This is a genomic window from Trichocoleus sp. DQ-A2 (genome assembly GCF_039961915.1).
Taxonomy (GTDB): Bacteria; Cyanobacteriota; Cyanobacteriia; order Cyanobacteriales; family FACHB-T130; genus FACHB-T130.
Genome location: NZ_JAMPKD010000008.1, coordinates 115343 through 173013, shown reverse-complemented (window position 1 = coordinate 173013; position 57671 = coordinate 115343). Strand labels below are relative to the sequence as shown.

The window sequence follows — 57671 nt, the reverse complement described above, 5'->3', positions numbered from 1 at the left end:
GTACTCCGGAAATTGACGCACCGCATAGTAAACATCACCCCCAGCGGGATAGGCAAAATTTTTCTGTTCCAACTCGTGAATCAGCCGCTGAATCCCATTGATCGTGTGTGTAGCACGCGGATATTCATCGGCTTCTTTGATATTCAGCCGCGCCATATCCTCAAAATAAGCTTGGATGTAGCGTTCGGCGACTTCTTCCATTGACGAACCTTCTTGCCGTGCCCGGTTGAGGATTTTGTCATCAATATCGGTAAAATTCTGCACATAGCGCACGTCGTAGCCGACAAATTGCAGATAACGGCGCGTCACATCCCAGACGATGCAAGCTCTTGCATGACCCAAGTGGCAATAGTCATACACCGTCACGCCGCAGTAGTACATCCCGGCTTTACCGGGTTCAACAGGTTCAAAGGCTTCCTTGCGACGAGTGAGGGTGTTGTAGAGTGTTAGGGCCATTCCTAGAACTTAAGAAATAAAGTGCATCTGTATCAGTATTTTAAATTCCCTGGTCAGCAAGCCATCCACTCATCCGAATTAAAATTTTACTTTGTCGCTAATTAAGTCTCAAAAAGTAGGTGCTTAAGAGAGTAACTAGGGAGCAATGCGGCTTCAACACAACATCATGCGCTTCAACATCGACTTAACGCGATAGCGTTAGCGAAGCGAGGCGTTAGCCTAGCGCTGACTTGTCAGTTCGCATCCGTTAACACTAACGCTAACAACATCGCTTTACTGATCGAAATTCGCTTCAAGATGAAAAATGCTTAGGCGATGCGAAAAGGATTGGAGAATGCCTTCTTCGGAGTTAGGTAAGCTGGAGGGAGAGAGCGATCGCTCTGTTAGCGCGTATGCGAAGCTGTTCGCTTGCTATAAAGTAAAAGGTTGGATCTCCATTTCAAGCCATCATCGGGATCTAAACCTACACTCTGCTTAGCGCTTAGCTCCTACAGTAATTTACGTATAGCTCTATCAACGTTTTTTGAGAAAATCTGAAAGTCGCACTATGCAACCAGCCACCACTCCCAGTCAATCTCCAGAGATAGATGCCCCCAAGCACGGCTTACCCGTGACGATCATTACAGGTTTCCTTGGCAGTGGCAAAACCACCCTCCTCAATCACATCTTGAGCAATCAGCAAGGCGTCAAAACCGCTGTTCTGGTTAATGAATTTGGTGAAATCGGCATTGATAATGAGCTGATTGTCACCACCGGCGAGGACATGGTGGAGTTAAGTAACGGTTGTATCTGCTGCACCATTAATAACGATCTCGTCGAAGCAGTCTATAAAGTTCTGGAACGCGAAGAAAAGGTCGATTATCTGGTAGTCGAGACAACCGGACTCGCAGATCCCCTGCCAGTGGCACTTACCTTTTTAGGTACCGAACTGCGAGACATGACTCGTCTAGATTCCATCATTACGGTCGTAGATTCGGAAAACTTCAGTCTCGATTTATTCAACAGCGAAGCCGCCGCCAGCCAGATCGCATACGGTGATATCATCCTGCTCAACAAGGCGGACTTGGTGGATGAAGCCGACTTAGACTCCTTAGAAGTCAGAATTCGGGATATGAAAGGCGGTGCCCGGATTATGCGAACCACCAAAGGACAGGTGCCGCTACCGTTACTCCTCAGCGTCGGTTTATTTGAGACTGACAAATATTTCCAAAACGAAGAGGCAGAAAAGGGTCACGACCATCACCACCACGACCACGGTCATGACCACGATCATCACGACGATCATAGTAGTTGCGATCACGATCATGGCGTTTGCACTCACGACCATCACGACCACGATCATCATTCCCACCACTTGGAAAATGACGGGTTTACCTCAATTTCTTTTGAAAGCGACAAACCTTTTGCGATCAAGAAGTTTCAAAATTTCTTAGATAATCAGTTGCCCTCGACTGTCTTCCGTGCCAAAGGGATTCTTTGGTTTGATGAAAGTCCTCGGCGTCATATCTTCCATCTGTGCGGCAAGCGCTTCTCCATCGATGATGAAGATTGGACAGGAAAACCAAAAAACCAGTTGGTACTGATTGGTCAGGATTTAGATAAAGAAACTCTGCAACAACAAATCAAAAGTTGTGTTTGTCTGCCTTCTACTTCTCGCGGTAAAGGCTTTGGGAAATAGTTTTTAGGAATTAGCTAATTGCTAAATTCCTAATCGCTTTTCTCAGTTAGGTCAAATAGATTGCGGCTCTAATTTTTGGTCGGGGCATGGCATTGTCATGTCCCGACAGATGTATCGAAGCTAATTATGCGCGTTGTCATTCAGCGAGTTAAATCCTCACAAGTTGAAGTTTCAGATCGAGTAGTTGGTAAAATTGGGCGCGGACTTAATTTACTCGTAGGCATTGCCGAAACAGATACCGAAGCCGAACTGGAGTGGATGGCTCGTAAATGTCTGGAATTGCGCTTATTTCCAGATGAGCAGAATGGTAGCGGACGTTGGGAGAAATCAGTCCTAGAAATTGAGGGTGAACTGCTGGTAGTCAGCCAATTCACCCTCTACGGAGATTGTCGCAAAGGACGCCGCCCCTCTTTTGATAAATCTGCTGCGCCTGCGCTCGCTCAAAATCTTTACGAACAGTTTATCGCTAAGTTGCGCCAGAGCGGTTTGCGCGTAGAAACAGGCGAATTTGGGGCGATGATGCAGGTAGCAATTGAAAATGATGGCCCTGTTACTTTGCTGCTAGAACGAGAAGCAACTTAACTTGAAGAAAACTGACTCCAAAGCTGTAAATTCCCCCCTTCCTTTGCAGGAAAGAGGGTTAAAATGTTAGGTCATTATTAAGGCCAGATGTTTTGCCACCAAGGTCTAGAACTGCTTTGTGCAACAGGCATTTTCTTCCGAATATCCTGAATATTCCACCCAGTCAGCTTGGCGAGAGTCTGCGCCTCTTGTTCAAATCGTCTAGTCAAAGACTGTTTATACTGTTGACCCGCTTGACACTTCACATCTCCTGTAAAGGGATGACGAAGGACATAACGACCTTGAAAACTTTGTTCATTTGATGTTTCTTGAAACACCAAATCTTCCGGGAATTTATCGCGGGTGTACCGGACATGGAGACGGGTGATAAAAACATTATTAGAGGGAACAACGGCTCTACGGAAAGGCGCTGACTCGCGGGCATCCGAAGGATAATTATCTAGCCAAAAAACACCAGCTTTCCGCAGTTCTTCTGGATTTAAAGGTTCGGCAGAACAGGGATCGCAGTTTCCCATGTTCCAGGCATATTCCAGAAAGGCAACCTTTTTGTCTTCACGAGTGTAAGAAGTTTGAAACATCGATTTGTAGAAATCGCCAAATTCATTTTTGACGAATACTGGAATTTCAGCATCCGAGGGGATTTTTACAGTTCGGTAATTGGTAACTTCAGCTTGTCCTTTAGGCGATAAAACGTAAACAATCAAATCTTGTTCGCTAGTAGAGTTAATCATCCCTAGACGAATCGGCAACATAAATTTAGGCGATTCGTAAGCCATCTGTAGAGGTCGCAGAAATTGAGAGCCGGAATTTTGAAATTCTTTAAGATTGACCTTTGCAACAAAGAATTTCATGTTTTGCCGAATATAGGGTTGCAGCAGTTGTTTTGCACCCCGTGGAATCTTATATCCGTTGCGATTTAGCCAGGTTTCTAGACCGTTTGATTCTTTTGCACTGAGAATAACAATGTCATACTCTCCCACATTGAAACGAGCTTCTACAGTGACACCCAAGCTATTGTCTTCATCCCTGCTAGCTCTTGCACCGCCTGACGTTGGTGCGGATGCTGGTGCAGGGAGCCTCTCGTACATGACCGAATTACAAGGATCTTCGTCAAAATATTCCACCAGTCGCGGCGCACTAAAAGCATCCAATCGCTCGATAATTTTAGGGTCGCCAACGTGAACCTGTTCTTTCTGAAGCACTGTCGGAACGGGGACAACCAGAGCAAAGTCTTTGACATCGCCTTGATAGTCATTCGCCATCGTTAAAATAGTGCGATCGCGATCGCGAGCAATTACTACTTGCGACGCTTTATTGTAAAGCTTTGTATCCGCTTTCGCCACATAGAAGCCACAAAATCCCCAGGCTGTCGGAGCAAAGCAAATAACAGCCAAAAACGTTATTACTAAAGTTTTCCAGATCCGAAATAATTTCATTGGTACCTCTTGTAGTAATTACTAAAAACTTACACTTGTAAATACGTCTCGGATTCAGTTTCCTCAGATTTATCAATGACTGAATTACTGAATTTCTGTGCGGAAGCCTCCGCCCATGAAAATCGGGGTGCTGACCAGAGAAAATCTAAAAGAACGGTCATCGGTGCGAGGGCGAACAAAGCCCAGAAAACAGCAGTAGATACAAAAAATTGATTTCGCAAGAAAAAAGTTAAGCAGCCGATAGAAACTGCCCATACTAAACGCCCGCTCCTAGCATTAGGTATGGAGCGAGGATCTGTAATCATAAACAGGGCAAATAACAACAAAGAACCGCTCATCAATCGATGTGAAAATACATCCAATGTCCAGCCCAGCCAAATATTGCGAATTGCTTCCAATAAAGCGTAGGAACCTAAAAAAGCAGCGGTTGTATCCCAACGACCAACTCGTTTTAAAATCGTGCCCCCGGTGCCTGCAAATAACAGCGCATACCACCATTCATCTCCCCATTGTCCGGGCGAAACCCAGGCATCTTTTGTCAAGATAAGCGCGGCAATAATACCAAAGTTAGCAGGGTTAAAAAAATGCTTGTTCCGAAAATTAAAAATGAATTTACTTAGAATTGCGAAAGAGCCAGCCAAAATCATTGTGCTGTAACTATCGGCTCTTAGGAGCAAACTCAGACCTAAAGCCGTAATAAAAGCACTCCGTAATGAAAGATTGATAGGAACATTTGTTAAAACAGAATTAATTTCATTGGGACAATTATCTTGTACCGGAAGCAAATTGAATAAGTTTTGTTTAATCGATACTGCTAGCCACTGAGTCCCCAGACAAGTTACCATGACCACTAGAATTAGATCCGGTCTTAGCGTCCAGTCTCTTGTCCAAATACCTAAGAACAGGAACAAGGATAGAAACAGAATTTGATAGTCTCGGACATCTTTTAGCAGCATTGCCGATTAATAGTAAGATTAGCCGTATCTTTCTCCTGAATCTAGACGCAATAAGATGCGAACAGGGGTTCTGTTACAGAAATTGTTACAAAGATGCCGGTTAGTTAAGACGGTTTTTACGAGCGATTCAACTCCCAGACTTCTTGGAGAAGCGAGGGATCTTGCCAATGCTTTTCATGAATTTTAGAAAGCTTTTCAAAAGTAGTCTATATAGAAATCTTATTTGAGTTATGAGCCAGCGATTTAGATCTCCGACTGCTTCATGAATCAGCAACTCTCACTTGTGAAATTGAGAAGCCTCCAAGATTAATGGCTATGCTTTACCTATAAGTCCAAAAACCCTGTAGGGATTTTCGCATTTGAGCGATAACTTGAGGACAAAAACGGGCAACTCGCTATCCAAAGGCTGCGCCCTTTCCCGTAGCGTGACAGGGTTTTCAACAGATGTGGGTAAAGCATAGAGGTTATGGGGGCGTTGTCACGACTTCAATCCCCCTGTGGATACTCCTCCCATAAGGTTGTTGTTTGCCGCAGACTCAGATAGTCACCATTGCCTAAAATCAAATGATCTAGCAGTGGAATACTTAAATATTGCGCTCCCATCAACAACTGACGGGTCAAATCTATATCTTCTTGACTGGGTTCAATGCTCCCTGACGGATGATTGTGTGCAATAATCAGCCGCGTCGCACCCTGGCGAAGGACTTCTCGGAAAATCTCGCGGGGAGGAGCCAACGTTTCAGTTGCAGTGCCAATGGTAATCACTTGAGTACCCACCAAGCGATTCTTTACATCCAACAGCACCACGGCAAATCGTTCTTGCATCTGCCACATCAACTCATGACTGAGCGCAGCAGCAGCGGCAGCAGGACTATCAATCATGGTGCTAACTCCGGGGCGAGATAGAAACGCCCGTTTTCCTAACTCAACCGCTGCTAGAATTGTGGTGGCTTTTGCTGGCCCTACACCGGGAATTTTTGTCAACTCTTGAACGCTGATATCTCGTAACATATCCAGCGGATCGCGTTGGTGTTGACTTAATTCCTGTAATATGTATTGCCCAAGACCGACAGCGGAGAGTTTTCCTGCCCCTTGACCCGTGCCTAGCAAAATCGCAATTAGCTCAGCGGTTGCAAGATTTTTTGCTCCCTGAGCCATTAATCGTTCGCGAGGACGTTCGCTAAGGGGTATATCTGCAATTCTGAGGCAATAGGTCATAAATGCACCGGGAAAGACTATATCTAGTTTTCCCGATAGTGCCGTGAGAGTTGCGATCGCGCCAAGAACAAAACAATTAAGAATCAAAAATTAAAAATAGAATTTCTCAATTTTTAATTTTGCATTTTTAATTTTTTCATTCCCTACTGGTGGATAGTGGCAGCTTTGAGCATATGATAGGCAACCAGTAGCTGAGTTAGTGCCAGCGGGTAACTTTGGAGCGTTTCCCCAGTTGTACCAACGAGAGCGCCCAGATTGGGGGTGCCGTCCAAGCTACAGAAAGGCAGTAAGTCGGGAATGTCGTTACACAACATCCGCTCTAAATCTTTGACTTGTTCGCTGGTTGCTTGACCGTCAATCTCTAGGACATCAACCGGCTTGCCCATATCCCGCTCAAGTTCCAGGCGAATTGCCGGTTTGTAATTAGGACGGCTTGGGTGCAAAATCTCGGTCAAGCTGGGATGTGGAATTGTCGGTCTGAGTACCAATTGCACATTCAGATGCGAACTGCTCTCCTCTGGCGCGTCTGTAGGCGGGTAGAAACTCACCACGATATCTGCCCATTGGCGCTGGGGACGGATAAATTCCTCTGAGTCTGGTTCGCGCTTTCTCAATTGTTCGCGAACCTGTTCTTCGGTATAGCCCCGTTTCATCGTATCTCGCTTGATCTTCCACTCAGCGCGTAGAGCTTCAGGCGGTGCGAGATAAACTTTTACATCGTGATAGTCACGGGTTTTCATGGTTGAATAACCGAGAAGCCCTTCAACAATCACAAACTTGCTCGGCTTGATATACTCAGGCGGATCGAACATCCCGGTGTCGTGGTTGTAAATCGGCTTCAGGATGGGCTGTCCGTTTTGAAGCAGGGACAGGTGTTGCTCCATGATATCCAAGTAGTTGCAGTCGGGATGCAGTGCTGAAATTCCCTTCTCTGCACGTTGAATGCGGTCGTACTTGTGATAATCGTCGGTACAGATAATGGTGACATTGTCTTCACCTAATATCTGAGCAATTCCTCGTGTTATTGTTGTTTTCCCAGCGGCACTGTCACCAACAATGCCTAGAATAATCGGACGATGGCTCATTTTCCCTCTCGCGCAAAAGCAAGTCCTGCTGGACATTCTGAATTGTTCAATTGTAGAAGGAATAGGGATCAACTCGATCGCAAGAATGCCTGCTGTTCGGGCGTTGGTTCTCTGTGCAGGTTGCGCCAAGCGTGTCCTTTTATCGGCACCCGCTGAGTAAATTATTGTAAATTAATCGCGCTGCCAGATTGCGATCGCAATCTTCAGCAGTCTCTAAAATTAGCTCTACTCGCCCTCAACCGATGAATTCTGCCGTTCCCGTGCTGGGTTAAATGCGATCGCACTCATCAGGCAAAATGCGATCGGACCCTTACTTCATGCAAAACGCGATCGCATTGTTTTTGTAAGCTGGTGTTGGGTGGATGCAACTCTCAAGAAGAAATGCACCACGATGGCGATACAACAATCTGCATAATCTACTTAAAGCTATATCTCTCGGCGGAATGCTCTAATCGCTTCTCCAGCGTCAGTTTCTGCCATCAAAATGCAGCGTCTGAGCAATTCAGGATCGAGTTCGCTGAGTCCGGGTAGCTGGCTGCGCTCAATGGATTCATAGCTGCCGTTTTGAAGATGATAAAGCTTCAGCAATCCATCTTCCCAAAACCAAACTTCTGGAACGCCCAAAGCTTTATAACGTTCTAACTTGCTGGTGCCTCCACTGGTAAAGACAACTTCAATCGACAAATCTGGAATCGATTTCACGCTCTCAATGCAGTAAGACTCGTCCGCTTGAGCCGAGACAACGCCTTCTTTTTCCTGAGTCATTGATCGAGTTGGCTGAAAGAAAATGCCCCTTTCTGCCAGAAAGGTTGTCACTAAGTAACCAATGATACTGGCAAAAATTTCATGTTCGCGTCCCGGCATAAGAATCTCGATCGTCTCGTCATAGTAAAACAGCCGCACCCCAGGAGAACCATTAAAGCCTTTCTGGATGAATTTGAACTGTTCCCAGGTTCCCTGATGGATAATGCGTTGGTCGGTTGTTTTGTTCAGTAGTGGGGGCATCAAGTTCACCTCCAGCGATCGGAGATTTTATTGTATCTTCTGGTTGGGGAGGTTATCTTACTCAGGCGCGATCGCACTCATCAGGCAAAATGCGAGCGCACTGCAAGATCGGCGATCGCACTATTTCCTCACAAGCAGGATAGATTAGCGATCATGCTCTCTCATCCTGTTAGAGGCGATCTCATCCAGCAGTTACAGCAGGAGATTGAGACGTTCCTCTCTTTAAAAAGCGTCCAGAACCAACTCACCCCACTTTAGATGACATTGAACAGACTATATAAAACTAGAGTGTTAATCCCTCTAGGAGATGGGTAGCTTCATATTAATATGATTCAATAAAGCATCATCAAATTCTTTTCGTCGAGATAACTTGTTACCATCTATCCCTGACGCAGCTTTTTGGTTTTCAAATAGATTAAATACATCAGTGGCATAATCTAACAAAAGCTTCGTTTCAATACTATCTACTTGTAATTCTGAGGCTATTTTATCCGCACTAGGCTTTCTCATATTCAACTTCATAGCAGCTACAAATGTTGCTATGTGAAATCGAATATTGCTCTTTTCATTCTTAATACTATCAGGTACACTCTTTTGCAAGAAGCTATCAACTTTTTTCATCAAGAGAATGCAATTAAGATAAAACTCAAAACGATACTTCGCGTTAAAAATTCGATTGCGTTTTTCTTCGTCTTGTATAAGATTTGCAGGTCTTCCACGAGAGTTATTTGGTTCTTGCAACAGGATAGCTGCGACTGCTTGAGCTAAATACTGTATGGTGATAATTCTATCTTTAGGCTTCCCGTCATTTTTGTAATAATTCTTCTGTCTCTCGTACCATAAATTTTGATAGCTAAGATACTTCTCAATATCTTTATGTACAGGATCGTCAATAATTTGGAGGAAGTGTTTGACTAATCTAGTTTGATTATTTGTAGCATTTAGGATTTCGCGCTTGACAGGTTCCAAATCTGTCACAATAATCCTAACTAGAATCAATCTATCATCATCAGCATCTGAGGGCTTTTTAGAAAAATGTTTAAATATTTCCTGTGAAGTTTGTAATCCATTAACGACTTTTGGATTTTCAATAACAACAAGGCTTCTTCCTCTAGCAGTAGCCTTACTAGCAACAACAGTTATTCCATTATTCAACCACCAAAAGTTTATACTTCTATCTCCTTTCGCAAGAGTCTTTTCGATAGCCATATTGACTTGGTTTTCGCCTTCATACTCACGAACATTTTCATCGAATATGTGTGTTCTTCTGAAACCTCTATCATCTGTTATAAAACTAAAATAGTCTTTCAGCTTAACAAAACAGGCAACACTATCGCCATCTGGCTCAAATAGGTATTGAGCTGTTTTTATAGTTAATGTTTGAATTGCTTGCTGTTGTGCTATGTCTAACAAATCTCTAGCACCTAAGAATTCAAAGGAAACCTGTGCATCCGAAAAAAATTGTTTGATTGTTTCTTCGAGTACATTAGTCAAGCGCTTAACGTTTGGATGGACTTGTTGACGATCGCCTTTTGTCGCATAGAGAAAAGGGAATTTCAGTACTGGAAATTTGATAGCTACTTCATGAACAATATTTCGGTATGTTTCGATAAATCCCAATAAATCGTTATTATAGACTGTGCGTAAATCCTTTACGTGCTTGTCTATGTCCAATAAGTCGCGCATGGATGCAGTGAATTTATTGATTGCATCTTCTGAAAAACCTGATTTTGTTTTTGCTTGGATTGCAACCAATTCAATAATTGCATTGTTTTTAGCCTTTTTAGCATCAAAATCTGGACCTACTAATTCATCGTCAACAAACAGATATATTCCATCTATACCGCCATCACTGCCACCACCTATTATTCCTTCCTCAATCTCTTCATATGACAAGTTATAGTTTTTGAGAACTTCGTTTGCAACGAAGTTCTCAAAAAAGTCGCTATCAGAGAGATTTTTTGCAATCTGGATTCGCTGCGACTCCAAAACTTTGTCTAAAAGAAATTTATCTCCTTGAGCCATACTTACCTCTTAAAATCCAAACTATATCTAGGTTTCAGAACCGATTTTCGTGAACCTCTCCGAATAGGCTCTCAGGTGTCTGATAAATCCTCATCCAAACTCCTCTTTTGCCCAAAGCTTGTCAAATTCTGTTGTAGATGCTTGTAAATGCGATCACTACAAGACAGCACAACAGGCGACCCCAATCGCTCGATTCCATAATGTGTTATTGTGGTTCCGAGATTCTCGCATCCCTGCGCTTCTCCAAACGAATCTGGATGATGCTCAATTTGGCTCAACGACATTAATCTGTCACCAACGACAGATAATTAGTCACTATACAATTTTTAATGGGCAGTACTGGACTCGAACCAGTGACATCCTGCTTGTAAGGCAGGCGCTCTACCAACTGAGCTAACCGCCCAAATTCAGACACTTTTTAGATAATAGCAGATTACGCTGCTGCTGCTACTATTCAAACAGAATAAATTTTAAAAAATCTCAAATTTAACGGATGCCCTCTGGTCGGACGCACGATCGTATAACTTTATGGTGCCTGCCTTGGGTGGCTGGCATGACGTTCGGGCTGACTCGCAGCGGCGAGCTGACGTTAATTGTTTCCGGAGGATTTTTATTCAGCGGGCTGATGTTTAGCCCTGACTTGGATCTAAACTCGCGTCCTTATCAGCGTTGGGGCTGGTTGCGGTGGATTTGGATACCCTACCAGAAGAGTTTACGTCACCGATCGATTTTCTCCCACGGGTTGGCAATTGGGACAATCGTGCGATCGCTTTATCTCTCCTGCTGGCTCTTTCTCGTGGGATTGTTGATATTGGGGATGCTACAGCTAGTCTGGGGTGTCGGGTGGACTTGGCAGGTGGTAGCGAATCAGGCGCAGCGATCGCTGACTCAATACCCGGCTGAATGGATGGCGCTGTTTGTGGGTTTGGAATTGGGTGCAATGAGTCACTCGTTCAGTGACTGGGGGGGTTCTGCCTACAAGCGGTTTAAAAAAAGTGGATTGAAGGCGGTGATGCCTAAGCGAGTGAAGACTCGGAAGCGAACCGGCAAAGTGAGTCAGCGTAGAGTCAAGAAACCAACCGCCAAGACGCAGAGGACGCAAAGGTAAGATCGAAAGGCAAACTGAATTTTCGTTTATGTCAAATTCCCCAGAATCTGCTCATCCCATGCCTCAAACTGCACTAGAAGCGCTGCAACAGTTGATTGAGATTGTTGCCCAGTTGCGATCGCCGAATGGGGGTTGTCCTTGGGATTTAGCGCAGACTCCCCAAACTCTGACCCCGTACGTCATCGAAGAAGCTTATGAAGTCGTAGATGCGATTCGCACTGGGGATAAAGATGCGATCGCTGAAGAACTGGGGGACTTATTGCTACAAGTGGTGCTGCAAGCGCAGATTGCCAGCGAATCCGGGCAATTTAGCTTAACCGATGTCGTTCAGGGGCTTACTCAAAAGCTGATCCGCCGTCATCCTCACGTCTTTGGAGAGGTTGAAGTCGAAACTGCGGAGGAAGTCCACGAAAATTGGCAGAAAATCAAAGCCGCAGAAAAAGGAGAAACGACTCAAGACGCGCAACAGCTAAGTCGCAAACTGACTCGTTATTCCCGCACATTGCCGCCACTGATGGCAGGGATGAAAATTTCTCAAAAGGCAGCTGCGGCTGGGTTTGAGTGGGAAAATATTGAGGGCGTGTGGGCGAAGTTTCACGAAGAGTTAGCAGAATTTGAAGAGGCACTGCAACAGGAAGACGAAGCCCATCAGCAAGCGGAACTGGGAGATTTATTATTTACGGTGATTAATCTTGCCCGTTGGTACGATCTCGATCCTTCAGAAGCTTTGCAGGGAACGAATCAGCGATTTATTCAGCGTCTGAAAAAAATGGAGGCTTTTGCCGACCGTCCCCTCTCTGATTACACATTAGATGAGTTGGAAACGCTTTGGCAACAAGCGAAAGCTCAGTTAGCAGCTTCGGGCGAATTAAACAAGGAACGCTAAATTTTTAAGCTGCGATTTGGGAATCCTGAATCAGGATGCGATACAGTTCTTCTTCCAGCCAGCACTCATCTTCTTCTGCTAGCACCAACCGTGCCTGCCGCCATATCCCAGCCATCTCTGAATCTGTGTACTTTGAAGTCAGTTTCTCCGATAGCTGTTCCAATGCTCTTGAATTCCGAGCGATCGCGATTGATGCCATTCTCCAGGAATCCCACCCATTTTTTGAAACTGCACTCATTTTCTGAAGCCCACTTCCTGACTGTTCTTTACTTAACTTAGAGGTCATTGGATTCGATTATCTTCCGTCAAAATACTGAATCTATGTAACTTCATATACTCTTCATAGGAAAACAATACTTATATAAATTTGCGATGAAATTTTCTAGCACCTGGTTTGCCGGTTTGAGTTCCTCAGCACCAAGAACAAGGCGAACCGTGCGCTTGCAGTGTTCGCCCTTTTTGAAACTACAGGTTGGATGAAGAAAATTTCCGAAATTTAGAACAGGGATGGGAAGACAAAACCAAGCGCGATCGCTTTTTGGGTCTCTCCGCTACCTTGATAGGCTTTCGCTAGCCCCATCAAACCTCTCAGGTAGTCTTTAGCGCGAGCATCGGAACAATGGCAGTATTGCCTGAGCAACGGAACTGCCTCTTGATATCGTCCTTGTTTGAGCGCGTCAAATCCGGCTTCGAGTGACATAATGCATCTCCCTGAAGAAGGAGCAGCGGTATTTGTTGACCAAATACTCGCTAGATACACGGTTTGTCACAGTAGTTTCGGAAAATTTCAGAAATTCATCTACCAAAAGATAGAACCATTGAAATGAAAAACCTGCTTTCTCGAAGAAACCGGGTTTATGGGGATGAAACTAAATAAAAAATTTCATCGCCGCCAGCGATACTCAAAGAGTATCGCTGGCGGTAGATTCATCATCTTCTGAGTAATCTCCGCTTAAATATTGAGCAAGAAATTTGTCAATAACTTTTACAATTTCTCCGCACTCAGGGCTATCGGAAGACTCTTGGAGGATATCTCTATCTAAGACATCTAGCTGCTGATTTTCTATCAACAGCTCTTCTTTGAGCAGAGATTTACCTAAATCAAGTGGAAATTGCTGAAGGGAGTCCTCAAGCGATCGCAAACTTTCTACTAACTCTAACTGCAATCGATCTACCATTTGGAGACGAGTCTCTACGTCAGACTGCGATTGCACAAGCGCGTCGAAATACTCTAATGAATCTAAGGGCAAGTCTATCGCGGGGAGGCGTTCATCTAAATCAATGTCTAAATCAATGTCTAACAGCTCGACCGGAACACTTCTAGTTGAACTAGCCCGTAACTGCTGCGACTTTTGGCACTCTTCAGCACTATTAGCCAACAATTGCTGTAATTTTTGACAGGTTTTAGGCAAATTAGCTAGCAACTGCTGGGATTTTTGGCGCTTTTTAACGCCATCAGCTCGTAACTGCTGGGATTTTTGGCACTCTTGAGCCAAATCAATCCGTAACTGTTGTCTAGATTGCAACTGTTTATCTGCGGGTGGGCTAGCAGAAACTAACAGTTTTTTTTGATGTATACTCATTTAAGTTATATTTTGTAATTTTTCTGAAAATTTTATTTTAATACTACTTATATATTTTACAAACAACAATTAAGAATTTATTAAAATGAGCTAAAATCGAGCTAATAAATTTAATTTATAAATCAATTAAAAAGTAGTAAACCTATCTCTAGCCTTAGGTTCATCCGATTTAAACTCAGGCATCCCATCTATTAGAATTTAAACAGAAGCCACATTTTGCTAAACTTTGGCTTGAACGTAGGCGTTTGATTCAGAGCCATGACTTCCCAGATTGCTTCCATGTCCTTAAGTGCGATCGCTCAAAAAACTCGTCAAGCAGCGCGAAGCTTGGCAGTGTTGTCCGCAGAGGCGAAAAACCAAGCGATTGAAGCGATCGCGCAAGCGCTAGAATCCTCAGCATCAGAGATTGTGGCGGCGAATGCGGCAGATTGCAAGGCAGCGGAGGCGGCAGGAATTCCCAAACCGCTTTACGCTCGCTTGAAGTTGGATGAAACAAAGCTAAAAGGCGCGATCGCGGGAGTGAGAGATGTGGGGCGTCTGCCCGATCCCGTGGGCGCAGTGCAGGTTCACCGGGAACTGGATGAGGGATTAATTCTCAAGCGCGTTACCTGTCCTCTAGGCGTTCTGGGAGTGATTTTTGAAGCGCGTCCCGATGCAGTGATGCAAATTTCCACTCTTGCCATCAAATCTGGCAACGGTGTTATCCTCAAATGCGGACAGGAAGCAGTGCGTTCTTGTGAAGCGCTGGTGAAAGCGATTCGCCAGGGATTAGCGAAGACTGAAGTAAATCCAGATGTAGTGCAATTGCTGACAACGAGAGAGGAAACCTTAGAACTGCTGAAATTAGATCAATTTGTAGATTTAATTATTCCTAGAGGTTCTAACTCTTTTGTCCGTTTTGTGCAAGAAAATACTCGGATTCCTGTTTTGGGTCATGCGGAAGGGATTTGTCACGTCTATGTGGACAAAGCGGCGGATCTGCAAAAAGCTATCTCGATTACCGTAGATGCCAAAACCCATTACCCAGCCGCCTGCAACGCTGTGGAGACTCTGCTAGTGCATCAAGCGATCGCATCGGAATTGTTACCGCAAGTTGCGAATACTTTGCAATCAAAAAATGTAGAATTGCGAGGAGATGAAAGCACCTGCGAAATTCTGAACATTACACAGGCGACTGAAGCCGACTGGGCGACAGAATACAGCGATTTAATTCTCTCAATCAAAATTGTGGATTCTCTCTCAGAAGCGATTGACCATATTAATACCTACGGTTCTCGGCATACTGATGCCATCGTGACAGAAGATACTGCTGCTGCAACTAATTTTCTGGCACAAGTCAATGCTGCTGGAGTCTTTCATAACTGTTCAACTCGCTTTGCCGATGGCTTCCGTTACGGATTAGGCGCAGAAGTGGGAATCAGTACTCAAATGATGCCTCCTCGCGGCCCTGTAGGCTTAGAAGGACTGGTGACATACAAATATCAAATCGCAGGCGATGGGCATATTGCTGCCACCTACAGCGGTGCAGATGCCAAACTCTTTACTCATCGAGATTTGTAGACACCGAATCTAGGTGTAGTAGAAATACTCGGCGGAGAATCTCCCTAAATTTTCTCACCCCCCGAAAGCAGCCCAGTGAAGGTCGAAGATAAATTTTTCCAACAGAAGCCCAGGAAAAATTTTATTCGCGAGTGCTGGGGTGTACTTTAAAGTAGGATTGAGGTTTTTTAAAACCTTAAAATGCTTACCGAGCGATCGCTAACCTTGCCAGTTGCCAAGGAGAATTCAGGAATTATTTAATTCAAGAAGAAGCCATTATGAACTCACAACTATCACTTTATGAGCGCCTGGGCGGTGTTTACAATATTGCAGCCGTAGTCGATGATTTCATTGACAGAATCATGGTTGACCCGAAATTGAATGCAAATCCTCTCGTAGATGAAGCACATCACCGAGTGTCAAAAGCAGGTTTCAAGTATCTGGTTACAGAAATGGTTTGCTGGGCGACAGGTGGCCCGCAACAATATACGGGTCGTTCAATGCACGATTCTCATGCTCACCTAAAAATTTCTCCTGAAGAGTGGGAAGTATTTCTGGCGGATTTTCAACAAAGTTTAGATAAGTTTGAAGTTCCTCAGACAGAGCAGAAAGAGCTATTTGATATCGTTGCCAGCACTCGGCAAGATATTGTTGAATGAAGGCGATAACGATGATTTAATCTTTTTCTGCTTCAGTGAATAAACAGCAGCATGACGATTGAGAATAAAAACTGGTTTGCCATGGCTTTACAGTTGAGGGGATCGGTCGCACCGACTATTTTCCCCCGCGTTCTTTTGTGTGGAGGGTTTGGTTTTTTCGTTTCTATTCTCGATTATTTTAAATTACCGATCGCTGGAAACCTTTTAGATAATCTGGTTACTAATGTTGTTTATAATCTGGTTTTAGGCTTATTATTGGTTTTCCGGACAAATACGGCTTACGAGCGATTTTGGGAAGGGCGCAAATCCTGGGGGCTTTTGGTGGTGAACGTCCGCAATTTAGCGCGGCAAATTCAAGTATCGGTTGCGGAACGAGAATCAACAGATAGAGAGGATAAAGCAACAGCGATGCGGTTATTAGGAGCCTTTGCGATCGCAACTAAATTACAGTTGCGACAAGAGGCTTTAAACGACGAGTTAGAAGAGATAGTAACTCCCTCGCAATTTCTTCAGCTCAAAAGCGTTAAAAACCCTCCGCTAAAAATAGCATTTTGGATTGGGGATTACCTACAGCAGCAACACGAGCGGAACTCCTTAAATAATAATCAGTTAGCTGCAATGAATGGATTGCTAGATCAAATGGTAGAAGCTTTAACTGGCTGCGAACGCATTTTAAAAACCCCCATTCCTTTAGCTTATGCGATTTACCTAAAGCGACTGTTGCTAATCTATGGCTTTGCGCTACCTTTTCAACTTGTCGATACTTCCGGCTGGTGGACAGGGCTAGTTGTCGGTATAATTAGTTTTATTTTATTTGGGATTGAAGAAATCGGTAATGAAATTGAAAATCCTTTTGGACGAGATCCGAATGATTTACCATTAGATGATATTTGCACCACAATCATTGAGAATCTTGAAGATTTAACGAAGATACCGGAGCAAAGTTTAGGAGAAATTTTTGCTCCTCAGGTTTGAAGTAGCGAGGAAATTAAGTTTTTGACACAATGGATAGCATTCAGCTAACAGGAATTCGCTGCTACGGCTACACTGGTTACTTACCAGAAGAACAGGTATTGGGGCAATGGTTTGAAGTAGACGTAACTTTGTGGCTAGATTTGGCACCAGCAGGCATCAGCGATGCCATAGAAGACACTCTGGATTACCGCGCGGTGATTTCGACAGTGAAGGATTTGGTAAAAACCGCTAAGTTTGCCCTCGTAGAAAAGTTAATCAGCGCGATCGCAGATGCCATCTTAGAATTCAAACAAGTGTCACAAGTCCAAGTGCGGTTAACGAAACCGGGCGCACCGATTCCAGACTTTGGCGGCAAAATTACGATTGACATTACGAGGGCGAATCAAAAGGGCAATGGGTAGAAGACCCGTAAACAAGGAAGGATGAGCAATTAGCGATTAGATTTGACAGCAATTTTTTGTGGGGAAACAAGCGTGACTTTTCGCATTTTGAGCTTTGACGGGGGCGGTATCCGGGGTGTCATTTCGGCAACGATGCTGACGGAGATTGAGAAAATTATCGGTCAGCCCTTAAGCCAATACTTCCACTTAATTGCAGGAACCTCTACCGGGTCAATTTTGGCGGCGTCGATTGCTAGCGATCGCACAGCCCAGGACATCGTGGATGTGTACCAGAACAAAGGGACTCGAATCTTTCCCTACCGAAACCTTTGGTCGGCGCAACGGGTAGGGTTGCTTCTTCAGTACGGCCCTTCTGCCCCTAAATACTCAAATAAAGGTTTGATTGACTCTCTTAAAGAAGAATTTAAATACAAAAAACTGTCGGATATTACTTCAACAAAACTCTTAATTACTGCCTACGACACAATTAAGCGAGAACCGATTATTTTTAAAAGCTGGCGCAAAATATTTGCTGACCTTCCCTTATGGGAAGCGTGTCTCTGTTCTGCTTCTGCCCCAACTTTTTTTCCTGCCTATAGACTGGATAAAAAAGAAGAAGGGATTGCCCAAGCCGGAGATACAAACTCGATTACGTTAGGGCAAGAAGCAGCAGAAGACAATGGTGATTACAATCAAATGCAGATTGAAATCACCGGCGGGACGGGACGCGGTCAGAATCGTAGCATCATTGGTTACAGAGGCGGGACTCGGATGGCGATTGTGGATGAGCCGTGGAGCGTAGTGCCTAATAATACTTCTGCTTACCGGATTACTAACGTATACTCGGTGATTGACGGTGGTGTTGGGGCAAATAATCCCACAGCTTGCGCGATCGCTGAAGCCCTGCGGTTAGGTTATAAACCCCACGAAATTTCAGTTTTATCCCTCGGTACGGGAAGTCTTACCCGCGCAATTCCGCTTGAAAGTGCCCAACAATGGGGTGCGATTCAGTGGGCACTCCCGATTCTTGATGTAATTTTTGATGCTTCGTCAGATATTAATAGTTACATTGCTAAACAGGTGATTGATGAGGATAGTCGTTACTTGCGCTTGCAATTTAAACTCGATAGCAAGTTGACTGGGAAACGATTGAGTGACGATATCGATGATGCGAGTCCGGCAAATGTCATGAATCTAATTGAAGCCGCCAAAGTCTACATCAACCTACCACAAGTGCAAAAATCGTTGAGGGATTTTATAAATAGTTAGCAGATTAAAAAAATTAAAAATAAGATGATTTTGAATGGTCTTACCATTGGGGCGTTGCGGCGATTAATGCTCTAGCAGATTCGCTATCTAGTGGCTTGGAAAAGAAGAATCCTTGCCCAGCTTCGCAGCGTAGCGATCGCAGTTGTTCCATCTGAGCCGCCGTTTCTACACCTTCTGCGATCACATCTAATCCCAGATGATGAGCCAGCGTAACAATCGTTTTTACAATCTCAGAATTTTCGCCTGCATCCATCCGGCTAACAAAGGAGCGGTCAATCTTCAGAGTATTGAGCGGAAAGCGGTGCAAATAGCTCAAAGAAGAATAGCCGGTTCCGAAGTCATCAATACTAAGTTGAATTCCGGAGTTGCTTAGTTGCTCTAAACTAGCCGTAGCGGCGGCAGCATTTTCCATCACCACACTTTCGGTAATTTCCAGTTTTAGACTTGGTGCTGGTAACTCGGTTTCTTGGAGAATTTGCTGAATTTGCTCGACTAAATTAGGTTTGGAAAACTGTCTGCCGGAAAGATTAACGCTGATGGTTAATGGTGCTAAGTCAGAAAATTCTTGTTGCCAAAGCCGCATTTGACGGCAGGCTTCGCGCAGAACCCACGCTCCCAAAGGGATGATTAAACCTGTTTCTTCTGCGATCGGGATAAAATCAACTGGGGAAATCAAGCCGCGAAACGGGTGAGACAAGCGTACCAGTGCCTCGAAACCAGTAATTCTGCCAGTCATGAAGCAGACAATGGGCTGATAGTGAAGCAGGAAAGAATGACTGAAGGATGCGGACTCACGACTGAGTGAAGAGTAACCAGAAGAATTGACAGTTTTTGTTTGAAGCCGGTCTTTTACCTCAGTTCTGGCTAGGGCTTGTCTGAGATCGTTTTCTAGTTGCAAGCGAGCCACCGCATGAGTGTGCATAGCGGTGGTAAAAACTTCGTAACGGGCTTTGCCTAGTGCCTTGGCTTGATATAAGGCGATGTCGGCGTCACGCAGAATGTCTCCGGGGTAGGGGCAAGTTTTGTAAGTGCCTGATGAACCTCGTTGCTCGATTGCACTTAAGGTAATGCCAATGCTGGCTGTCACAACGACTTCGTGTCTGTCTAGGTTGAAAGGATGCCGGAGGTCTTTTTGGATGCTTTTGGCGATCGCTTCTACAACGTCGATATCTTGAATTTCTTCTAAGAGGATGACGAATTCATCGCCCCCAAGCCGTGCCACAGTATTGCTGCCACACACAGAGGCTTGCAGGCAAGAAGCGACGCTACTTTGCAGTCGCTTTGCTAACGCAATCAGCAGCTGGTCTCCGATGACATGACCGAGGCTATCATTGACGACTTTGAAGCGATCGAGATCTAGAAATAAGACGGCAAACAGATATTCTGGCTGTCTTCTGGTTCGCGCGATCGCCTGGGACAGTCGCTCCATAAATAAGGCTCGATTGGGCAAACCTGTCAGCGGATCGTGAAATGCATCATAGATGAGATGTTCCTCAGCCACCTTGCGGTCGGTAATATCCGTCTGCGATCCTGCCATCCGGTAGGCTTTGTCATTGGCATCTCGAATCGCCATTCCTCGACAAAGCATCCATCGATAGGTTTGATCCTTATGTAACATCCGATATTCTTTCTCGAAGTGGTGAGTCAACCCTTCTAGATGGGCAGCGATCGCGCTTTTGACTCGCTCCAAGTCTTCTGGATGTACGCGGTTAAACCACTCCTCCGGGCTGTCGCCAATTTCATCCTCCTGGCAACCCAACATCGATTTCCAGCGCGGCGAAAAATAGAAGGTTTCCGCTTTCAGGTTCCAATCCCACAAACCTTCATTACTCCCGCGAACCGCCAGCGCATACCGCTCTTCGCTTTCCCGCAGCGCCTCTTCCGCCAGCTGGCGTTCGTTCGCCGTTGCCAAGACATTCGCAACCGCTTGCAAAAAATGAACTTCGTCTTCCGTAAACCTCCGGTAGTTAGGGGTGTGAACGCTCAAAACACCGAACGGGTTCCCCTGACTATGAATAATCACACTCATGCCAGCGATCGCGCGGTGGTTGTGCAGCAGTGGCGTTCCAGAAAAGCGCGTTTCGATCCGGAGGTCTTCCACAATCACCGGCTTCCCCGTTAGCAAGGTATATCCTGCCTGGGAACGATCGTGGGCACCGATGATTGCAGAACCTACCAGCCCTTCCTGCCAGCCAACGCCTGCCCGCAAGAATAAAGCATTGCCTCCTGGCATCAGTTCCAAAACCTGGCAAAAGGGTACTTCCAGGGTTTGGGCAACCAGCTTCACCGCTTCTTGCATCAGCGCATCTAGATTGGTGCCAGAGAGCGCCCCTTGACCCAGTTGAGCCACGACTGCTGAAGCCCGCGCATGGGATTTTAGTTCGTACTCAGCAGCTTTGCGTTCGGTAATATCTCGTTGCACCGCTAGCAGATGGGTAAACCAACCCGTACTATCTGCCAAGGGTAAGATATTCAGTTCTACCCAAAAATCGGAACCGTCTTTACGGTAGTTAATCAACTCGACTCTGACCGGCTCCCATCGTGACAAAGCTTGACGAATTTTATCGAGTTGCGATCGCTCAGTTTTCGGCCCTTGCAACAACCGGGGAGTCTTACCGATTACCTCTTCCGGTTGATAGCCGGTCATTTGGGTAAAGGTCTGATTTACATAGACAATTCTGGGGCCAAGCGGCTCTTCCAATGGCTCGGCTTCTGTAATGACAATCGCGTCATTTGCATTGATAACAATGGATTCTAGTAGGCGCAGGCGCTCCTCAGAGAGCGTAAAGAAACGCTCCTGCTGTTCTTCCCCTCGTGGGTGCGATTGGGGGGCACGGGTTAAGCGGTTCAAACCACGGCGTAGTTCTTGTTGAGCCGCAACCTGACGAGCGATGATTCGCAGTGCTTCGGATTGTTTTGGGCTAATCTGACGCGGCACGAAGCTTATATTCTTATCAAAGATACGAGGGTGATAATTCGTATCCAGCTTAACTGCTTGATTCGCAGGCCGTTTTGGTTCGATCATTCATAAATGCTTTCGACAGGTTGGACACAGTAGGATGCAAACCCGTTTTATTAACCTTTGTTTTCTTATTTTGCCTTTTTTTTAAGGATCATTTTAATTTCTTAATGCTTCTCAATCCTCTAGGGAGGGATAACCGTGTTATAGGCAAGTTGTTGGCAAGCAGATCCCCTAAAAACGGCAAAAGGCAAGGGAATCGTCCCTTACCCTTTTTGCCTTTCCAAACTGAGCCTCTTTCCAGAAAATTTATCTTTTACCTTGGAGCCGGTTCAGCTTTCCTTTTAAGACTCGGTTTCGATAGGAAAAAACAGCATACTATCGGGTTCAAATCTCCAGGATATTCCTTCTGGATCTCGACCTTGGCTCCAATCTGCGAAGTATGGCTCACTTCTGCGTTTGTAAATGGTACTGGAATGAACATCCAGCCGCCTTGCAAGTTCAGATTGAATCAGCGCTTTAGAAGCCCTCTGTTCGTCAGTGGGTTCGTTTTCAGGTTCCTCAAACTCCTCGTCATCAGCTAATTCCTGTGGTTGCTGCTCTTTGCGGGCAGGTGCCACAGCTTCTGGAGCATCATTGACATAAGATTGGCTGGAAGGTTCGCTGTCATCAAAGATGCTACCTAAAGTGTTGGCAGTGATAAAGTAATACACTTTGCCTTTGTCTTGATAGTCAAGGGCACTTGCTCCAAATTCTTGGGCTTTTGTATCCAAGTACCGCTGCGCTGCTGCTCCAGAGAGATTCGCTTTCATTGCCAAGTCGAGTGCTGTAACGCGCCCTTGGGTTTCCTGAATCAGCTGATGAAAAAAGGGATTGACTTGCTGGCTCCACTTTTGCCATTGATAGTTTTGCCAAAGCCTTAAACAGATGCCCACCAACACCAGTGCCAGCACTACAGGCCATGCTACAAACAGGAAGGCGATCGCAAACGCCAATGGCAAGAGGACAACAAGAAAACCACTGGCACTACTATTTATTGTTTTTCCAGCCATGTTGCTTCCCTTATGAATTTACTTAGTCTTGATATCGCCATAACTGCCGTTGTGGCATAACAATCTAACTAATCTTTGCAAAGAAAGGGCGATCGCGGCAAAACTAATCGGCAAACAAGCAAAAGTTAAAAAGCAAAAGTCACACAAAAGGCAAAATCAGGCAAAAAAGAGGTGCCATCATTCGCAAAACAGATGATGGCACCCCATAGTTCTCCTTCCCTAACGTCAGCCGGGAAGAAACTTTATGTTTCCTTTGCGCTCTAATCCGACACTTTCAAAGTAGAAGAAGCTGAGCGTCCAAATTCTTCTGGTGCATACTGTAGATGGGCTTCTGCACCAGGCCAAAGGAAGGTGCCTGGAGTCACGGAACGGACGAGGTAGTGCAGAGAGTAGACTCCGGCTTCCAGGCGATCGCTATAGGCAACAATGCGATCGCGGTAAATCGTCTTGAAGCCAAAGTTATCTTCTTTTGCCTGCAATGCAGCCGTAGAAGTTTGGAAGCTGGCATCGACTGCTTCAAACCCGGCTGGGAGCGGATCGGTAATGACCACACGATCCACCGGACGATCGGTAATAATCTCCAAACCGATATCAAACACCTGACCGCTTTTCACCGTCAACGGCTCATCAGAAGCATAGAGGCTGAGCTTTCGCAACACCTTTTCTTCATTAGCGGGACGGATTTCGCGTGTCACCCGTAAGCCGTTAAATCTTCCCGGTTGATTTCCCTGTAGGCGATAGCGGTAGGCAACCAAGTAGTGCAACGTGCCTTGACCAGATTTTTGCACAATCAGATCGTGGCGATCGCGTGGCAACTGGGTCATTGGCACCTTAAGATCCTGGCTGGGGTTGGCGTATCCTTTAAATTGCGCCGATGTCAATTTTTTGCCAGCGAGTTTCACCGTTGCGGCAAAGTTAGGCGGTGTTGGCTGCGTCTGACTATATTCCACCAAAGCCGTGAGTGCTTGAGCGTTGTCGTAGGTATTCTGCCAAGTGCCGTTTCGTCGCAGTGTCAGGAGACTTTGCAACAACCGATCCAGGATTTCTGGGTTAGTCTTTTGCGCGATCGCAAGGCGTAAAGCTTGAGCTTGCGCTGTTGTTGCCGAGTTGAGCCAAGATAAACCTTGGGGTAAATTTACCGTAGCAGTGCGACCCGTTTGATAAATATTCTGCTGGAATTGTTTCGATAGAGTTTGAGATTCTTCTTGCCACTCTGGAAACTGAGATAGGTAACGCGCCAGCTTAATCTGCGTAACCGGATCGAATTGACTGCGCTGTGCGTAAATATCTGCAAGGAAGTCATTGCGCTTTTCACCCAGTTCCGCCAAAGCAGAGAGTGCTTCTAGTCGCACCTGATTCTTGCAGAGTGGCTGCTTACAAAAATCGTATTGACTGGGATCTGCGAGAATTTTCTTCAAGTAAGTCGTCAAGCGAGACACCATTCTCAGTTCTACCGTCAGTCCCGCTTTCGAGGCTCTTGCCAAAGCTTGAGCTGCGTAAGGAGATACTAACGGATCGGACTTCTGTTGACCAGGCCAAGCGGCGAATCCACCATCCGGTTGCTGGAGTTTTTGCAGGTGTTCTAGAGATTGGTTCGCTTGTTGGGTTGGGTTGAATTGTGCAAAGGTTTGACCGTATTTTTGAGAAAGCGTTTGCAAGCTGGATGCGATCGCTAATTGACTCGCCGCTGGTTCCAAAAATGGCAATTGCTCATCCTGCAATACTTGACGCGCTGGTGCGGTAATTTCCGGTATCAGCGTACTGGCAAGGGAAACCTCCAAACCTCCCGCATCAGGGACAACCTTTTTATCCACATTCAGGGGAATTTTTACCTGATTCGTAGTTGTACCGCTTTCTACGACTTGTTCGGTAATCTCTAGCGCTTTCACCTCCAAAGGCACTTCAAACGCATCAGCGGTTCCATTCAACTGAGTGGTAAACTTCAGCTGAGATTTACCTGCACTTCCTGCCACGATAGGAAAGCGATACGCACGAGTGCCAGATTCTGCTTTGGTTTGCAGATTAGCGGGTTTATTTGCAAACTGAAGAGAACCATTCGCCACACCATTGATTGCCAGATTTCCGGTTTGTTGGGTATTGTTCGTGACAGATAAGCCAGCTTCCAAGCGATCGCCCGGACGTGCAAACTGCGGCAATATCGGGTTAGACAGCAGCGGTTTCGTCGTGATAAATGTCGCTTCGCCGTTGCCAAAGTGCAGATTGCCATCGGTAGCAACTGCCATCACCCGCCACGTTGTCAAGTCATCCGGCAACTTAAATGTCACCTCTGCCTTCCCTGTCGCGTCTGTGAGAACAGAACCGTTGTAGTAAGCTAAGGCTTGGAAATCCTTGCGGGTGCGGGTATTCGCTGCGCCTGCTGATTGTCCCCCGCCATAACCCCAACCTTTCGGTTTCGTCATTGAGGTTGGTTGCACCACCACATTAGGACGATTATCGCTAAATCGAGTTGAAATCGGCTGCTCTGCATAAACAGTCTGCACCAAATCCGGCGGACGATAACCGCTCAGTTGCAGCACCGCTTCATTTACCGCCATGACGGTAAACTGTCCTTGGGCTGGGTTGCCTTGTGCATCCTTGAGTTCTAGCTGTACGGTTTCTGGGACACCCGGTTCTAGTTGCGTTTGAATGGGGGTAACTTGGACTTTTAAATACTTATCATCCAAGTTAGTTTTAAAAGGAGCAAACCCAATCCGCACCAAGTTTTCTAAGCTTCCAGGTTCCACTTGACTTAGGGGAACGCCTTGGCGAACCAATACCGCCTCTACTGCGGCGTTTGGCAGCATTTCCGGCGTTACTTGGAATTGAATTTGCGGCGCACCCCCTTTCACTTTGGTAATTGTCTTGTACAGGGGTTTATCACGGACAACGGCAAAATATAACTCAGCTTCCGGATAGGGAGATTGAATTAAAGCGGTAGCCGTTTCACCCGGTTTATAGGTGTCTTTGTCGAGTTTGACTTCTAAGCGATCGCGATCGCTTTCTCCCCAACTCACCGCATTGCCACCCGTCGCCCAAATTTGCAAGTCGGTTGCTGTAACTTCATCTTTGGTGTTTGCAAAGTTTGCTCGAATCCGGTAAGAACCCGATTCCGGAGGTGTCAGCGACACAGATTGAGGATTATTTCCAGATTTCACCTCTGTCTGCGCCACGGTTTTGTATTCCACTTGGTTTTTAGCAGTATTACTGCCTTCTACCACCCGCGTGACGCTGCTATATTTCATCTGTTGCAGTTCCACTCGCACCCGTTGTCCTTCCATCACCTTGCCGGTAGGATCGGTAACGATAACTTGGACGGGAAACTCTTTACCAGCATCCGCAACGAAATTGGATTGTAACCCGATTAAGCGATCGCTTGGCAATACCGTAAATGTCTTAGAATCCGATACTGACAAATTCGACACATCGGAGACTTGCACATCCACCCGATAAGTCATCGGGTAAGGCACATCCTTCGCTATCTTGACAATTTGGCTGTTCCCCCTACCATCTAATACCTGGTTTGATTGCAACACATCACTGGAAACAGTTGGACTCTCCTCAGGCCAAAACCACTGTCGCCCAAAGGAAAATTGCTCCCACCCTTTCGGTTTAAAATCAGCTTGCGATCGCGTGACGTAATATTCCGCCTTCCCGCCTTCTACAGGCGCACCAAATAAGTAATTGCTCGTGGATTTCGCTTCAACTTGCTGGTCTTTTAGAGCAAATTCTTTATCTAGATTTAGCTCAACTTTAAAATTCGGCGGTTTAAACTCGGCAACGCGAAAATCGCCTAAAACTTCTACTCCACTTTTGCCTTTCGCTTGAATCGAATAATAGCCAAGCGGCTGATTCGTCTTTATCGGCAACTCTAGAGAAAAACTGCCAAATTCATTGGTTGTCTGAGTACCTAAATCCGTCTTTTGACCATCCGGATTTAACAGAGTAACTTTATAAATAGCATTTTTGTCCTGCTGGATATTTCCATTTTGTAAGTAGTAGGCAAAACCCGTAAACGATACTTTTTCCCCTGGCTGGTAAAGCTGTCTATCCGAGAAGATTACCCCCCGTGAGACTGGCTTCCCATCATCCCATCCAGCATCAACGCCATAGCCATAAGCACCGCTATATTCTTCCGTGCGGACAAATGCCCAATCTTGATTTTCACGGGCAATTACGAGCAATTTAGGCCCTTGTTCAAATCCAGTTCTGGATTTTGTGCATTGCTGCATATCCTCACGACGCAACAGTAATGTCCCCGCTTCATCCGTTTTCCCTGATGCACAAGGTACGGGTTGAGGACGAGATTTTGCCTCTAATTTCGACTCATAAATCTCTATAGGTGCAGATACTACGGGAGAACCATCTGAGAGATGATGCACGCGAATCAATCCCGAATCAGGGAACCACTGTGCAAACACTCCCAAATTAGTCAATTCCACCATTCCATAAGTCGTCGGTTCGCGCCATTGTTGCTTACCATTTTCTTCATAACGATTAGTTCGCGCCTGAACTCCATAAGCTAACATTCCCGTAGCAGTACCCAGTTTTTCCTGGATGGGAACAGGTACATCAATTAACTGATTTTTCTTGCTCGATACCTTGACACTTTGCCAAGAATTGGGATTCGGTAATAAATCATTCCCATCGCCTTTGGGATAAGCGGAATCTACATAAACTAAATCTGTCGGCTGCAATACCCGATAAGCCGCTTTATACCTTGATTCGGGCAAGTTTACAGTAGAAACATTTAACTGTAAATCTTTACCAGATGGGAAAATATTTAGATTCGATGGTACCCAGATATCTCCAGCTACGTCGCCTGTCTCATATTTGAGCGTAACTGGCTTTTCCAATGTTTGCCCAAACTTATCCTTGAGTTTTTTACCGATAGTAATTGTATAAGTAGTGGCAGGTTCTAATGCCCAAGGGTTGAGATTAACAAGACTTTCTCCATCAGGAACTTGAACCAGTTTAATAGCTTCTTTCGGCGTAGGAGTTACAGTAATATTCTCAATCGCTGAATCTGCGTCAAGCCCGTTATTAAATTGCAGTTGAGGGCTTCCTTTGACAAACCGACCATAAGTCCCTCCGGCATCGGGTACTCCGTAATATTTAATTATCAGTAATTTCAAAGGTGAATAAGTAGCTAGCTGACTAGCATAAGACATCTCACTGGGGAGATTCCCCCGATTAGGACGCAAACCCGGAGAAAATTCTAAGCGGTAACGAGTCGCTTTTTCTAAAGTCTGCTGCGGTACTAAATTATATGTCCAGTTGCGGGTTGAAGGGTCAAGTTTCTCCTGTGGCTGTTCATTCTCTGAGGGTGTCTCTTTTTTTTCTAAATCAACTTTCAGCCGTATATCCTTCTGTTTTCCTTCCGGAATTAGCTTCAAATGCTCTTGGACTGAAGCGATATCCAGTTCTACATTTGAGTTAAATTTTAGAGTTGGCTTTAAATCAATAGCTTGATTATCAGGATTTTCAGGATTAGTACTCGGTAAATTAGTTAGTTTAATCGGTTCGCTATTAAAAGTCCACGCCAAATCCTTCTCTAAACGATGATTTTTTAGATCCGCCAAACCAGCTTTCAGAGTGACTCTGACTCGCGTCGCTTTCGGCAATGCTTTGTTGGCTTGAAATCCCACCATTCGCGGCGTCAAAAATCGAAATTGTCCCGGTAGCGGCGGCAAAATCTCAAATTGTTTTAGCTTTTGCTGTTGATCGGGGCTATCAAGACTCTCAACAGGAATCAAAGCATCTTTAAATCGGATGCGAATCTGCGCTAAAGGTTCAACCTCCCCAGTCGGACTAATTTCTTCAATCCAGTCTGGGAGTTGCGGCGTCGCTAGAGAAGGAACTGCTGGAAGTGGTTCATTTCCAGAGAGATTAATCACGCCACATCCGGCTATTCCCAGTACGAATGCTACGACAACCAGAAACCGCATCCAAATTCTCACGATTGTGCCTATCTGTTGAAAGGATTTATCTGTACTATCCTGTCCATGAAGGGAAGACAGCGAATCTGTATCAGGAATTGAAACTGGCATGACTTTTTCCCTCATTGCAGGTAATTCATCGGAGGGTAAACCACAAGAGTTACCCCTACATGACTCACTAACAAGAGGTCTACATCTCAACGACTCGGTCTTCCGGGTAGCTGAATCATTCCGCTCAAAATCTTTACTTTATGTTGAGCTAACGCTACTCACGCTCGGCTAAGCTCTAGGCAACAAGTCTAGGGAAAGCAGTCCGACCCATTGCCTTATCCACCATCCTCAACAGAACTACCTAATTCTGACGATACCCCTATGGATAATGAACTGCAAAACCTAGTTCCAACTTGCTGAGAGCGATTCTTACTTTCGTTTGGCAATAGCGCATGGACTGGCTTTTTAGGGTAAACATGGGTATCAGTTACGAGAAAGGGGAATAGACCCTGATAATATTTAAGTTTGGTAGAGGACAATGCTCACTACTATATTCCTTTTACTGGATACAGGAAGCTATGCAAATAAATATCAGCGATCAAACGAAATGTAAACTTGCTAGACAAAAATACGCACTGCCAGATCAGCTATTTGAAGATGAAGTTGCAGTCAATCGTCAGAAGTTGAGTGATGAAAAACTAATTAAAAATTTTGATACTATCTGGGAAAAAACATTGAGATTGGCTGTAGACAGAGCTGAAAAATGGGAATCAGAAAAAGCATATGAAAGAATCCCAGAATACTCTCGCAAATATTTTAAGTCTGACCAGGAACACAGAGTATTTCGACTAAAAGAGCTTGATGTAGAATTAATTGTACAATTGCTGCCCTTATCGGATAAAGAATATGACTTAACAGATATTTGGCTACTCAGAAGTGTAAATCTAGATCCTAGAAGAATCCTTATTTCTTTCGATACACTTGAAGATCGCCAGAGGTTTGAAAAAATAGCGCATTATCTGCGCCAGAACGATTCAGAACTTGGTAAGCAATTGCTACTTGACTTTATGGAAAAATTTAACAAAAGCTCTTTCAGCTAGCATTCATCTCAATTCAAAACTTATACTGGCTTTGGTACTGATGCGCTGAAAAATGCGATCGCATCCCTCCTTGGTTCCCGTTTACTGCACAGTTGAGGATTTAGAGTTCTTGGGAGTTTTCAGCAATCCAAGCGGATAGGCTCTCTTGATCTTCCACACCATCCACAAGATTAATCATTATGACTACTGCTTCTGGTTCTGGTGCTACTAACTTATAGCCATTCAATCGTAAAAAAACGTCGATGACAGCAAGGGCAATGCGCTTGTTGCCATCAACGAAACTATGATTTTTTGCCAAAGCGTAGCCATAAGCTGCCGCCAGCTCAAACAGAGTTGCATTTTCACTGTAAGAGAATAAGTGCCGAGGTCTGGCTAGACTAGCTGAAAGTAACCCTGCATCTCTCAATCCAGACCTCCCCCCATGTTCTGCAATTAGCTCTTCATGTATGGCGCTTACTGCTGTCTCAGGCACCCATCTGGGTTCCTTCATTTAGCTAATTCACGAAAGGCATTGCGGTAGTTTTTACGGGTCTCTGCAAAAGCCTGCATTGCGGCTTCAAAATCAGGATCGTAAGCAGTTATTTGAACTCCATCTGGAGTTTCTGTCAGGAAAATGCTGTCTCCCTCACTGACATTTAGCTTTTGCAATACTTCTTTAGGGAAGGTTGCTCCTAAAGAATTGCCAATCCGTCGAATTTTTAGAGTATGCATACTATCACCTCTTAATTGGATAGTAACTACATATGTTATAACATAAACTTATAGAATGGAATCCCCTTGTTTAGTCATTAAGGGTTTGACAAATTTTCCTGATTCAAAGATGCGATCGCGTCTATCCAAAATCGCTCTAATCTTCTAAAGCGCGATCGCATCTATCCACAAAATAGTTAAACAGGCGAGACGGACGCACTTTGAAGGTTGGTAGCGTTCTTATCTTTTTTCAATTGTGCTTCGATTGCATCGCAGGCAACTTTAACCCCGTTTTCTGCTCGTACCTTATTGCCAACTTCTGCGGCTTTAGCCTGGTAGCGAGGTTCGCGTAATAGGCGATCGAGTTCCTTAGCCGCACGAGAAGCAGTGTAGCAATCGCGATCGATAGTTCGTCCGACTCCTAAACGAGTAATCCGTGCAGCATTGTCTGGTTGGTCGTTGCTAAAGGGTACCACCAACATCGGGCGACCGGAACGCAACACCTGTGCGGTTGTGCCTACGCCTCCTTGATGCACAATAGCAGCAGCTCGGTGAAACAGTTCCGAGTAGGGAGCATAGTCAAAAACACCAATATCCTTGGATTGCAACTCTTTTGGCAGGGAGGGGTTATTGTTGCCAACCAGCAATACAGCCCGATAGCCCAACTTTAAGGCAGCTTTGGCACTTTCGAGGTAAAACTTGTCAGCAACCCACACGGCGGAACTTCCCAAAGTAAACACAATTGGCGGATCTCCCGCATCCAAAAATGATGCCAGTTCCGGAGATAGACCAGTATTGCCATTGCGATCGTAAAAAGTAAATCCGGTAACGCAAGTTTGTTTTGGCCAGTCGGGTTGAGGAGTTGCGAGAGCTTCTGAAAATAAAGCCAGCACTAAGTCGGGGGAGTTCATCCCTTCAAACATAGAATCAGCAAGGGGAGATAAACCAAGCTGTGTCCGTAACTGTCGCAGGGGTTCATCCCACGAGCTGAAACGATTTTTAGCGAGGCGGATGAGCGCTCCATTAAACCCAGGGCCAAGTATGCGTAGATTCAGCCAACTGGGGAAAGTCGCCACTACTGGGGGATCGTAGGCGGAGAGGAACGACATCGGAGACAGTACGCTGGAAACCCAACGAATTCCCGTTTTCTCAACAACGGGCGTTGCTGCGAAGCTGAGGGGGTGTGTCACCAACAGCTCTGCATCGCGCACTGCCGACATCAGATCCTCATAAGTTTCTTGGACATAGGGTAAGATTGCTTGGCGAAAGACGTATTCTGTACCGTTTTGCTTGTCCATGATCAGACGCACAAGTTCTCGTTGCTGTTCAACGTCTGTGGGAAAATCGGGACGGACTGGGTGGAACTCAAGACCAGCCGCTTCGATTTTGTTACGGTAGAACTCAGCGGTGGCAATTACTGCTTGATACCCGCGTGCCTTTAATTCTAAGGCGATCGCTATATAAGGATGCAGGTCGCCTAGCGAACCATAAGTGTGTAGAACAATCTTCATAATGGCTACCGTATCTTTTTATAGATGAGTTACTTGTATTACTACAAAACTACGGCGGTTTAAGGGTACTTGCTTCATCCGATTGGCTGACCCTAGTGGGTGATTAGGAAGAATTACCCATCATTGTCTTGAGGTGGAAGCGTACCATCTGCCAGTTTCAAGCGCTTAGAGGGAAGATGCGATCGCGCATCCCCTAAAAACACCCTCATCCGGTAAAGGCGATCGCCACAATGAAGATAAGGGGGTAAGTCTTCGTTGGCGAAAGGGTTAAGCGATGAGACAACCCAAACAGTGGCAAATTCAAATGCAGGAACTCTTTTGGCGTTGGGGGAGAAACCAGAAATTTCGCGGATTCTTAGCTTTGGTGTTGCTGGGTTTAATCGTGCGATCGCTTCCTTATCTGGCACCCGTTCGCGCCAAAGATATTGCCCAGGATACCCAAGCGATTGAATTTAGCGATCGCAATGGACTTCCTTTAGGAAGGTTGCTGACCCGCGACCAAGAGCATACCGCTGTAGTGCCCCTGAATCAAGTTTCGCCCCACTTTATCAACGCGATTCTAGCTGCTGAAGATGGCTCATATTATCATCACGGGGCGCTGGATCTGAAGGCTGTAGCGCGATCGCTTAAAGATTCACTTCAGGCGAAAAGGATTACCTCCGGTGCATCCACGATTACGATGCAACTAGCGCGGATGTTAGATCCCGTTCCCCGCACCTTACCGGGCAAGTTGCGCGAAATTTGGCTATCTTGGCGCATCGCCGCCGGGATGAATAAAGATGCAATCCTCTCTGCTTACATCAATCGCCTGCCAATGGGGGGGAATATCTATGGGTTAGAAGCTGCATCCCGTAACTATTTCGATATTCCAGCAAGCGAACTTAATCTTGCCCAAGCAAGTCTTCTCGCTGCTGTTCCTAATAATCCCACTTACTTCAATCCCTACGACCATTGGAAACGCCTTAAAAAGCGGCAGATTTATGTTCTGAATCGCATGGTTGAAGACGGTTATATTACTCGCGCACAAGCAGATCGAGCTTACAAAGAAGAGATTTCCCTAGCACCGAGACAACAGGGAATTATTGCCGCCCCTCATTTTTTATTTTGGGTATCTAATCAACTATCTAATTCTTCAATTCAAAATCAAAAATCTTCGAGCAAAGCCCCAGAAAGCGCTATCCCCAATCGGATGTCCCAGATCCGCACCAGCATCGATCGCCCTTTGCAGCAATTTGTGGAGGCGCAAGTGCAGCAAGTGATTCGTACCCTCACCCCCAATAATGTTAATCATGCTGCTGCCTTAGTCATTGACAACCACACGGGGGAAGTTTTGGCTTATGTGGGTTCTCCCGATTACTTTAATGAAGCACAACTCGGTCGCAACGACGGGGTACAGGCATTACGTCAACCCGGTTCTACTTTGAAGCCTTTTTTATATGAATATGCCCTAAAAAACCGCACGATTCGCCCGAATACTATCTTGGCGGATGTGCCAACTCATTACGCGATTCCCGGCGCGAAACTCTACAGTCCTACAGATTATGATGAAACTTTTTTAGGACCAGTACGAGTTCGCGTAGCTTTGGCAAATTCCCTAAATGTTCCGGCGGTGCGGGTATTAGAAAAAGTCGGCGTGCAAAATTTTCTAAATCATCTGCATCAATTAGGATTTGAGCATTTAAATCGGTCGCCCGAACATTACGGATTGGGACTAATTTTGGGTAGCGGTGAAGTCAGTTTATGGGAGTTAACGAGGGCGTATGTTACTTTAGCAAGACGTGGAGAAGCCACCCCGCTAGTCACAACATTCTCCAACCTGCCATCTAGCAACCGAAGACCTTCCAGGCTGCCATCTGCTAACCCTTCAACCTGGGGATTAATTGCGGATATGTTAAGCGATCGCCATGCTCGTGCAAGTGCCTTTGGGGTAGACTCAGTGCTAGCTTTACCATTCCCCGCAGCAGTTAAAACAGGCACTTCCTCCGATTTTCGAGATACTTGGACGGTCGGGTTTACCACCGACTACACCGTAGCCGTGTGGGTGGGCAATTTTAACGGCGATCCCATGCGACAAGTTTCGGGGGTGACAGGTGCAGCACCCCTCTGGAATCGCATCATGTTACACCTCCATCAGAATCGAGAACCTGCCATCTTTCCCCCTCCAGAAAATCTGGTGCAACGCCCAATCTGTGCAATTTCTGGCTTACGCCCTACCCCAGACTGCCCCTCAGTAGTGCAAGAATATTTTTACGCAGAAGATATTAGCGATTATGAGCGTCAGTCAGGTACTGCGAAGTTGCCTCCAGAGTACGATGAATGGTTAGCAAGGCAGCATCAACCGAGTTTTGTCTCTAGTGGCGTCAAGATTTTGTCTCCTCACAATGGCGATGTTTTCTTATTGCACCCAGGTGAAAAAACGAATCCCAAAGGCACAGAGAATATACAGACAGAAATGCAACAACTAGAGTTTAAAGTAGCTGGAACGCCCAGCCAGTCCGTAGAGTGGTGGTTAAATGGCGAAAAACTGGCAACGCAACCATCGAATTCGCTATTTTGGTCGCTGCGTCCCGGTCAGTGGACTTTGGAAGCAAGAAGTGGGGAAAAGACTGATACGGTAAGTTTCCAAGTGCAGTTAGGTAAATATCGGCAGACACGCCGGGGTTTCTCGCTCAAGTCAAATTAAACCGTAGTATTAACTGGGTGGTTCGGATGCCTTTCCCTCAAACACATCGTTAATGATTGCCAGTCCTTGTATTACACGCAATAGCCGATCCTCTGACAAATTGACATACATTTAGGCAATTTTGGCATGAGTTGTCTGGCAGAGTTGCTGAAGATATTCAAATCTAGCCTGAGTCAGTTTCAGGTAGGGCTTACGCACGTCAACACGCTGTAGGGGCTTTTTGATTGCCATGCCCCTACGATAGAATCAGGCATTCACTAATTAACTGCGTAAGTCTTGTTAGGGAAAAGCTCTAGCGCTAAATCACCCGCAGGGTATTAGTCATAGCAAGTTGGATTGATTAGTCGCAATCTCAATCGACTTTGAAAAATACAAAATTTTGGGTGCAATCTCGCCAAATTATGCAATGCCCGCATTGACACCCTTGTTGTAACAGGTAGAAGATAGGGCCGATCGCTTCCCCCAGATTAACTATGCGCTTAAGTTTTTCTTTATTACAGTTTGTAACTGTGATAGCATCTATTCTGTCTTTTCCCTAAACAATTAGTGGAATCAAAATCCAGCGCTTTTACACTTAGGAGGATCGAAATGGCACTTAGCGACCAGCTCTTGAACCCAAGCAAAAAGGCTGAAGTTGTAGATGACTTCTGCAAATTGCTCGATGAGGAGGTCGCTTCCAAGTCAGGTATATCTGGTCTTGCCATAAAGGCAGGCTACAACGCCGTCAAGGGTATAAAGCCAGGGTACATTGGCTACGCTGTCGAGCAGTTCCTGCCAGGATGGTGTACAGCACTCGATCCCATTTGGAGCGAGAGTGTCCAGAAAGGAGATCCAGTCGCGCACTTCATTGCCAGCCGCTCTCCCGCAGCAGATGCTATCCTGAGCGTTACTGATGCCAGGATGGAGAGCGTCAGAAGCAGTCTCGTATTGGGTACCTATAAAAAATTGCGCGGCTCGGCTAAGAAAAACGTGGAGGAAGGGATACCGGGATTGGCTAAGCTTCTCGAAAAACACACCTTGGTCTGAACGAGAAGGGAACGGTCACACTCTGGTGCGGGTCGCTGTCCAAACAAGAGTGTAGAGTACGGTAGAGCTGTTCAACCCGATGCCTCTACTTACAAAAAAAGCCGTTCTCTTGGTATCAGCCTAATTCAATCAGCATTTCTATCGTACTGACGCGAAAGCCGCAGGAAGAAAATAATCGCCGCGCCGCCTCGTTAGCAACAGTCGTATCGAGGCGAATTTGTTTGACTCCAATCGAGTTAAAGCGTTCAATCGCCTGCATCACCATCGCCTTCGCAATTCCAGCTTGGCGATATTCCTCTTCAACCCAGAGGTCGTGAATAAAAGCATATTCTTGTAAACGGTAAATCGGGATTTCCCGTTCTACCGTCGCCACCAGAAACGCCACCACTTGCTTATTTTCAGCCTCAGCGACTATGAAGATATTGCGATCGCGTTGCGGTGGCGCATCCAGCGATGCACTAGACGCTATCCGACTCAACCACTTCTCATAACGCAACTCTGGATTCGGCAAAAATCCATACTTTGCCGAATCCCAAGCTTCATGCAAGGCACAAATCTTGGCAACCATCGGGAGGACAGATGGCACGTCAGCAGGTGTAGCAGGACGAATAAGCATATTTCAGTCTTTTGATGCTGAAACTGTATACTTGCTTATCCGTAGCATAGAAATGAAACATCTGGCAAAGGTGCGCGCACTTCGTGCCGCTTCGCTAACAGACTAAAGTCTGGCGCTATACAAACAAAGACTGCCTACGCAGTCTTTATAATGTTTGTTTCAGTCCGTATGTTTGTATAGGCACGAATTACATTCATTGGGTATTTTAGTAACTTATGACTCCTGAAAAATTTTCCAATCCTTTTTTAAATCTCAATTATGAGTCTGCCTTAGAAGCTTTAGGCGATGATTATTTTGATCGAGTAGCAGCGGCAGACTTTCCTAAATATATTCTGCGCTTTCGCAACGATGAATTATTACCAATATTGGGACTGAACCCAGAGGCAGTGACAGACGATGATTTTATCGAAGCGTTTGGGATGTTTCAAGGAGTCAAACCGTTCTTAGCTTTGCGTTATCACGGCTATCAGTTTGGAGAATATAACTCTCGCTTAGGCGATGGCAGAGGATTTCTTTACGGACAAGTACTTGGTACGGATGGAGAACTTTATGATTTTGGAACGAAAGGGTCTGGTACGACTCCGTATTCTAGAGGCGGCGATGGTAGACTCACGCTTAAAGGTGGTGTTAGAGAAGTTTTAGCTGCTGAAGCGCTTCACTATTTAGGAGTGCGTACTTCCCGCTGCTTATCGATGATTGAAACGGGAGAAGGACTCTGGCGAGGCGATGAACCTTCTCCAACAAGATCCTCGGTAATGATTCGTTTCAGCCGTTCCCACATTCGTTTTGGAACATTTGAGCGATTGCACTTTTTTGGACGCAAGGATTTAACTGAAAAGCTTTTAGACCATGTAATTGAACAATATTATCCTCACCTCAAAGATAAGGAAGACCGCTACGTTCTATTTTATGCAGAATTAGTCAAGCGGGTTGCGGAACTTGCTGCCCAATGGATGTCAGTGGGATTTTGTCATGCGGTTTTAAACACCGATAATATGTCTATTACTGGGGAAAGTTTCGACTATGGTCCCTACGCTTTTATTAACACCTACGACCCCAAATTTACTGCTGCCTACTTTGACTATTACGGACGGTACAGTTACAGCAATCAACCAGGGATCTGCCAGCTCAATTTAGAAATGCTCCAACAACCTTTATCTGCGGTTATTCCTATGTCAGAGATGGAAGTTGCTCTATCCCAATTTGCCGAGCATTATAACCGAACTTACACCGCGCGGATGATCGGTAAATTGGGATTCGAGAATCTGCCCGATTTAGCCGCAGAAGAATTAGTGATGCAAACTCTGAAACTCCTGGTAGAAACACAAGTAAGCTATCACAGTTTCTTTTGGGAAGTAACAAATCAGTTTGACCGCAATTGGCGTGATGATGCGACAAACATTCTGAAAGCAGATGGATTTTTGAATGCGCCTGAGGCTACAGCATTATTGGAAGACTGGAGAAATTTATACCTGCAAACTTTACTCAGTTTCCCAGATAGCGAACTGGATAATATAGCAGCACGGCTGCGTCGTCATAATCCTAAAACTGCGTTAGTTAGACCAGAAATAGAAGCGGTTTGGGAGAAAATTGACCAAGAAGATAACTGGACACCGTTTTATGAATTGATTGAGCGACTGAGATTTCACAAGAATGCGATCGCTTAATCTTCATTACTTGTTTTTCCTCTGTTTGTAAATGGCGTTAATCTATTGACATAAAAGAGATATAGCCATTTCTAACTCCTTCAAAAAAACAAAAGGAGAGATAGTGTAAATATCTCTCCTTTTGTTTTTTCATCAGCACATTCTATTGCACAACAACTGATTTAACCTCTTCATTTGGGGCGATAAATCTTCCACCTACTTCTATCGTATGGGGACTCTTGAAGGTTAATTGAGCATCAGGCTTCTGGCAAGCTATCATTGTCTTGACGTGTTCCGCTTCATCATCTCGAATGTTTACAAACACATCGTAGAGGTTGTTAATGACGGGACGGCGTTCTTCTGGAACTCCTCCAGTTTGAAACTCATCGAACATATACAAGTCGCCGTCTCGATAGTAATTGATAGCAATTTGTGGGGCAGATGTAGCTTTTAATTCTGATTCATTTTCTTGCAAAAATGTATCGTAAGTATGATAAGCGTGTCCTTCAACTAATTCCATGAAATTGTAGGCAGAACGAGGCGAGAGAATGTAAAGAACAACGATCACCCAGTAATAAAGTAAAGCAGTATGTTGTGCTAAAAATCTATCGAACCACTGCTGATTCCCCCCTAAAGATTCCATAATCAGGAGGTGATGGAGTTCGTTCCAAGATTCCGCAAAGTGAACTTTTAACCAATCTGCTCTGCGCCACATTCCAACTGTTTCGTAAAGGTGCAAAACTGATAAATAGGCAAAGTAAGGAACACGAGCAACTGTTTCTAGGACGTAAAAACGGGGATAAGGGCGATCGCGGTAAATTGTGTTGATAACAAAGACTAATACACCGACAAGTAATCGAATCATTTGAAAAACCTCAAATATTTTGATTTATTGAAGAAGTTGAGCGGGAAGGAAGGCTGTTCGTTCCTTCTATTTGCATCCTACTCAACTCCTAAAAATAGAAAATCCGTAAATCTGACAGTGGCTGGAAGGACACTATAGTTACCAAAAGTAAAAGATTGACCCGTTGCAACTTGTCCAGAGCTTTATTAAGAAAGATTAAAATATTTGGCGGGAGCTAACTTCAGCGTCCCTCTGTTCAGAAGATTGGTCAGAATAAGCAAAGAAAAGAGCGATATCTAGAGGCATCAATGCTTAACAGCAGCCAGTGCATAGAGACAAAATGCCCAATCCAGTTCACCGTGGACTTAATCGGCAGTAAATGGTCTATTCTGATTCTCAGAGAGTTGTTTACAAGCGATCGCCGTACCCACGAGTTCCTAGAAGCATTGCCTGGAATTAGCACCAAAACGCTGATGATACGGCTCAGAGAACTAGAAGAGTATGGTTTAGTGGAACGCCGAGTCTACGCAGAAATTCCTCCCCGCGTAGAGTATTCGCTCACCCAGAAGGGGCGAGAAATTCAACCCGTGATGACAGCGCTAAAGCAGGTGGGAGAACGATGGCTCAACCGAGATGCTTGTGTTTGTCCTCTTGATGGGATAGCTTTCTAGGAAAGGTCGCCTGCGTGACGCCGATTCCTAATAACAGCAATCTATGGTCAAAAGATGGGCAAAAGATATCGTTCGCCCTCATTAACGCGCTTTGTGAGCCGGGATGGGCAGTTGAACATCGTGCGGCGAGGGGTATCGGGATTTCATCGGGGCGATTTATATCATTTGCTGCTTACCCTTTCCTGGGGATGGTTCTTAGCGCTGTTCAGTCTGTTGTATTTAGTCTCCAACACGGTATTTGCCCTCATCTATCTAGCTGGAGGAGATTGCATCCAGAACGCTCAACCGGGTTCCTTCCTTGACGCCTTCTTTTTCAGCGTCCAGACGATGGCGACTATCGGCTACGGTGCGATGTATCCGCGTACGCCTTACGCGAATGCGGTGGTGACAGTCGAAGCGCTGGCGGGTCTTTTCGGAGTGGCAATGGCGACTGGACTGGCGTTTGCGCGGTTCTCCGTGCCAACGGCGAGGGTGATTTTCAGTCGCGTGGCAGCGATCGCTCCCTATGATGGGGTGCCGACTCTGATGTTTCGGACGGCTAACCAGCGGCGCGACGTAATTGTAGAAGCGCAGATCCGGGTGACTTTAGTTCGCAACGAAGTCAATCGGGAGGGAGAATTCATGCGTCGGTTTTACGATCTCAAATTAGTTCGCAGTCATACATCCATGTTTGCATTGAGTTGGACGGTGATGCATCAGATTGACGAGACGAGTCCGCTTTATGGGGTTACGGTAGACTCCCTGGCTGAGTCGGAAAGCGAGATCGTCGTGATGCTGACTGGGTTAGACGAAATCGTTTCACAGACGATCCATGCCCGTCACTCCTTTGCCACGTCCGATATCCTGTGGAATATGCGTTTTGTGGACATCTTATCTAGGATGCCGGACGGGCGGCGCTCGATCGACTATACCCGCTTTCATGATGTGATGCCGATAGAATCTGTCAGGGCTAATAAGTAGCTGGAAAAAGATAGTTTTCCCTTCGCCTAAGTTCAGCAAACCCTATTGGAGACAGAGACTCAGGTAGTTTAACAATGGTTTTTTTCCTGAGACTTAATATCATTTTCTTTCAATTGTCACCTGCCAAGTTTCCAGTGTGGTACCGACAGATTGATCGAGATTTGTTAAGGCATTGAGATAATCAATCGTTGCATCCAGTTCTCGGTTTCTTGCTTCTACTAAATTATTCTGAAAACTCACAACCTGAAAAATTGACCCTCTTCCCAATTTCAGTTTTTCTTGTTCTATTTGTAGTGTTCTCTCAGCCAATTGCCTTGCTTGCTGGGCAAGTTGCACCTGTCGAAGACTTAGATTTACATTTCTAACTCTATCTGTTACTTCAATATCGATACTTTGACGCAGATTTTCTAAAGTATTTTCTGCTTTCTGGAAGTTTACTTGACTTCGTTGATAATCTCGTTCCACAGTGAGATCGCCGAAGGTACGGGACAAGATTAACCCAGCTGTTAGTTGGGTGGTGTCATCTAAGGAATCGCCGTAACCTGCATCTAAGTCTAAGTTCCAGCGCCGGTTATTATCTGCAATTAATCTTTCAAATTTTGTTCTTTCCAAGCTGAACTGGGCTTGCAAATAATCCGGTCTGTTTTGAAAGGCAATTTGTTTTAGATTATTTAAATCTAAAGACTTCGATTGCAATACTATTTTTTCTACAGGTTCAATATTAAGAGTTTGCTCGATATCTAGAATATCTAACAAAGTTAATTTGACAGACTCCAGATTATTCCGAGCCTCTAACAAGCTGACTTCTCTATTTGCAATGTCTGTCTGGCTTTGAACAATTTCAACTGGCGCGAGTCGCCCAGCCTCAATCAAGGCTTGGTTAAATTCTAAAATTTGGCGGGCGCTTTCTAGAGAAATCTGCTCAATATTTAGTCTTTCCTGCGCTCTAAGTAAATTGCGGTAGACTAAGATAGCTTCAGTGATGGTATTAATGAGAGTTGATTTTAAACCTTGAATATTTGCTCTTTCATCGAGTCGAGCAATTTCAATAGGAGCTTGATTAACTGCAACACCAGCACCTCGTAATAGAGGTTGCGTTAAACGTAGCTGAAGATTTGAGCCAAATAGATTGTTATCTCTATCAACATTGAAATTATTTATATTTGACGTTTGACCGTTCGTTTCCCAACCAAAACGCAGCCTACCTCCCGTAGGAACCGTGACCTCAACAGTGGCACCAACACCAAGATCGCTATTCGTGCTAGTGTTTCCACCCGAACCAAAGCGATCGAGATTAAATGATAATCTAGGCGTAAAATCAGGGACAAATCTATCTTCTGCCACTGCTAAGTCTTGTCTTTGGGCGATTCTTTCTAAATAAGCGTTTTTGATATCTTTATTGTTTTGCAATACCAAGATAACAACATCAGCTAGGGTTAATTGAATCCCCCGCCCAGTTGTTACGGTTTCTTGTTGGTTGGGTTTTGGTTGCGCTTGAGCTAATAAAGCGGCTGGTTTCCTGGCTTCAGAGAACACCTTTAAAATTGACCGGGATGTGGCAACGGGAGGCGAAGATTGGGGGTGAATACTTTTTGCCGATGGGGGGATACTAGATCCCTCCAACTCTCCTTGTAAAGGCGGGCTAGTAGTCGGAGAGGGTGGGAATTGTCTTGGCTGGGTGTTAAGCGTAAAAGTTGGACTGGTTTTAGTTGCGAGTGGGGAAAGAGAAGAAGGAGCGATCGCATTCTTTACACCAGTTCCCCCTAAAACTATTGCTTTGCCTATGTTCACCCCCGGACTTTCTGAGACTGGAGCCGTTTTGAGCTTTGCTCTATCCGTTGGCGGAACCATAATCGGGCGTGCGAGTCCCGGCGTCTGTGTTTGAGCCGCTGTCCGAACATTAGCCGTCGTCGCTCTTACCGCCGTTGAATGAAGCTTAAAAACGGTGGCTAACGTTAACGTCGTGCCCAAAGTTGCAGTCACAAGCAGAACCACACCCCCAAACGAAGAGCGGATAGGGGGTAAAAACCTACCGCTAGAAGCTGGAGGTTGGGCATTCGGGTTGTCGTGCTTGTGCATGATCGCGGGTAGCTTTTAGCTGGTTGATTTTAGATTTTAGATTGAACCATTGCCGATTTAATCCAAAATCAAAAATTGAGCCGCTTTACGTAGTGCCTATTCGTGAGGCTAAGAGTTACGCAATGCTTTCACGGGATCGAGTCGGCTAGCTCTCACAGCAGGAAGAAACCCCGCGCCTACTCCTACCAACAGGGCAGATCCTAGGGATAAAGCAGCCGTCTTGCTTTCAAATTCGTAAGGTAACTTAAACGTTTCGGCGACAACCATCGTCAAGCCATGCACCGAGATAATAGCGGCAGTTCCCCCCAGTAAACTCAGGATTGCCGCTTCCAGAATAAATTGCAGCAAGATGTCCTGCCTTTTTGCCCCAATTGCCCGCCTCAGACCAATTTCTGGGGTACGCTCCATGACTGCTGCGATCGTGATATTGGCAATGCCGACACCACCGATGAGTAGCGAAATGATTCCCACCGCTGTCAGCCCATTGGATGCCATTTCCAAGGTTTGCTGCTGCGCCAAGATTTGCTGCACGTTGTTCCTGGCATAAATCTCTTTGCCTGGGAAGCGCTGCTCCATCAGTTGCTTGGCTTTATCTGCCAAATCCTGTAAGTCTTCTATCTTGTAAGGGCGTATTTGGATGGAGCCAATGTCGCGGCTACCCGTCAGGGCGTAGTAAAAAGACATCGGTATCCATACTTCACCTTCAGGTTCCCGAAAAGACGAGGTAACGGTTGGCACGACTCCAACAACCACATAGGGTCTGGCGTTGGCATAAATGGTTTCTCCAACAGCTTTCTGACCTTTAAAAAGTTTGTCTACTAAAAATTCATCGATCACCACGACAGGGCGATAGTTTTCAAAATCGGCAGGAGTGAAGAAGCGCCCTGCTACCAATTGCTTCCCCGACGTGAGCAGAAAGTCTTGAGTAACGGGCGTCATCTCAGGTTGGGCTTCTTCATCCTGAAATAAGGTTTGAGGATTGGGATAGAACCAACCAGAGGCACTGATTGCCCGCACGCCCTCTAGCCGCTGTCGCAAGTATTCCATGTCTTCTGACCGGAGTTCCTCTTGCACGTAGACAGAGACTTGAGGGGCGTCTCTCTCAGCGAGTTGCTTGGCAATTACCGCCCGACTGATGCTGCCAACTTGAAGCGTGGCGCTGACTGCCGCTACACCCATGAAAACGCCCAAGGTGGTGAGGGTAGAACGCAAAGGGTTGCTGCGTAGGGAGTTACAGGTGAGCGCGAGGAGGTCGAAGGAAGAGAGGCTCATATCAATTAAAAATTAGGAATTAGGAATCACCAATTACCCATTACTCATTACTGATTTCTTCTAATTCTTGTTTCTGATTTTTCTTGGACAATGACGGGCGTTCCTGGCTCTAGGGAAGCATCCGGTGGGGGTAGCACCACAGAGTCTCCTGCTTGCAAGCCCGAAGTCACCTCTACGGTCGTTAATCCCTCTAGCCCCAAAGATACGTCCCGTTTTTGCGCCTTGCCTTGATCTCGTATCCAGACAAAGGGTTTAGAACCAGAGCGCTGTATGGCTTCCGTATTCAAAACTACGACGTTCTGGCGCTGCTGCAAAATGATTTCGACGCTGACTTGGCTGCTAGGAATTAATCTGCGGGTGGGTTGGTCAAGCTTGACGATTGCAGGCACCGTGGCTTGCCCGGATTGGCTTTCTTGTTCACTACTGCCAGAAGTGCTAGCGATCGCTTGGGGATACAAGCTTTGCACTCGTCCAGTAAACTTCTTCGCATCGGGGCCAATCACACTAATGCGGACACGTTGATTACTCTTCACTTTGGCAGCATTCAGCGTGGAAAGATTGAGTTTCACCAACTCTTGCGTTGGATCGCCCAAAGTCAACAGGTCATTCCCGATATTGACTCCATTCCCATTCTTAACCATGATGTTAAGAACTTTCCCACTAATTGGCGCAGTGACGATGTTGTTTTGGAGTTGCTGCTGAAGATTTTTGATTTCCAGCACCTTCATCTGGATGTCTCGACTGGTGGTAGCGACTTCTAATTGTGCCTGCCGCAGTTCAGTTTGTGCTGTCGTCACTTTGTCTAAGATTTCTTGCTGATCCGTTTGACGCTGCTGCTGAAGGTTCTGGAGTTCCAGGCTACTCGTACTCGCTTCTAACTGAGCGTCCCGGAGAGCAGATTGGGCATCGCGGACTTGTTCTTGCTGATTCTGGAGTTCGTTGGCTGGAATGAAGCCTTTGTCAGCGAGGACTTGCAGCTGCTTGAGTTCCTGTTGGGCAGCCGTTAGCTTTTCCTGAGCTTCGGCAATCTTCTGCTGATTGCGTTTGATGCTGAGTTCCTGTTTCCGAATTGCCGCCTGCTGATTGACACGATTTTGGAGTTCTCTTCGGGCAGTTGTTAGCCTTTCCTGGGCTTCTTCTACTTTCTGGCGATTGCGTGCTAAGGTGAGTTCCTGTTTTTTAATCTCCAACTGCTGGGCGTCGAGGCTCGTTTCTTGCTTGGTGTCGCGCAGAACGATCAGTTTTTGACCAGCTTGAACGCGATCGCCAAGTTGTACTAACACCCGTTCCACAGCGCTTTCCGCTGGGGATTTGAGGGTTTGCTGACCGCCTAATTCAACCACGCCACTTTCATTGATCGTGTTCTCAACGGTGCCTCGCTCTACTTTGACCAAACGCACCGCCACGGGATCGCCGGAGCGATTTAGCAGCAACCCATAAACTAGCCAACCTCCTACGCTTGCTACTGCTAGACCTGCTGACCAAGCTAACCATTTGACTCCAGCCTTGAATTCCGGTTTGCCCAGTTTTCCAATTCCCAACACTTTGCCCGTCCAGTTTGCAGTGGTAAGCAAAAATCACCCTGCTACTGATAATAGTTCACCGTTCCGTCTATTTTTGAGCAGGTTTGGAAGCTTGATTTTGTCCGCCGTATTCGCCGCATTGCTGAATGAGTTTAGCGACTACACCTGTCCAGCCAGTTTGATGACTAGCGCCCAGTCCTGCGCCATTATCGCCATGAAAATATTCGTAGAACAGAATTAAATCGCGCCAATGGGGATTATTTTGAAAGGTTTCCGAGTCGCCATAAACCGGACGTTTACCTGATTCATCCTGAAGGAAAATTCGGGTTAGCCTTTGCGACAATTCTGTGGCGACTTCCCAGAGATTCATCATTTGACCAGAACCTGTGGGACATTCGACTTGGAAATCATCACCCAGGTAGTAATGAAATTTTTGAAGCGCTTCAATAATTAAATAATTAATCGGAAACCAAATAGGCCCGCGCCAGTTGGAATTCCCCCCAAATAAGCCGCTCCTGGATTCTGCGGGTTCGTAATCTACCCGGTATTCTTCTCCATTTACCTCAAAAATGTATGGATTACTCGCATGAAATTTTGAAACGGAGCGAATCCCATAGGGGCTTAAGAATTCATTTTCATCGAGCATTTTCTCTAAGATCCGGCGGAGTTTATCTCGATAAGCGATCGCCAGTAATCTTCTAGCACCAACCCCTGGCGTTTCCATACACGCAACATTTTGCTTTAGGTTAGGGCGATTTTGAATAAACCATTGCATTCTTTGTTGAAAACCTGGAAGTTTCTCTAAAGTTTCTGGTTCAATCGTGGCAACTGCTAATAGGGGAATCAGCCCAACCATTGACCGCACTTTTAATGGCAAATAGCTACCATCAGGTAGATGCAGCATATCGTAGTAAAAACCATCTGCTTCATCCCACAGAGATGTCTCTGCATCGCCCATACAGTTCATCGCATCAGCGATATAAAGGAAGTGTTCAAAAAATTTGCTGGCGATATCTTCGTAAGCGGAATTTTCCGGTGCCAACTCTAGCGCGATCGCTAGCATATTTAGACAGTACATTCCCATCCAACTTGTACCATCAGACTGTTCTAGGTTTCCGCCTGTAGGAAGTTCTACATTTCTGTCAAAGACACCAATGTTATCCATTCCTAAGAAACCTCCCTGAAATACATTTTTCCCTCCGATATCTTTGCGGTTCACCCACCAGGTAAAATTGAGTAGTAATTTTTGAAACACGCGCTCTAAAAACTTCTTATCAGTGCGACCATACATTTTTTGTTCAATCTTGTAAATGCGGAATGTTGCCCAAGCATGAACCGGCGGATTACCATCGCTGAAATCCCATTCATAGGCTGGTAATTGACCATTGGGATGCATATACCATTCCCGCGTCAATCTATCGAGTTGCCGCTTTGCAAAATCCGGATCGATTGTTGCTAAGGGAATGACATGAAAGGCTAAATCCCAGGCTGCAAACCAAGGATATTCCCACTTGTCCGGCATGGAAATAATGTCATCATTGAAAAGATGAATCCACTCAGAATTTCTAATATTTTGCCGCGACTTGGGTGATGGATGAATCGGATCGCCTTTTAACCATTCTTCTACAACATAGTAATAATATTGCTTATTCCACAACATTCCCGCGAAAGCTTGCCGCTGCACATTTTGCCTGTCTTCTGTTAGCGAACAAGGAGAAGTAACTTTTTCGTAAAATTCATCAGCTTCTCGTTTGCGATTTTGGAAAGCTGTGTCAAAATCCGCACCAAATGGTTCTGCAAAGCTAGGAATATCACTTAGCCTAAGCCGAATAACTTTGGTTTCGCCCGCACCAATTTTTAATTTATAATTAGCGGCAAATTTAGTTCCTATTTGGTTAGGATTTACAGCATCTTTTTGACCGCTGACAATATAATTATTAATTCCATCTTTTACGTAGGGCGAGGGATTATTTACCCCAAACAATCTTTCCTGATTTGTTTCATTTTCTGTAAACAACAGTAGAGGCGGCGTTTCCGCACCCTGATTCCCCTCACAATAAAGCCAGCGTTCGCCCAGCGTTGCTTCAGTAGCTTCTAAAATACTTAGATTTTCGTCACTTTTGAGCTTTTTGATTTTGGGCTTATCTTCAGAATTATTCCAAGACCAGGTATTGCGAAACCAGAGAGTTGGGAGAAGATGCAGAGTTTTCTCTTCGGTTCCTCGGTTGACAGCACTGATTTGAATTAAAATATCCTCTGGTGAAGCTTTGGCATACTCAACAAAAATATCGAAATAGGCATCGGAATCAAAGACTCCAGTATCAAGTAATTCAAATTCTCGGTCTTGATAACCTCTGCACTTATTTTCTTCAACGAGTTGAGTATAAGGAAAGGCTTGTTGTGGATATTTATAAAGACATTTCATGTAAGAATGAGTGGGAGTATTGTCAAGATAAAAGTAATATTCCTTGACATCCTCGCCATGATTTCCTTCCTTCCCAGTTAAGCCAAAAAGCCTTTCTTTAAGGATCGGATCTTCTCCATTCCAAAGCGCGATCGCAAAACAAAGCCGCTGATGATTATCCGAAATCCCGGCAATCCCATCTTCTCCCCAGCGATAAGCGCGAGAACGAGCCTGATCGTGAGTAAAATAGTCCCAAGCCGAGCCATCAGGACTATAATCTTCTCTCACCGTTCCCCACTGTCGTTCGCTCAAATAAGACCCCCATCGCCGCCAATGAGCTTTGCGATCGCGGTCTTCTTGTAATCTAGTTTCTTCTGGAGTCATCCTACTGTTAAATGATTAAAAATTTTCTAATGAATTCTAATTAAACTCAACAAAAATTTAAGTTGCTGGTCGAATAATGCGACAGGGATTTCCAGCAGCCACAACATTTTCAGGAATATCTTTAACAACAACACTTCCAGCTCCAATTGTGGTGTTGTCGCCAATTGTTACCCCTGGACAAATGATAGTGCCGCCTCCAATCCAGACATTATTGCCAATATTAATGGGTGCGGCGAGTTCCAGACCTGTTTGACGGATTTCAGGATCGGTCGGATGATAGGCGGTGTAAATTTGCACGTAGGGACCAAACAAAACATTGTCACCGATATGAACGGTATTGCAGTCTAGAATTACGCATCCATAATTCATGTACAACCCGTTGCCAGCGTAAATATTGCTACCGTAGTCACAGTGAAATGGAGGTACAATTTGAACCGTTGAGCCTACCTGAGCGAACAAGTCGTTGAGAATTTGCGATCGCAACTCTAGCTCTTCCTCAGTTGTCGCATTGTACATTCTTAATAGACGAGACGCCCGTTTGCTTGCAGCAGCAAGTTCCGGATCAGACGCTCGATATAGCTTACCTGCCAGCATCTTCTGTTTTTCCGTTTTTTCCACGGCATTGCTTCCTGCACTCTCTCTACAAGTATGCGTTGAAAGTCTACAAGCGTGATGAGAAAGCAATGAGAAATAGCCGCTTGTTCATGCCAAAGTTTCCTGGTTCACTGGCATCTGCCTAAATACAAAAAAAGAGAGGCTCCGCCTCCCCCTTTAGTCGTAAATTTAAATACACATTCCCAAGCACCTGCTTAAGAATAAGAAAGTCGGATTATTTTCTCATATGAGTAGCGATCGCTTCTAAAAGTGAAGCAGTTGTAAACGGTTTAGCAAGATAACCGTTTGCACCTAAGAGTTGCCCTTGGTGAAAGAAGTTTTCAGTAGTATCAGCCGTGAGAAAGATGAAGGGAATTGGAGCTGTAACCGGATCGGAACGAAGCGCCCTGAGAACTTCGTACCCATCAAGTTCTGGCATTCTCACATCACATAAAATCAAATCGGGACGCAATTCTTTTGCCAATTGCACTCCGATGCTGCCATTTTCAGCACCAATGGCAATAAATTCTCCTTCAATCAGGATGTCTAGGATGCTCTCACGGATTACTTCTTCATCTTCAATCACCAACACTTTTGTCATCAGTTCCTATCTAGCCATTCAATGACGCTCTGACAACAAAAGGGGTATTCAGCAATTCCATTGCTCAACTGGCTTGTATCAGTTTTATAATGCGACTCTCTAAAAACTATCTTATTTCTGAGGGTCGATCTCCACCAATCGAGAGTGCCTTCTTGCTCTGTTTCAACTGTTTCCAGAGACGCTTCACTTGTTCATATGCCTGTTCGGGAGCAAGCTTGCCTCCGGTCTCTAGAGCAGAAATGTAGCCAACTTTATGAGCAAACTCTTGCAAATTGGCATTAAAAGCGAGTTGTTCGGGCGTAAATGAGCCGTAATAGCGGCTTTGAGGGTAAAGAAAGCTGTTTTTGCTCGCTTGGTCAGGATTAATCATGGCTATCTTTTTATGACATTGAGTCTTAATTTCAAAATCTCTTGTAGATGTTACCTTAACCTAAATTTAACCTAATTTGATTACCCCCTAGGGAATATTCACAAATATCAACTTTCCTGAATTACTAAACAACAGGGATGATGTTCTGGCTTAGCTTCACCGATGCAGAGTTTACGGCACGTTGCACCCAACAAAGGCGATCTAAAGGCGATCGCGTCTCCCTCAAAAATTCAGCTACTTTCTCCTTGCCTCCATACGCTGTTGAAAGTCCCAAGACAGCACAGCAAACTGTATTGCCTGCGACACGCTAAATCTGCAAAAACAGTCATGCTTAAGGGGAACTCAGCCTAAGAATGCAAAGACGGCGATCGCTCGTTTGATGTTGCGGTAGATTTCGCAATTGGCTACCTTGCACAGACAGCGATCGCTTTTTATTGCCGGAAGCTACTTTCAGGATGGAGACTCAAAGCAATAGGAGAGATTTTGCGATTCCCCGCATCAGGGATAAAATCTCGCAATGCTGAGGTTAAAGAGCCAGAGCGATCGCCCGATCAACTGCTAACATCAGAAAATGAAATCTAAGCCGCCACTCATTGGAATTACTACCGCTGGTCAGCTGGATACGCGCCTGTTTAGCATTAGAGGCGACTATGTAGAGGCAGTGCGCTTAGCGGGTGGCTTACCGATGTTACTACCGCCGGGAGAACCCGATCCCGCAGCCATTTTAGAAAGAATTGATGGTTTAATCTTTTCTGGCGGGGGTGATATTGACCCCGCGGTTTACAACGACTCATCCCATCCCACAGTTTATAACGTCGATCATCAGCGCGATACCTTTGAGCTAGCTTTAGCCAAGCTGGTTTTAGATACAGATATCCCAGTGCTAGGGATTTGTCGCGGCTTGGAAATTTTGGTAGTTGCAACGGGTGGCAATTTGGTGCAGCATCTGCCGGATGAATTTGGTGACGCGATCGCGCACCGCACCCATCAGTCTCGCTTCTGCGAACATCATGTGCAAATTGACCCCGATAGTCGCCTAGCAGCGATGATTGGCATTACAGAGTCGGAGATAGTCTCGTGGCATCATCAAGCGGTGCGGACAGTACCACCAGGGTGGAGGGTTACGGCACGCGCTTCTGATGGCGTAATTGAAGCGATGGAACACGAACAGCATCCTTGGGCGATCGCGCTTCAGTGGCATCCAGAACTCGCTCTCCAAGATCCCTATCAGCAACGGATCTTTCAGGCGTTAGTCGAGACAGCACGTAAGCGCACAATTTAATTTTCAAGAGATCCACGTGTTCTCGACTACAAGGCACGGACACATCTCGAAAAGGCTGAAACGGGAAAAAATCTGTTTTGTAGACCTTTAATAAACGTTAGCGAAAGTGTTATTTAAATAAGCTTTTTTCGCATCCTTACTTATCGGGAAATCCAAAAACGAAGATTGTATCTATCTCTATCGTGTTCATCTGTGTTTAGACGTGATTTCCCTATTAAATGATTTTTCCAAAAAGAGAGAAAACCTCTCTATGAAGCGTCTCGTGGCAATTTTCGGTATTGTTGGAATTCTCAATGCCTGTGCAGCTCAAACTCCTCAATCACCTCAGGCAATTGAGCAAGCAACTAATTCTACTAAATCGACGGCTTCAAACTCAAAAACGACTTCACAAACTGACAAAAGTTCCCAGATAGCGAATTCGGATAATTCAGCAACTAAATTGCCAAAACTGGTTTCCGATAAAGATGAATTGCCTTCTCAGCAATTTGATTTTCACATCCGCAACATTGTGACTGCTGGCAATACTGTAAAGTTTCAATCCCGCAAGTATGATTTTGTTTTTGACAAAAATAGTAGTAATTTTTCTGTGCAACCAGGAAGCCTCCCCAAAAATTTTGTTTCTCAGCCAGAGAAGCATCAAAAAGCGCTAGGGGGAGAGTTAAATCTGCCTTCTCGTTACGAAACGATTGAATATGAAGGCAAGACTTATCAATATCGGGTAAGTCGTGAAGGGAATTCAGAAACTCCAGATTGCCAAAAAGAAGCAAAAGTCGTAATTAAGCTAATTACTCCTGATAAGCAATCGAAAACTCAAACCTTATATACAGGTAGTTGTCTGAGCTTTCCTTACATTACCGCCGCTAAAATTGTAGGCGATCGCTTGTGGTGGTCGCTTGCCTTTCCGCAAGGAGAAGGGTATACCGGCAAAACAACTCTCGTTGGTTATCAGCCGCAGCAGCAGAAATGGACAGTTATTCATCCACAAGGGATGGATAGACAAGAGATTCTGGATTTCGAGATTTCAGGAACTCGCGATCGCCCAACATTCTGGATGGCAACAAAAATTAGTGGAGAAGGCAACAACTATTCACCAGGAATGGGATTAGTCGCGTACCGTCCCAACTCTTCTGACCTGCAATCTGGTTCTGTGACTTCGTACCGCGTAGACAACAGTCCGCTCATCGGTACAATTCCCGATAAGCTATTGCTGGAATCAGATCGGCTTTGGGTTGGTACAGGCAACGGGGTCTGCCAGTTGCAATTGTCAGTTCCCGATAATCCTGATTGGAAATGCTGGCGCTTTGCCATCACCGCACAACTGCCGACCGAGAAAGTACCTCTCTACAGCGCATTGTTGAACGACACCCCTGCGGCTACTCTCGATGCGACTGCGGGACAAACCGTTGAAGTTCTCTGGTGGTTGCCTACAGACTATACCAGTAACGATCAACCTCTGCCGCGCCGGAAAGGTCGTTACGAAGTCAGATATGAAACAGGCTTCACAGTGACGCTGGATGGGCAGGGGGCAACTTCTTGGTCTGAAATTTTTGGATCATCGGAAAAGCCGCCGGTGTGGTTTTCTCCTGTCTCCTGGCCTGGTAATGACTGGCATTGGGACGGTTCGCGCTTTGTCCGAGGATTTGATGAAGTGTGTGAGTGTCACTCTGGGGGAGGTACTAGAGGCATTGGTTCTATAGAGCGCGATCCTAGCGGTGGCATTAATCTTAATGCTATGCGAGGCGATCTGGAGTTAGTAAATTTGTCGAAAAATTCTACCAGCATCAAGTATTATTCTGGCTGGATTGACGATGCTCTTATCAATCCTTACCCAACTGTGGTGCCACAACCTCCAAAAAACGCTCAACCTAATCCTCTAGAATCTATCGCGAAGCAACTCTAATCCGGGGTTCTGTAAGGTACAACAGAAACTTCAGGAGACGTTGTTACCCACTTCGGAGATTGAGGAACGAAAATCACTAATTAGATGGAGAGAATTATTTGTAGTTCCTCATTCTATCTCTATGTCAACATTAAGTTTCGTTCCTCAAACGCCACGTCACAAGAGTTGGGAAGCCTCCGTTTTCAGGTGGCTTCCCAACCTTTAACGCATTAAAGGACTCCCGTGGTGATGGACTAAATACCACTTTTGTGCCATTCGCTCAAAAATATTCGTTGCCATCGACTGGGCTTTGACTCTTCTACCACCGCTGACTTGAAACACATTTTCGACAAGCACGACGTAGGCAATATTATCTCGAATCTCTGTAGCGATAATCTCCGTTTCTATTTCAATGTAGCTGGTGTTTTTAAATATCTGTTCCCAGGAAGAGCGAATTTCCTTGCCGCCTTTCAGTGCTTTGCGTCCGGGGTGTATACAAAGAGTCCCGGTTCCTTGCGAACAGATTGCACTCATGGCTTCGATATCTTTTTTCTCGAAGCCTCGATAGAAAGCTTGATTGGCGGCTAATACCTCTTGCTCGTCGCTCATAGTTGCCTCACCTCATTTAAATTTTGACAGAATCAATTATCATGTTCTTAACTTAGGCGTTTCAGTATCAAAATATTCACGCCAGCGACTAATCCGACCCGCTTGGAAATTAATAACAATAACATCATCGGCTTTGTTACAACGACCTGTTGCATTTTCAGTATCTTCGTAATACCACTCGACTACTGCGCGATCGCCATCAACGATAACCTGCTGAATCTCAATTCTTACATCTGAATACTGCTGAGCAAAATGAGCGACTTCTTGCCGAATTCTCTCTTGCCCCTGCCATCGTTGACCCGGTACGATGATTTCACCGTTGGGCGTAAACAGTGCTGCTAGAGCCTCGCCGTCACGCGCAATCCAAGCGTCTCTAGCTTGCGCGATCGCTATCCGAATGTCTTCTGGATTCATAGACTGATTGGCAAACGCACCTTTGCTAAAATCTGTATTTAATAATATGAGGCTTAATCCTACCTATATAAACCATTTTAAATGAAAAAGATGTATTAATAAAATAATAAAGGCTATCGTAATTACATTTAACTTTAAAAATGTTGTTTTTTACGAACCGCAGAGGCGGCAGAGAAAACAAATACAGAGAAAATTTATAAGTTAGGCTAGGAAAGCTATGCATCCCTCCACCAGCAGAATGAGTTGATAGCAAGTTTACTAAATGATTAGAAGGCGAGCTACCCGAATTCTCTAAGAATTCGGGTAGCTGAACCTCTAGCTCATAACTAAAATCTGATTGCTATACTATTTTGGATTGTCAAATACTTACGATTTTCCTTGTCTCTACCAGTCCGTAGCTTCAGAAAATCAAACTCAGAAAATTAAGTATGGTAACGGTCAAACAAAATGGGATTACCAACGAGGGGAATGGAGGTTATTAAAGCCTTTTCTGAGAGTATCTTATCGCCCTGCCAGAAAATTTACTTTAAGGTAGACTCAAGCTGCTAAAGAAAGAAGCTTGAGGCTGGAATTTTTAAACGTCTTTTTTACTTCAAGGGTAAGGAAAGAAGCTGGATGCTGGAATTTTTAAATGTCTTTTTTAGTTCAGGAGGGTTTATCCCTCACGGTCATTGCTACCTATGGAAGCCTGGTTTGGTGTGGCTTCATATCGTGTCCGATTCTCTGATTGCCCTTGCTTATTATTCGATCCCAGTGACGCTGTTCTACTTTGTCCGAAAGCGTGAGGATCTCCCATTTGACTGGATTTTTCTACTATTTGGCTCATTTATCATCGCCTGTGGTACCACCCATGTCATGGAGATTTGGACGCTTTGGCATCCTACCTATTGGCTGTCTGGGTTCGTCAAAGCAATTACCGCTTTAGTTTCGGTGTACACGGCTGCGTCTCTGGTGCCCTTGGTTCCTAAAGCGCTTGCTCTCCCAAGCCCCGCAGTGTTGGAAGCAACGAACCGAGAACTGGAAAACCAAATCGCCTACCGCTTGCAGATAGAGGAGGCGCTGCAAGCAAGCGAAGAACGATTTCGGAGTGCCTTTGACTATGCGGCGGTGGGAATGGCGCTAGTGGCAACAGATGGACGCTGGCTGGAAGTCAATCGTTCTTTATGCGAGATCGTTGGCTATTCGGAGCAAGAATTATTGGCTAGGAACTTCCAAGCGATTACGCATCCAGACGATTTAGAAACCAATCTGGAATATATGCACCAAATGCTGGCTGGCAAGATTCAGCATTACAACGTGGAGAAGCGATACCTCCACAAACAGGGACACATTGTATGGATTTTCTTGAGTGGATCGCTGGTGCATAATGCCAAGGGTGAACCGTTGTTTACTGCTCAGTTTCAAAACATCACGCAGCGCAAGTTGGCAGAAGAGGAGAGAAAGGCATCGCAAGCGCGACTGGCTGGGATTTTAGATATTGCTGAGGATGCAATTATTTCCGTAAACGAAACTCAACAAATTACCTTATTTAACCAAGGGGCGGAAAAAATATTTGGCTATACCGCCAATGAGGTAATTGGTCAGTCCCTGGATTTGCTGTTGCCAAAGCGGGCTGCGATCGCTCACCGTCAGCATATTCGCAATTTTGACACTTCTGTGGGTACCGCCCGGAAGATGGGAGAGCGCAACGAGGTTTTTGGACAGCGTAAAAATGGTGTGGAGTTTCCAGCGGAAGCTTCCATTTCTAAGCTGGAATTAGCTGGGGAAAAAATATTTACCGTAATTTTACGAGACATCACCGAACGCAAGCGGGGGGAGGAAGCTTTATCCCAACTAGCCTCGATTGTTGAGTCCTCAGAGGATGCAATCGTGGGCAAAACACTAGATGGAATCATTACCAGCTGGAACTCAGGGGCTGAACGAATCTATGGCTATACCGCCCAAGAAGTCAAGGGACAGCCAATCTCGATTCTGTTGACACCCGACCGCTTCAATGAGATGCCGTCAATTTTGGCAAGAATCAAGCAGGGAGAACGCATCCCCCCTTATGAAACCGTGCGCCTTAAAAAAGACGGCAGCCAAATTGATGTTGCCATTACGATTTCTCCAATTAAGAATCGGGTGGGTCAGGTGACGGGTGCCTCAGCGATCGCTCGTGACATTAGCGATCGCCGCGCCATAGAACGCCTCAAAGATGAGTTTGTCTCTATCGTCAGTCACGAACTGCGGACGCCCCTAACCTCGATTCGCGGTGCCCTCGGCTTGCTGGCAGGGGGTCTGCTGACTGCTAAACCGGAAAAGGCTCAACGGATGCTGGAGATTGCCGTCTCGAATACCGACCGCTTAGTGCGCCTGATTAACGACATCCTCGATATTGAGCGCATCGAGTCGGGTCAGGTGGCGATGGAGAATCAGATTTGCGATGCGGCAACTCTAATGCTTCAGGCATCAGAGGTGATGCGGGCAATGGCTGACAAAGCTGGAGTCACCCTATCCGTGTCTCCCCTATCCGCCCAACTGTACGCCGATCCTGACCGGATCATCCAGACCCTGACGAACCTACTCAGCAATGCCATCAAATTCTCGCCTCCTAGCAGCAGTGTCTATCTCAGCGCCGAAATTCAACAGACTAGGGAGCCGCTTGTAGAGACGCGATTTCCCGCTTCTGGAGCCGGGGAGGGTAGAACAGAGAAAGAAGTTACCTCCTCACCTCCTCAATCTCTCACCCTTACAGTCTTGTTCAAAGTGAAAGACCAGGGACGAGGGATTCCCGCACAGAAGCTGGAAAGCATCTTTGACCGATTCCAACAAGTTGATGCCTCTGACTCGCGCGATAAAGGTGGCACAGGTCTGGGGTTAGCAATCTGCCGCAGCATTGTGCAACAGCATGGAGGTCGTATCTGGGTCGAAAGTACGCTGAATGAAGGTAGTACCTTTTTCTTTACACTGCCCCTTTTGGGTGGTGAGACACGAATGCTGAATGCTGAGGATGAAGGGGAGAATCTCTCTGAGGGAGACGCGACAACAGCGCCAGCCGAAAACTCTCCTCTGGCTACTCAGGACGGTGCCGTGCCCTTACCTTCGGACGCTGACAATGCACTGGGTACGCCTCTGGTGCTGGTGTGTGATGATGAGCCTGCGGTCTGTGCCGTAGTCCAAACTTTGCTAGAACAGCGCGGCTACCAAGTCAAGACGGCTTTCTCAGGTAAAGAAGCTGTAGAATTGGCGCTACAGGAGCAACCTGCGGTGATTCTGCTCGACTTGATTATGCCCGGTATGAACGGCTGGCAAACAATGGCGGTTTTGAAACAGCGACCCGATACGCGGGAGATTCCCATCGTCATTTTCAGCGTTTTATCCCCAGAGCAGAGTAATCTCCTCAAATCTTCTTTAGAGAATCAGACCTTCAGTAGCCTGCTAGATAGAGACCTTCTGCAAACCGATCTGGGTCAGTTGCAGCAGTCTGAGCCGTCAGATGCGATCGCTTCCAATGCAATTGTGATAGAGAATGCAGCCGGTTCTAATATTGACAGTGTGGATTCTCCCATCAACGACATTTCGCCTCAGGTATCGCTTTCACCAAACTCAGATGATGACAAGCCGCGCCCTCCTGATTTTACCGGCTGGGTTCGCAAACCCCTGAATGAAGCATCCTTATTTCAAGCGCTGGAGCATTCGTTACAACAGGCAAAGGTTGCCAGAGTTTTGCTGGTGGAAGACGACCTGGATCTGGCG

General features: G+C 45.6%; 47 protein-coding genes and 1 tRNA gene (2 of these 48 running past the window's edge). 20 read left to right on the top strand and 28 right to left on the bottom strand.

Annotation, left to right across the window (positions count from 1 at the left end):
• Positions 1-456, bottom strand: the 5' portion of a protein-coding gene (cysS, locus tag NC997_RS10105) for a cysteine--tRNA ligase (protein ID WP_190527179.1). 1029 nt of this gene lie to the left of the window's left edge; 456 of the gene's 1485 nt are visible here — the first part of the coding sequence; it begins with the start codon at positions 454-456; the stop codon falls past the left edge of the window.
• A 547-nt stretch (positions 457-1003) separates the two neighbouring features.
• Between cysS and NC997_RS10100 the strand changes: the two genes are divergently transcribed.
• On the top strand, positions 1004-2134 hold the full coding sequence (locus NC997_RS10100; protein WP_190527177.1) for a GTP-binding protein: 1131 nt from the start codon (positions 1004-1006) through the stop codon (positions 2132-2134).
• 126 nt (positions 2135-2260) lie between these two features.
• Entirely contained in the window at positions 2261-2716 is a 456-nt protein-coding gene (gene dtd / locus NC997_RS10095; RefSeq protein WP_190527175.1) for a D-aminoacyl-tRNA deacylase, read from the top strand.
• Between the two features lie 77 nt (positions 2717-2793).
• Here the strand turns inward: dtd and NC997_RS10090 are convergent, their stop codons facing one another.
• The 5 genes from NC997_RS10090 to NC997_RS10070 form a co-directional block, all read right to left on the bottom strand.
• Positions 2794-4152, bottom strand: coding sequence for a DUF2330 domain-containing protein (locus NC997_RS10090; protein WP_190527172.1), 1359 nt, complete (start codon positions 4150-4152; stop codon positions 2794-2796).
• 29 nt (positions 4153-4181) lie between these two features.
• Positions 4182-5108, bottom strand: a complete 927-nt coding sequence (locus tag NC997_RS10085) for an RnfABCDGE type electron transport complex subunit D (protein WP_190527170.1) — start codon at positions 5106-5108, stop codon at positions 4182-4184.
• 486 nt (positions 5109-5594) lie between these two features.
• A complete protein-coding gene (radC, locus tag NC997_RS10080) occupies positions 5595-6326 on the bottom strand; it encodes a DNA repair protein RadC (RefSeq protein WP_190430057.1) in 732 nt (243 codons plus the stop codon).
• 143 nt (positions 6327-6469) lie between these two features.
• Positions 6470-7411, bottom strand: coding sequence for a phosphoribulokinase (locus NC997_RS10075; RefSeq protein ID WP_190527168.1), 942 nt, complete (start codon positions 7409-7411; stop codon positions 6470-6472).
• 426 nt (positions 7412-7837) lie between these two features.
• Positions 7838-8416, bottom strand: a complete 579-nt coding sequence (locus NC997_RS10070) for a Uma2 family endonuclease (RefSeq protein ID WP_190527167.1) — start codon at positions 8414-8416, stop codon at positions 7838-7840.
• Positions 8417-8446: 30 nt separating this feature from the next.
• Between NC997_RS10070 and NC997_RS10065 the strand changes: the two genes are divergently transcribed.
• Positions 8447-8674 carry a hypothetical protein gene (locus NC997_RS10065; RefSeq protein ID WP_190527165.1) on the top strand — a complete coding sequence of 76 codons (228 nt, stop codon included), beginning with the start codon at positions 8447-8449 and terminating at the stop codon, positions 8672-8674.
• A gap of 42 nt (positions 8675-8716) precedes the next feature.
• Here NC997_RS10065 and NC997_RS10060 read toward each other — a convergent pair whose 3' ends face one another.
• Positions 8717-10441, bottom strand: coding sequence for an AIPR family protein (locus NC997_RS10060; protein WP_190527163.1), 1725 nt, complete (start codon positions 10439-10441; stop codon positions 8717-8719).
• A gap of 330 nt (positions 10442-10771) precedes the next feature.
• Positions 10772-10844, bottom strand: a tRNA-Val gene (locus NC997_RS10055).
• A 90-nt stretch (positions 10845-10934) separates the two neighbouring features.
• On the opposite strand from NC997_RS10055, the gene NC997_RS10050 reads away from it, so the two are divergent.
• Positions 10935-11549: a metal-binding protein gene (locus NC997_RS10050; RefSeq protein WP_190527161.1), complete on the top strand. Its 615-nt coding sequence runs from the start codon at positions 10935-10937 to the stop codon at positions 11547-11549.
• Between the two features lie 28 nt (positions 11550-11577).
• Positions 11578-12435 carry a nucleoside triphosphate pyrophosphohydrolase gene (gene mazG, locus NC997_RS10045; protein WP_190527159.1) on the top strand — a complete coding sequence of 286 codons (858 nt, stop codon included), beginning with the start codon at positions 11578-11580 and terminating at the stop codon, positions 12433-12435.
• 4 nt (positions 12436-12439) lie between these two features.
• Here the strand turns inward: mazG and NC997_RS10040 are convergent, their stop codons facing one another.
• The 3 genes from NC997_RS10040 to NC997_RS10030 form a co-directional block, all read right to left on the bottom strand.
• Positions 12440-12673 carry a hypothetical protein gene (locus NC997_RS10040; RefSeq protein WP_190410030.1) on the bottom strand — a complete coding sequence of 78 codons (234 nt, stop codon included), beginning with the start codon at positions 12671-12673 and terminating at the stop codon, positions 12440-12442.
• 258 nt (positions 12674-12931) lie between these two features.
• Entirely contained in the window at positions 12932-13135 is a 204-nt protein-coding gene (locus NC997_RS10035) for a tetratricopeptide repeat protein (RefSeq protein ID WP_190527157.1), read from the bottom strand.
• A 202-nt stretch (positions 13136-13337) separates the two neighbouring features.
• A complete protein-coding gene (locus NC997_RS10030; RefSeq protein WP_190527155.1) occupies positions 13338-14018 on the bottom strand; it encodes a hypothetical protein in 681 nt (226 codons plus the stop codon).
• 258 nt (positions 14019-14276) lie between these two features.
• On the opposite strand from NC997_RS10030, the gene NC997_RS10025 reads away from it, so the two are divergent.
• The 5 genes from NC997_RS10025 (at position 14277) to NC997_RS10005 (ending at position 18840) form a co-directional block, all read left to right on the top strand.
• Positions 14277-15578 (top strand): glutamate-5-semialdehyde dehydrogenase, encoded by a 1302-nt coding sequence (locus NC997_RS10025; RefSeq protein WP_190527153.1) that lies wholly within the window; start codon positions 14277-14279, stop codon positions 15576-15578.
• A 257-nt stretch (positions 15579-15835) separates the two neighbouring features.
• The gene (locus tag NC997_RS10020; protein ID WP_190527151.1) at positions 15836-16216 is read left to right on the top strand and encodes a group 1 truncated hemoglobin; all 381 of its coding nucleotides are present in this window, start codon (positions 15836-15838) and stop codon (positions 16214-16216) included.
• 51 nt (positions 16217-16267) lie between these two features.
• Positions 16268-17191 (top strand): bestrophin family ion channel, encoded by a 924-nt coding sequence (locus tag NC997_RS10015; protein ID WP_190527150.1) that lies wholly within the window; start codon positions 16268-16270, stop codon positions 17189-17191.
• A 29-nt stretch (positions 17192-17220) separates the two neighbouring features.
• Positions 17221-17592, top strand: a complete 372-nt coding sequence (folB, locus tag NC997_RS10010) for a dihydroneopterin aldolase (protein ID WP_190410036.1) — start codon at positions 17221-17223, stop codon at positions 17590-17592.
• A 72-nt stretch (positions 17593-17664) separates the two neighbouring features.
• A complete protein-coding gene (locus NC997_RS10005) occupies positions 17665-18840 on the top strand; it encodes a patatin-like phospholipase family protein (RefSeq protein WP_190527148.1) in 1176 nt (391 codons plus the stop codon).
• 40 nt (positions 18841-18880) lie between these two features.
• Here the strand turns inward: NC997_RS10005 and NC997_RS10000 are convergent, their stop codons facing one another.
• The 3 genes from NC997_RS10000 to NC997_RS09990 form a co-directional block, all read right to left on the bottom strand.
• Positions 18881-21865, bottom strand: a complete 2985-nt coding sequence (locus NC997_RS10000; RefSeq protein ID WP_190527146.1) for an EAL domain-containing protein — start codon at positions 21863-21865, stop codon at positions 18881-18883.
• 278 nt (positions 21866-22143) lie between these two features.
• Positions 22144-22851 carry a hypothetical protein gene (locus tag NC997_RS09995; protein WP_190527144.1) on the bottom strand — a complete coding sequence of 236 codons (708 nt, stop codon included), beginning with the start codon at positions 22849-22851 and terminating at the stop codon, positions 22144-22146.
• Positions 22852-23111: 260 nt separating this feature from the next.
• Positions 23112-28796, bottom strand: a complete 5685-nt coding sequence (locus tag NC997_RS09990) for an alpha-2-macroglobulin (RefSeq protein WP_190527287.1) — start codon at positions 28794-28796, stop codon at positions 23112-23114.
• Between the two features lie 560 nt (positions 28797-29356).
• On the opposite strand from NC997_RS09990, the gene NC997_RS09985 reads away from it, so the two are divergent.
• Positions 29357-29878: a hypothetical protein gene (locus NC997_RS09985; protein ID WP_190527142.1), complete on the top strand. Its 522-nt coding sequence runs from the start codon at positions 29357-29359 to the stop codon at positions 29876-29878.
• A 100-nt stretch (positions 29879-29978) separates the two neighbouring features.
• Here NC997_RS09985 and NC997_RS09980 read toward each other — a convergent pair whose 3' ends face one another.
• The 3 genes from NC997_RS09980 to NC997_RS09970 form a co-directional block, all read right to left on the bottom strand.
• Positions 29979-30368, bottom strand: a complete 390-nt coding sequence (locus tag NC997_RS09980; RefSeq protein WP_190527140.1) for a type II toxin-antitoxin system death-on-curing family toxin — start codon at positions 30366-30368, stop codon at positions 29979-29981.
• Complete coding sequence (locus NC997_RS09975) at positions 30365-30589, bottom strand: AbrB/MazE/SpoVT family DNA-binding domain-containing protein (RefSeq protein WP_190410043.1); 225 nt, start codon at positions 30587-30589, stop codon at positions 30365-30367. Before NC997_RS09975 ends, NC997_RS09980 begins: the two co-directional genes overlap by 4 nt.
• 176 nt (positions 30590-30765) lie before the next feature.
• A complete protein-coding gene (locus NC997_RS09970) occupies positions 30766-32079 on the bottom strand; it encodes a glycosyltransferase (RefSeq protein WP_190527138.1) in 1314 nt (437 codons plus the stop codon).
• A gap of 274 nt (positions 32080-32353) precedes the next feature.
• Between NC997_RS09970 and pbpC the strand changes: the two genes are divergently transcribed.
• Together pbpC and NC997_RS09960 are read left to right on the top strand one after the other, a co-directional pair.
• On the top strand, positions 32354-34762 hold the full coding sequence (gene pbpC / locus NC997_RS09965; protein WP_190527136.1) for a penicillin-binding protein 1C: 2409 nt from the start codon (positions 32354-32356) through the stop codon (positions 34760-34762).
• A gap of 588 nt (positions 34763-35350) precedes the next feature.
• A complete protein-coding gene (locus NC997_RS09960; protein ID WP_190410046.1) occupies positions 35351-35788 on the top strand; it encodes a hypothetical protein in 438 nt (145 codons plus the stop codon).
• 115 nt (positions 35789-35903) lie between these two features.
• Here NC997_RS09960 and NC997_RS09955 read toward each other — a convergent pair whose 3' ends face one another.
• Entirely contained in the window at positions 35904-36404 is a 501-nt protein-coding gene (locus NC997_RS09955; protein ID WP_190527133.1) for a GNAT family N-acetyltransferase, read from the bottom strand.
• A gap of 215 nt (positions 36405-36619) precedes the next feature.
• Here NC997_RS09955 and NC997_RS09950 point away from each other — a divergent pair, with 215 nt between their 5' ends.
• Complete coding sequence (locus NC997_RS09950; RefSeq protein ID WP_190527131.1) at positions 36620-38071, top strand: YdiU family protein; 1452 nt, start codon at positions 36620-36622, stop codon at positions 38069-38071.
• A 142-nt stretch (positions 38072-38213) separates the two neighbouring features.
• Here the strand turns inward: NC997_RS09950 and NC997_RS09945 are convergent, their stop codons facing one another.
• On the bottom strand, positions 38214-38915 hold the full coding sequence (locus NC997_RS09945; protein WP_190527129.1) for an alternative oxidase: 702 nt from the start codon (positions 38913-38915) through the stop codon (positions 38214-38216).
• A gap of 287 nt (positions 38916-39202) precedes the next feature.
• On the opposite strand from NC997_RS09945, the gene NC997_RS09940 reads away from it, so the two are divergent.
• Together NC997_RS09940 and NC997_RS09935 are read left to right on the top strand one after the other, a co-directional pair.
• Positions 39203-39565, top strand: coding sequence for a helix-turn-helix domain-containing protein (locus NC997_RS09940; RefSeq protein ID WP_190410050.1), 363 nt, complete (start codon positions 39203-39205; stop codon positions 39563-39565).
• Positions 39566-39619: 54 nt separating this feature from the next.
• Positions 39620-40525 carry an ion channel gene (locus NC997_RS09935; RefSeq protein ID WP_190410051.1) on the top strand — a complete coding sequence of 302 codons (906 nt, stop codon included), beginning with the start codon at positions 39620-39622 and terminating at the stop codon, positions 40523-40525.
• Between the two features lie 99 nt (positions 40526-40624).
• On the opposite strand, the gene NC997_RS09930 is transcribed toward NC997_RS09935, so the two are convergent.
• From NC997_RS09930 to NC997_RS09900, 7 genes are all read right to left on the bottom strand, one after another.
• Positions 40625-42604: a TolC family protein gene (locus NC997_RS09930; protein ID WP_190527127.1), complete on the bottom strand. Its 1980-nt coding sequence runs from the start codon at positions 42602-42604 to the stop codon at positions 40625-40627.
• 108 nt (positions 42605-42712) lie between these two features.
• The gene (locus NC997_RS09925; RefSeq protein ID WP_190527125.1) at positions 42713-43876 is read right to left on the bottom strand and encodes an ABC transporter permease; all 1164 of its coding nucleotides are present in this window, start codon (positions 43874-43876) and stop codon (positions 42713-42715) included.
• 47 nt (positions 43877-43923) lie between these two features.
• A complete protein-coding gene (locus NC997_RS09920) occupies positions 43924-45450 on the bottom strand; it encodes an efflux RND transporter periplasmic adaptor subunit (protein ID WP_199306158.1) in 1527 nt (508 codons plus the stop codon).
• A gap of 37 nt (positions 45451-45487) precedes the next feature.
• Positions 45488-48187, bottom strand: coding sequence for a glucosidase (locus NC997_RS09915; RefSeq protein ID WP_190527124.1), 2700 nt, complete (start codon positions 48185-48187; stop codon positions 45488-45490).
• A gap of 57 nt (positions 48188-48244) precedes the next feature.
• Positions 48245-48805 (bottom strand): sugar O-acetyltransferase, encoded by a 561-nt coding sequence (locus NC997_RS09910; protein ID WP_190527122.1) that lies wholly within the window; start codon positions 48803-48805, stop codon positions 48245-48247.
• A 211-nt stretch (positions 48806-49016) separates the two neighbouring features.
• Positions 49017-49382 (bottom strand): response regulator, encoded by a 366-nt coding sequence (locus tag NC997_RS09905; protein ID WP_190410056.1) that lies wholly within the window; start codon positions 49380-49382, stop codon positions 49017-49019.
• 106 nt (positions 49383-49488) lie between these two features.
• On the bottom strand, positions 49489-49752 hold the full coding sequence (locus tag NC997_RS09900) for a hypothetical protein (RefSeq protein WP_190410057.1): 264 nt from the start codon (positions 49750-49752) through the stop codon (positions 49489-49491).
• Between the two features lie 137 nt (positions 49753-49889).
• Here NC997_RS09900 and NC997_RS09895 point away from each other — a divergent pair, with 137 nt between their 5' ends.
• The 3 genes from NC997_RS09895 (at position 49890) to NC997_RS09885 (ending at position 52934) form a co-directional block, all read left to right on the top strand.
• Positions 49890-50063 (top strand): hypothetical protein, encoded by a 174-nt coding sequence (locus tag NC997_RS09895; protein WP_190527119.1) that lies wholly within the window; start codon positions 49890-49892, stop codon positions 50061-50063.
• Positions 50064-50323: 260 nt separating this feature from the next.
• A complete protein-coding gene (locus NC997_RS09890; protein ID WP_190439082.1) occupies positions 50324-51034 on the top strand; it encodes a gamma-glutamyl-gamma-aminobutyrate hydrolase family protein in 711 nt (236 codons plus the stop codon).
• A gap of 250 nt (positions 51035-51284) precedes the next feature.
• Positions 51285-52934 (top strand): hypothetical protein, encoded by a 1650-nt coding sequence (locus NC997_RS09885; protein ID WP_190527117.1) that lies wholly within the window; start codon positions 51285-51287, stop codon positions 52932-52934.
• Between the two features lie 201 nt (positions 52935-53135).
• Here the strand turns inward: NC997_RS09885 and NC997_RS09880 are convergent, their stop codons facing one another.
• Together NC997_RS09880 and NC997_RS09875 are read right to left on the bottom strand one after the other, a co-directional pair.
• Positions 53136-53522, bottom strand: a complete 387-nt coding sequence (locus NC997_RS09880; protein ID WP_190527115.1) for a nuclear transport factor 2 family protein — start codon at positions 53520-53522, stop codon at positions 53136-53138.
• A gap of 39 nt (positions 53523-53561) precedes the next feature.
• On the bottom strand, positions 53562-53936 hold the full coding sequence (locus NC997_RS09875; protein WP_190527113.1) for a nuclear transport factor 2 family protein: 375 nt from the start codon (positions 53934-53936) through the stop codon (positions 53562-53564).
• A gap of 615 nt (positions 53937-54551) precedes the next feature.
• On the opposite strand from NC997_RS09875, the gene NC997_RS09870 reads away from it, so the two are divergent.
• Positions 54552-57671: the 5' portion of a PAS domain S-box protein gene (locus NC997_RS09870; protein ID WP_190527111.1), read on the top strand. The gene runs 384 nt beyond the window's last position; only the first 3120 of its 3504 coding nucleotides appear in the window; the start codon lies at positions 54552-54554; its stop codon lies off the right edge, out of view.

Excerpts from the sequence above, each read along its gene's own strand:
- NC997_RS10040 (WP_190410030.1), bottom strand. The coding sequence starts at position 12,673 with ATGAGTGCAGTTTCAAAAAATGGGTGGGATTCCTGGAGAATGGCATCA.
- NC997_RS09875 (WP_190527113.1), bottom strand. The coding sequence starts at position 53,936 with ATGAATCCAGAAGACATTCGGATAGCGATCGCGCAAGCTAGAGACGCT.
- mazG (WP_190527159.1), top strand. The coding sequence starts at position 11,578 with ATGTCAAATTCCCCAGAATCTGCTCATCCCATGCCTCAAACTGCACTA.
- NC997_RS09930 (WP_190527127.1), bottom strand. The coding sequence starts at position 42,604 with ATGCACAAGCACGACAACCCGAATGCCCAACCTCCAGCTTCTAGCGGT.
- NC997_RS09970 (WP_190527138.1), bottom strand. The coding sequence starts at position 32,079 with ATGAAGATTGTTCTACACACTTATGGTTCGCTAGGCGACCTGCATCCT.
- dtd (WP_190527175.1), top strand. The coding sequence starts at position 2,261 with ATGCGCGTTGTCATTCAGCGAGTTAAATCCTCACAAGTTGAAGTTTCA.
- NC997_RS10035 (WP_190527157.1), bottom strand. The coding sequence starts at position 13,135 with ATGTCACTCGAAGCCGGATTTGACGCGCTCAAACAAGGACGATATCAA.
- NC997_RS09995 (WP_190527144.1), bottom strand. The coding sequence starts at position 22,851 with ATGGCTGGAAAAACAATAAATAGTAGTGCCAGTGGTTTTCTTGTTGTC.
- NC997_RS10025 (WP_190527153.1), top strand. The coding sequence starts at position 14,277 with ATGACTTCCCAGATTGCTTCCATGTCCTTAAGTGCGATCGCTCAAAAA.
- NC997_RS09885 (WP_190527117.1), top strand. The coding sequence starts at position 51,285 with ATGAAGCGTCTCGTGGCAATTTTCGGTATTGTTGGAATTCTCAATGCC.
- NC997_RS10015 (WP_190527150.1), top strand. The coding sequence starts at position 16,268 with ATGACGATTGAGAATAAAAACTGGTTTGCCATGGCTTTACAGTTGAGG.
- radC (WP_190430057.1), bottom strand. The coding sequence starts at position 6,326 with ATGACCTATTGCCTCAGAATTGCAGATATACCCCTTAGCGAACGTCCT.
- NC997_RS10050 (WP_190527161.1), top strand. The coding sequence starts at position 10,935 with ATGCCCTCTGGTCGGACGCACGATCGTATAACTTTATGGTGCCTGCCT.
- NC997_RS10070 (WP_190527167.1), bottom strand. The coding sequence starts at position 8,416 with ATGCCCCCACTACTGAACAAAACAACCGACCAACGCATTATCCATCAG.
- NC997_RS09915 (WP_190527124.1), bottom strand. The coding sequence starts at position 48,187 with ATGACTCCAGAAGAAACTAGATTACAAGAAGACCGCGATCGCAAAGCT.
- NC997_RS09955 (WP_190527133.1), bottom strand. The coding sequence starts at position 36,404 with ATGCTTATTCGTCCTGCTACACCTGCTGACGTGCCATCTGTCCTCCCG.
- NC997_RS10100 (WP_190527177.1), top strand. The coding sequence starts at position 1,004 with ATGCAACCAGCCACCACTCCCAGTCAATCTCCAGAGATAGATGCCCCC.
- NC997_RS10030 (WP_190527155.1), bottom strand. The coding sequence starts at position 14,018 with ATGAGTATACATCAAAAAAAACTGTTAGTTTCTGCTAGCCCACCCGCA.
- NC997_RS10090 (WP_190527172.1), bottom strand. The coding sequence starts at position 4,152 with ATGAAATTATTTCGGATCTGGAAAACTTTAGTAATAACGTTTTTGGCT.
- NC997_RS09880 (WP_190527115.1), bottom strand. The coding sequence starts at position 53,522 with ATGAGCGACGAGCAAGAGGTATTAGCCGCCAATCAAGCTTTCTATCGA.
- NC997_RS10060 (WP_190527163.1), bottom strand. The coding sequence starts at position 10,441 with ATGGCTCAAGGAGATAAATTTCTTTTAGACAAAGTTTTGGAGTCGCAG.
- NC997_RS09975 (WP_190410043.1), bottom strand. The coding sequence starts at position 30,589 with ATGCATACTCTAAAAATTCGACGGATTGGCAATTCTTTAGGAGCAACC.
- NC997_RS09925 (WP_190527125.1), bottom strand. The coding sequence starts at position 43,876 with ATGAGCCTCTCTTCCTTCGACCTCCTCGCGCTCACCTGTAACTCCCTA.
- NC997_RS09900 (WP_190410057.1), bottom strand. The coding sequence starts at position 49,752 with ATGATTAATCCTGACCAAGCGAGCAAAAACAGCTTTCTTTACCCTCAA.
- NC997_RS10000 (WP_190527146.1), bottom strand. The coding sequence starts at position 21,865 with ATGATCGAACCAAAACGGCCTGCGAATCAAGCAGTTAAGCTGGATACG.
- NC997_RS09985 (WP_190527142.1), top strand. The coding sequence starts at position 29,357 with ATGCAAATAAATATCAGCGATCAAACGAAATGTAAACTTGCTAGACAA.
- NC997_RS09895 (WP_190527119.1), top strand. The coding sequence starts at position 49,890 with ATGATGTTCTGGCTTAGCTTCACCGATGCAGAGTTTACGGCACGTTGC.
- folB (WP_190410036.1), top strand. The coding sequence starts at position 17,221 with ATGGATAGCATTCAGCTAACAGGAATTCGCTGCTACGGCTACACTGGT.
- NC997_RS09905 (WP_190410056.1), bottom strand. The coding sequence starts at position 49,382 with ATGACAAAAGTGTTGGTGATTGAAGATGAAGAAGTAATCCGTGAGAGC.
- NC997_RS09960 (WP_190410046.1), top strand. The coding sequence starts at position 35,351 with ATGGCACTTAGCGACCAGCTCTTGAACCCAAGCAAAAAGGCTGAAGTT.
- NC997_RS09940 (WP_190410050.1), top strand. The coding sequence starts at position 39,203 with ATGCTTAACAGCAGCCAGTGCATAGAGACAAAATGCCCAATCCAGTTC.
- NC997_RS10085 (WP_190527170.1), bottom strand. The coding sequence starts at position 5,108 with ATGCTGCTAAAAGATGTCCGAGACTATCAAATTCTGTTTCTATCCTTG.
- NC997_RS09950 (WP_190527131.1), top strand. The coding sequence starts at position 36,620 with ATGACTCCTGAAAAATTTTCCAATCCTTTTTTAAATCTCAATTATGAG.
- NC997_RS09990 (WP_190527287.1), bottom strand. The coding sequence starts at position 28,796 with ATGCGGTTTCTGGTTGTCGTAGCATTCGTACTGGGAATAGCCGGATGT.
- NC997_RS09980 (WP_190527140.1), bottom strand. The coding sequence starts at position 30,368 with ATGAAGGAACCCAGATGGGTGCCTGAGACAGCAGTAAGCGCCATACAT.
- NC997_RS09935 (WP_190410051.1), top strand. The coding sequence starts at position 39,620 with ATGGGCAAAAGATATCGTTCGCCCTCATTAACGCGCTTTGTGAGCCGG.
- NC997_RS09945 (WP_190527129.1), bottom strand. The coding sequence starts at position 38,915 with ATGATTCGATTACTTGTCGGTGTATTAGTCTTTGTTATCAACACAATT.
- NC997_RS10075 (WP_190527168.1), bottom strand. The coding sequence starts at position 7,411 with ATGAGCCATCGTCCGATTATTCTAGGCATTGTTGGTGACAGTGCCGCT.
- NC997_RS10020 (WP_190527151.1), top strand. The coding sequence starts at position 15,836 with ATGAACTCACAACTATCACTTTATGAGCGCCTGGGCGGTGTTTACAAT.
- pbpC (WP_190527136.1), top strand. The coding sequence starts at position 32,354 with ATGAGACAACCCAAACAGTGGCAAATTCAAATGCAGGAACTCTTTTGG.
- NC997_RS09890 (WP_190439082.1), top strand. The coding sequence starts at position 50,324 with ATGAAATCTAAGCCGCCACTCATTGGAATTACTACCGCTGGTCAGCTG.